This window comes from Sphingobium cupriresistens (assembly GCF_004152865.1).
Taxonomy (GTDB): domain Bacteria; phylum Pseudomonadota; class Alphaproteobacteria; order Sphingomonadales; family Sphingomonadaceae; genus Sphingobium; species Sphingobium cupriresistens.
In genome coordinates, this window is sequence record NZ_SEOO01000013.1 from 1 (window position 1) to 57671 (window position 57671).

50 protein-coding genes and 1 pseudogene are annotated in these 57671 nt (G+C 64.1%); 25 read left to right on the plus strand and 26 right to left on the minus strand.

All coding sequences use genetic code 11. From position 1 onward, the window contains the following. Window positions 1–271 (plus strand): hypothetical protein (locus EWH12_RS22630; RefSeq protein ID WP_242496004.1); only part of this gene is annotated, 271 nt, incomplete at its 5' end. Between the two features lie 9 nt (window positions 272–280). Here the strand turns inward: EWH12_RS22630 and EWH12_RS22635 are convergent. Further along, window positions 281–469 (minus strand): annotated as a pseudogene (locus EWH12_RS22635) (Arm DNA-binding domain-containing protein); the annotation flags it as partial. 388 nt (window positions 470–857) lie between these two features. Between EWH12_RS22635 and EWH12_RS09400 the strand changes: the two are divergent. After that, complete coding sequence (locus EWH12_RS09400; RefSeq protein ID WP_129926394.1) at window positions 858–1571, plus strand: 2OG-Fe dioxygenase family protein; 714 nt, start codon at window positions 858–860, stop codon at window positions 1569–1571. 17 nt (window positions 1572–1588) lie between these two features. Here the strand turns inward: EWH12_RS09400 and gor are convergent, their stop codons facing one another. Both gor and pgi read right to left on the minus strand, forming a co-directional pair. Then, window positions 1589–2935 (minus strand): glutathione-disulfide reductase, encoded by a 1347-nt coding sequence (gene gor, locus EWH12_RS09405; protein WP_129926395.1) that lies wholly within the window; start codon window positions 2933–2935, stop codon window positions 1589–1591. Between the two features lie 158 nt (window positions 2936–3093). Then, window positions 3094–4599 (minus strand): glucose-6-phosphate isomerase, encoded by a 1506-nt coding sequence (gene pgi / locus EWH12_RS09410; protein ID WP_129926396.1) that lies wholly within the window; start codon window positions 4597–4599, stop codon window positions 3094–3096. Between the two features lie 189 nt (window positions 4600–4788). Between pgi and lepB the strand changes: the two genes are divergently transcribed. The 4 genes from lepB (at window position 4789) to EWH12_RS09430 (ending at window position 8069) form a co-directional block, all read left to right on the plus strand. Next, window positions 4789–5613: a signal peptidase I gene (gene lepB, locus EWH12_RS09415; protein ID WP_066601610.1), complete on the plus strand. Its 825-nt coding sequence runs from the start codon at window positions 4789–4791 to the stop codon at window positions 5611–5613. Beyond that, window positions 5610–6281: a ribonuclease III gene (gene rnc, locus EWH12_RS09420; RefSeq protein WP_129926397.1), complete on the plus strand. Its 672-nt coding sequence runs from the start codon at window positions 5610–5612 to the stop codon at window positions 6279–6281. Before lepB ends, rnc begins: the two co-directional genes overlap by 4 nt. A 105-nt stretch (window positions 6282–6386) precedes the next feature. Further along, window positions 6387–7295, plus strand: a complete 909-nt coding sequence (era, locus tag EWH12_RS09425) for a GTPase Era (RefSeq protein ID WP_129926398.1) — start codon at window positions 6387–6389, stop codon at window positions 7293–7295. 57 nt (window positions 7296–7352) lie between these two features. Beyond that, entirely contained in the window at window positions 7353–8069 is a 717-nt protein-coding gene (locus tag EWH12_RS09430; protein ID WP_165363592.1) for a GGDEF domain-containing protein, read from the plus strand. A gap of 2 nt (window positions 8070–8071) precedes the next feature. Here EWH12_RS09430 and topA read toward each other — a convergent pair whose 3' ends face one another. Continuing rightward, the gene (topA, locus tag EWH12_RS09435; RefSeq protein ID WP_129926400.1) at window positions 8072–10660 is read right to left on the minus strand and encodes a type I DNA topoisomerase; all 2589 of its coding nucleotides are present in this window, start codon (window positions 10658–10660) and stop codon (window positions 8072–8074) included. A gap of 278 nt (window positions 10661–10938) precedes the next feature. Here topA and EWH12_RS09440 point away from each other — a divergent pair, with 278 nt between their 5' ends. After that, window positions 10939–11325 carry a PA2169 family four-helix-bundle protein gene (locus tag EWH12_RS09440; RefSeq protein ID WP_242495999.1) on the plus strand — a complete coding sequence of 129 codons (387 nt, stop codon included), beginning with the start codon at window positions 10939–10941 and terminating at the stop codon, window positions 11323–11325. Between the two features lie 117 nt (window positions 11326–11442). Here EWH12_RS09440 and dprA read toward each other — a convergent pair whose 3' ends face one another. Further along, window positions 11443–12525 carry a DNA-processing protein DprA gene (gene dprA / locus EWH12_RS09445; RefSeq protein ID WP_129926401.1) on the minus strand — a complete coding sequence of 361 codons (1083 nt, stop codon included), beginning with the start codon at window positions 12523–12525 and terminating at the stop codon, window positions 11443–11445. Beyond that, window positions 12522–13133: a glycerol-3-phosphate 1-O-acyltransferase PlsY gene (gene plsY / locus EWH12_RS09450; protein WP_129926402.1), complete on the minus strand. Its 612-nt coding sequence runs from the start codon at window positions 13131–13133 to the stop codon at window positions 12522–12524. The genes dprA and plsY overlap by 4 nt, the downstream gene beginning before the upstream one ends. Window positions 13134–13252: 119 nt before the next feature. Between plsY and EWH12_RS09455 the strand changes: the two genes are divergently transcribed. The 4 genes from EWH12_RS09455 to EWH12_RS09470 all read left to right on the plus strand — a co-directional run bounded on the left by EWH12_RS09455 (window position 13253) and on the right by EWH12_RS09470 (window position 16386). Further along, window positions 13253–13699 (plus strand): hypothetical protein, encoded by a 447-nt coding sequence (locus tag EWH12_RS09455; protein WP_129926403.1) that lies wholly within the window; start codon window positions 13253–13255, stop codon window positions 13697–13699. A 42-nt stretch (window positions 13700–13741) separates the two neighbouring features. Continuing rightward, window positions 13742–14545, plus strand: coding sequence for a glutamate racemase (gene murI, locus EWH12_RS09460; RefSeq protein ID WP_066601589.1), 804 nt, complete (start codon window positions 13742–13744; stop codon window positions 14543–14545). A 175-nt stretch (window positions 14546–14720) separates the two neighbouring features. Beyond that, the gene (hemA, locus tag EWH12_RS09465) at window positions 14721–15947 is read left to right on the plus strand and encodes a 5-aminolevulinate synthase (RefSeq protein ID WP_129926404.1); all 1227 of its coding nucleotides are present in this window, start codon (window positions 14721–14723) and stop codon (window positions 15945–15947) included. 148 nt (window positions 15948–16095) lie between these two features. After that, the gene (locus tag EWH12_RS09470; protein WP_066601585.1) at window positions 16096–16386 is read left to right on the plus strand and encodes a TM2 domain-containing protein; all 291 of its coding nucleotides are present in this window, start codon (window positions 16096–16098) and stop codon (window positions 16384–16386) included. A 15-nt stretch (window positions 16387–16401) separates the two neighbouring features. Here EWH12_RS09470 and EWH12_RS09475 read toward each other — a convergent pair whose 3' ends face one another. Continuing rightward, complete coding sequence (locus EWH12_RS09475) at window positions 16402–17064, minus strand: class I SAM-dependent methyltransferase (RefSeq protein WP_066601579.1); 663 nt, start codon at window positions 17062–17064, stop codon at window positions 16402–16404. After that, window positions 17061–18311, minus strand: coding sequence for a BtaA family protein (locus EWH12_RS09480; protein WP_129926405.1), 1251 nt, complete (start codon window positions 18309–18311; stop codon window positions 17061–17063). Before EWH12_RS09480 ends, EWH12_RS09475 begins: the two co-directional genes overlap by 4 nt. 144 nt (window positions 18312–18455) lie before the next feature. Between EWH12_RS09480 and EWH12_RS09485 the strand changes: the two genes are divergently transcribed. The 6 genes from EWH12_RS09485 to EWH12_RS09510 all read left to right on the plus strand — a co-directional run bounded on the left by EWH12_RS09485 (window position 18456) and on the right by EWH12_RS09510 (window position 25418). Beyond that, window positions 18456–19448 carry a ligase-associated DNA damage response exonuclease gene (locus EWH12_RS09485; protein ID WP_129926406.1) on the plus strand — a complete coding sequence of 331 codons (993 nt, stop codon included), beginning with the start codon at window positions 18456–18458 and terminating at the stop codon, window positions 19446–19448. Window positions 19449–19506: 58 nt separating this feature from the next. After that, on the plus strand, window positions 19507–21105 hold the full coding sequence (locus tag EWH12_RS09490; RefSeq protein ID WP_129926407.1) for a cisplatin damage response ATP-dependent DNA ligase: 1599 nt from the start codon (window positions 19507–19509) through the stop codon (window positions 21103–21105). A gap of 28 nt (window positions 21106–21133) precedes the next feature. Beyond that, window positions 21134–21481: a GFA family protein gene (locus EWH12_RS09495; protein WP_129926408.1), complete on the plus strand. Its 348-nt coding sequence runs from the start codon at window positions 21134–21136 to the stop codon at window positions 21479–21481. 84 nt (window positions 21482–21565) lie between these two features. Continuing rightward, window positions 21566–22786 carry a saccharopine dehydrogenase family protein gene (locus EWH12_RS09500; protein WP_129926409.1) on the plus strand — a complete coding sequence of 407 codons (1221 nt, stop codon included), beginning with the start codon at window positions 21566–21568 and terminating at the stop codon, window positions 22784–22786. Between the two features lie 112 nt (window positions 22787–22898). Then, window positions 22899–24071 (plus strand): carboxynorspermidine decarboxylase, encoded by a 1173-nt coding sequence (locus EWH12_RS09505; protein WP_129926410.1) that lies wholly within the window; start codon window positions 22899–22901, stop codon window positions 24069–24071. A 147-nt stretch (window positions 24072–24218) separates the two neighbouring features. Next, entirely contained in the window at window positions 24219–25418 is a 1200-nt protein-coding gene (locus EWH12_RS09510; RefSeq protein WP_129926411.1) for a type III PLP-dependent enzyme, read from the plus strand. 109 nt (window positions 25419–25527) lie between these two features. Here EWH12_RS09510 and EWH12_RS09515 read toward each other — a convergent pair whose 3' ends face one another. The 7 genes from EWH12_RS09515 to EWH12_RS09545 are packed head-to-tail and all read right to left on the minus strand — an operon-like array spanning window position 25528 to window position 33403. Continuing rightward, entirely contained in the window at window positions 25528–26745 is a 1218-nt protein-coding gene (locus tag EWH12_RS09515) for a class I SAM-dependent RNA methyltransferase (protein WP_129926412.1), read from the minus strand. Further along, window positions 26742–28133, minus strand: a complete 1392-nt coding sequence (locus EWH12_RS09520) for an NAD(P)H-hydrate dehydratase (protein WP_129926413.1) — start codon at window positions 28131–28133, stop codon at window positions 26742–26744. Before EWH12_RS09520 ends, EWH12_RS09515 begins: the two co-directional genes overlap by 4 nt. Then, entirely contained in the window at window positions 28130–28507 is a 378-nt protein-coding gene (locus EWH12_RS09525) for a hypothetical protein (RefSeq protein ID WP_242496000.1), read from the minus strand. Before EWH12_RS09525 ends, EWH12_RS09520 begins: the two co-directional genes overlap by 4 nt. Continuing rightward, window positions 28504–29220 (minus strand): N-formylglutamate amidohydrolase, encoded by a 717-nt coding sequence (locus EWH12_RS09530; RefSeq protein WP_129926414.1) that lies wholly within the window; start codon window positions 29218–29220, stop codon window positions 28504–28506. The genes EWH12_RS09525 and EWH12_RS09530 overlap by 4 nt, the downstream gene beginning before the upstream one ends. Next, window positions 29217–30110, minus strand: coding sequence for a 4-(cytidine 5'-diphospho)-2-C-methyl-D-erythritol kinase (locus EWH12_RS09535; protein WP_066601554.1), 894 nt, complete (start codon window positions 30108–30110; stop codon window positions 29217–29219). Before EWH12_RS09535 ends, EWH12_RS09530 begins: the two co-directional genes overlap by 4 nt. Continuing rightward, window positions 30097–31731 (minus strand): tetratricopeptide repeat protein, encoded by a 1635-nt coding sequence (locus tag EWH12_RS09540; RefSeq protein ID WP_129926415.1) that lies wholly within the window; start codon window positions 31729–31731, stop codon window positions 30097–30099. Before EWH12_RS09540 ends, EWH12_RS09535 begins: the two co-directional genes overlap by 14 nt. Window positions 31732–31750: 19 nt before the next feature. Continuing rightward, complete coding sequence (locus EWH12_RS09545; RefSeq protein ID WP_129926416.1) at window positions 31751–33403, minus strand: electron transfer flavoprotein-ubiquinone oxidoreductase; 1653 nt, start codon at window positions 33401–33403, stop codon at window positions 31751–31753. A 132-nt stretch (window positions 33404–33535) separates the two neighbouring features. On the opposite strand from EWH12_RS09545, the gene EWH12_RS09550 reads away from it, so the two are divergent. From EWH12_RS09550 to EWH12_RS09565, 4 genes are all read left to right on the plus strand, one after another. Continuing rightward, complete coding sequence (locus EWH12_RS09550) at window positions 33536–34261, plus strand: uracil-DNA glycosylase family protein (RefSeq protein WP_129926417.1); 726 nt, start codon at window positions 33536–33538, stop codon at window positions 34259–34261. After that, window positions 34258–36048, plus strand: a complete 1791-nt coding sequence (locus EWH12_RS09555; protein WP_129926418.1) for a lytic transglycosylase domain-containing protein — start codon at window positions 34258–34260, stop codon at window positions 36046–36048. Before EWH12_RS09550 ends, EWH12_RS09555 begins: the two co-directional genes overlap by 4 nt. Then, window positions 36048–36575, plus strand: a complete 528-nt coding sequence (gene moaB / locus EWH12_RS09560) for a molybdenum cofactor biosynthesis protein B (protein ID WP_066601542.1) — start codon at window positions 36048–36050, stop codon at window positions 36573–36575. Before EWH12_RS09555 ends, moaB begins: the two co-directional genes overlap by 1 nt. 112 nt (window positions 36576–36687) lie before the next feature. Continuing rightward, window positions 36688–37755, plus strand: coding sequence for a PA0069 family radical SAM protein (locus tag EWH12_RS09565; protein WP_129926419.1), 1068 nt, complete (start codon window positions 36688–36690; stop codon window positions 37753–37755). 69 nt (window positions 37756–37824) lie between these two features. On the opposite strand, the gene dnaE is transcribed toward EWH12_RS09565, so the two are convergent. After that, a complete protein-coding gene (dnaE, locus tag EWH12_RS09570; RefSeq protein ID WP_129926458.1) occupies window positions 37825–41364 on the minus strand; it encodes a DNA polymerase III subunit alpha in 3540 nt (1179 codons plus the stop codon). Window positions 41365–41487: 123 nt separating this feature from the next. On the opposite strand from dnaE, the gene EWH12_RS09575 reads away from it, so the two are divergent. Further along, window positions 41488–43308, plus strand: a complete 1821-nt coding sequence (locus EWH12_RS09575) for a diguanylate cyclase (RefSeq protein ID WP_129926420.1) — start codon at window positions 41488–41490, stop codon at window positions 43306–43308. Here the strand turns inward: EWH12_RS09575 and EWH12_RS09580 are convergent. Both EWH12_RS09580 and EWH12_RS09585 read right to left on the minus strand, forming a co-directional pair. Continuing rightward, window positions 43305–43982 carry an ABC transporter ATP-binding protein gene (locus EWH12_RS09580; RefSeq protein WP_066601534.1) on the minus strand — a complete coding sequence of 226 codons (678 nt, stop codon included), beginning with the start codon at window positions 43980–43982 and terminating at the stop codon, window positions 43305–43307. The two genes, EWH12_RS09575 and EWH12_RS09580, sit on opposite strands and share 4 nt — an antisense overlap. After that, window positions 43975–45225, minus strand: coding sequence for a lipoprotein-releasing ABC transporter permease subunit (locus EWH12_RS09585; protein WP_129926421.1), 1251 nt, complete (start codon window positions 45223–45225; stop codon window positions 43975–43977). Before EWH12_RS09585 ends, EWH12_RS09580 begins: the two co-directional genes overlap by 8 nt. A 570-nt stretch (window positions 45226–45795) precedes the next feature. Here EWH12_RS09585 and EWH12_RS09590 point away from each other — a divergent pair. Together EWH12_RS09590 and EWH12_RS09595 are read left to right on the plus strand one after the other, a co-directional pair. Then, window positions 45796–48084: an asparagine synthase-related protein gene (locus EWH12_RS09590; RefSeq protein ID WP_129926422.1), complete on the plus strand. Its 2289-nt coding sequence runs from the start codon at window positions 45796–45798 to the stop codon at window positions 48082–48084. 286 nt (window positions 48085–48370) lie between these two features. Continuing rightward, complete coding sequence (locus EWH12_RS09595) at window positions 48371–48838, plus strand: Hsp20 family protein (RefSeq protein WP_066601523.1); 468 nt, start codon at window positions 48371–48373, stop codon at window positions 48836–48838. Window positions 48839–48998: 160 nt separating this feature from the next. On the opposite strand, the gene EWH12_RS09600 is transcribed toward EWH12_RS09595, so the two are convergent. The 8 genes from EWH12_RS09600 to ccmC all read right to left on the minus strand — a co-directional run bounded on the left by EWH12_RS09600 (window position 48999) and on the right by ccmC (window position 55934). Then, entirely contained in the window at window positions 48999–50927 is a 1929-nt protein-coding gene (locus EWH12_RS09600; protein WP_066601522.1) for a potassium transporter Kup, read from the minus strand. Window positions 50928–51049: 122 nt separating this feature from the next. After that, window positions 51050–51694 (minus strand): tetratricopeptide repeat protein, encoded by a 645-nt coding sequence (locus EWH12_RS09605; RefSeq protein ID WP_066601520.1) that lies wholly within the window; start codon window positions 51692–51694, stop codon window positions 51050–51052. After that, complete coding sequence (locus tag EWH12_RS09610) at window positions 51691–52101, minus strand: cytochrome c-type biogenesis protein (protein ID WP_129926423.1); 411 nt, start codon at window positions 52099–52101, stop codon at window positions 51691–51693. The genes EWH12_RS09605 and EWH12_RS09610 overlap by 4 nt, the downstream gene beginning before the upstream one ends. Next, window positions 52098–52625: a redoxin family protein gene (locus EWH12_RS09615; RefSeq protein WP_207212383.1), complete on the minus strand. Its 528-nt coding sequence runs from the start codon at window positions 52623–52625 to the stop codon at window positions 52098–52100. Before EWH12_RS09615 ends, EWH12_RS09610 begins: the two co-directional genes overlap by 4 nt. Then, window positions 52622–54550, minus strand: coding sequence for a heme lyase CcmF/NrfE family subunit (locus EWH12_RS09620; protein ID WP_066601512.1), 1929 nt, complete (start codon window positions 54548–54550; stop codon window positions 52622–52624). Before EWH12_RS09620 ends, EWH12_RS09615 begins: the two co-directional genes overlap by 4 nt. A 52-nt stretch (window positions 54551–54602) precedes the next feature. Next, window positions 54603–55049: a cytochrome c maturation protein CcmE gene (gene ccmE / locus EWH12_RS09625; RefSeq protein ID WP_129926425.1), complete on the minus strand. Its 447-nt coding sequence runs from the start codon at window positions 55047–55049 to the stop codon at window positions 54603–54605. Between the two features lie 10 nt (window positions 55050–55059). Next, window positions 55060–55191, minus strand: coding sequence for a hypothetical protein (locus tag EWH12_RS22895; RefSeq protein WP_269076428.1), 132 nt, complete (start codon window positions 55189–55191; stop codon window positions 55060–55062). Between the two features lie 17 nt (window positions 55192–55208). After that, on the minus strand, window positions 55209–55934 hold the full coding sequence (ccmC, locus tag EWH12_RS09630) for a heme ABC transporter permease CcmC (RefSeq protein WP_066601507.1): 726 nt from the start codon (window positions 55932–55934) through the stop codon (window positions 55209–55211). A gap of 202 nt (window positions 55935–56136) precedes the next feature. Between ccmC and purF the strand changes: the two genes are divergently transcribed. Beyond that, window positions 56137–57597 (plus strand): amidophosphoribosyltransferase, encoded by a 1461-nt coding sequence (gene purF / locus EWH12_RS09635; RefSeq protein ID WP_242496001.1) that lies wholly within the window; start codon window positions 56137–56139, stop codon window positions 57595–57597. Window positions 57598–57671 lie beyond the last annotated feature (74 nt).

Consider the following 57671-nt stretch of genomic DNA (forward strand, 5'->3'; position numbering starts at 1 on the left):
GTTCCACGCTGTAGATCCCCACACCTCCCTGACTCGGCAGAAAGGCTTCAAGGTGGACGACTTTTACGCCGCCCGCAGCAGGACTATCCCGCCGCTACCGTGGTCGAATATTGCTCCGCCGTTCTCACCAACTGGCGTGGCGCTGATTCTTCCACCCCTCCTTCATCGCCTCGTAGCAATCGCGCGCCGCAGTCTCGAAACTCGGTACGACCTTCCGCGATTTGCGCTTTTCCGCGACAGGATCAACACCCAAACGGACCTGACGGCGTAACGCCATCGCCGCATCCCTTGCCTCTGCCAGTGAAACATCGAAGGTGGAGCCCAGGCCATAGTCACGTCGCTTCCCGTCTTTCTGCATACGCAGAACCCAGGACCGCGCGCCGCTCGGTTTGACGACAAGGCACAGGCCTCGTCCATCGACATGACGACCAGCCTTCGCGTTCTTCACCTTTAATGCTGTAAGGGCCATAGGTTCTAGTTCCCGCCTGAAATGATCCCACAATCGCTCCCACACTTCGATGGGATTTCAGGCAAATAAGACCGACCGACCGCGAACACCTTACAAGACAAATCACTGATATTACATGGGACTTAGGAACGCTCTGATCCTGCCTGAGATGAAAGTTATACGCCCGTAGGGGTCACCAAATCCTCTCCCAAAGGACCGGCCTATGTCGGAGAACGCCATCAACGCCTTGCGGCGCATGGGCTTCGCGCAGGATCAATGACCGGCCACGGTTTCCGGGCGATGGCGGCATGATCCCGACGATCGCCTGAGTGTTCGTCATTGGACACACAACCCATCCTGCGGAAACTGGCCCTGTCGCTCGTCTCTTGCTTCCATTAAGGAAGCAAAGATGAGCGACACGGACAGCCTATGCCCGATAGACGAAGCCCTGACACAGGATGGCTATGCCCGCCTGTCCGGCGCGACGCTATTCGACCGGCTGGATATCGCCGAACCCGACTGGTCGGCCTTCGCGGCCAGTTGGAACGATCTTGGCCCCGACCTCTTCATGGCCGATGGCGGCCGCTACCGTCGCCGCCGTCACGCCGCTTTCGCGCTGGAACGGGGCCGCTTCACCCGCAGGCCGCACCAGCCCCATTATCAAAGCCGCGATTACAACCCGCTCAATGGCGACGTGCAACGCTGGTTCGATCCCGTCGAAGCGGCGACGGTCGCCAACCCCGTCTGCGACGCGATCTTCGCCTTCGCCGCCGACCATTTCGATCCGGCGCGCCAAGGCGACTGGCACATCGAAATGCATCAATTCCGCATCGAAACGAAACCGAGCGAAAGCGGCCGGCCCACCCCGGAAGGGATGCATCGGGACGGCGTGGACCATGTGCTGGTTATGCTGGTCGATCGCCGCAACGTCCGCGAAGGCGTGACGCGCATCGGCGCGCTCGACGGCACGCCGCTGGGCGAGTTTACCCTGACGGAAGCGGGCGACACGATGCTGATCGACGACCACCGCATCCTGCACGGCGTGACGGAAATCCACGCGCTGGACTCGGCGAAACCGGCCTGGCGCGACGCGCTGGTCGTGACGTTTGTGGCCGAACGCTAACCCAAGCCGTTCGTAACCTACTTCAACAACACCAGTTCTTCCGCCATGCTGGGATGCAGCGCCACGGTATCGTCGAAATCCTGCTTGGTCAGCCCGGCCTTCACCGCGATCGCCGCCGCCTGCAATATCTCCGGCGCATCCGGTCCGATCATGTGCAGCCCGATCACCTTGTCGCTCGTCGCGTCCACGATCATCTTGTACAGCGCCCGCTCTTCGCGCCCAGCCAGCACATTCTTCATCGGCCGGAAATCGGACGTGTAGACCTTCACCGTGCCATAATGGTTCTTGGCCTCCGCCTCGGTCATGCCCACGCCGGCCAGCGGCGGATGGCTGAACACGGCCGACGGCACGCAGCTATAATCGACCTTTCGCTTGTTGCCGCCGAACACGGTATCGGCGAAGGCATGGCCTTCGCGGATCGCCACCGGGGTCAGTTGCAGCCGGTCGGTGACGTCGCCCACGGCATAGATGCTCTCGCAACTGGTCTGGCTATAGTCGTCGACCTTGATCGCGCCCTTGTCGTTCAGTTCGACCCCGGCCGTCTCCAGCCCCAGCCCGTCGGTCATCGGCCTGCGCCCGGTCGCGAACAGCACGACGTCGGCCGCAACCGGATCGCCGTCCTTGAAGCGGACGCATAGCGTGCCGTCCTCATTCTTATCGATCCGCTCCATCTTCGCGTTGAAGCGGAAATTAATCCCCTTGGTCATGGAAATCTGGAGCAGCCGGTCGCGGATCTGCGTGTCATAGCCGCGCAGCAGGTCGCTGCCGCGATTGACCATCGTCACATGGCTGCCCAACTGATGAAAGATGCCGGCGAACTCGTTGGCGATATAGCCGCCACCGACGATCACGATCCGCTTGGGGCACGCCTCCAGATGGAAGACCTCGTTGCTGGTGATGCCATGTTCGGCGCCCTCCAGTTCGGGGATCACGGGCCAGGCGCCGGTCGCGACCAGGATCGTCTTGGCCGTCACTTCGCGCCCGCTGGCCAGTTTCACCCCATGCGGCCCGGTGATGGTCGCGCGCTCGCGGATCACCTCGACCTTGTGGCTGTCGAGCGTATTGCCATACAGGCCTTCCAGCCGATCGACCTCGGCCAGCACATTGTCGCGCAGCGTGGTCCATTCGAACCCACATTCCGGCACGTCCCAGCCAAAGCGCCGCGCGTCCTTCAGATCCTCGGCAAAATGCGCGCCGTAAATGAGCAGCTTCTTGGGCACGCAGCCGCGAATGACGCAGGTGCCGCCGACGCGAAATTCCTCGGCCACCGCAACCTTCGCGCCATGCGCCGCCGCGACCCGCGACGCCCGCACGCCGCCCGATCCTGCGCCGATGACGAAAAGGTCGAAATCATAGTCACTCATGCCGCGCCTCCGATGGAATAGGCGCGGATATGGCGGGTGGAGGCCCTAGTTACAAATGGGAATATTGTTGCTGGTAGCCAAACCACCTCCGTTCGCTTCGAGCGCGTCGAGAAGCGTTGCGCCCTCGCTTCTCGACTGCGCCCGAAACCAAAGACAGTTTATGCCGCGCCCAGCGCGATCTCGATCAACGCCATGGTCGATGGATCGAACCCGGTCGCCCCATCCGCCTCGATCGACTTGGCGATCTCCTTGCCCAATTCCACCCCGAACTGGTCGAACGGGTTGATCCCCATCAACACCGCATTGGCGAAGGTCCGATGCTCGTAGAAGGCGATCAGCGCGCCCAGCGCCTCCGGCGTCACATCGTCCAGCAAGATCGTGGTCGACGGCCGGTTGCCGGGATAGGACCGCGCCGGATCGGCCTCATTGTCCTTCCCCCGCATCAGCGCCGCGCCCTGCGCGAAGCAGTTGACCAGCAGCGCGCGATGATGCGCCGGGTCCAGCGCATGGCCCGGTTCGATCGAAGCGATGAACTCGACCGGCGATACGATCGTCCCCTGGTGCAGCAACTGGAACACCGCATGTTGCGCATCGGTGCCCACCCCGCCCCAGGTGATCGGCGCGGTCGGGCCGTCCACCGGACTGCCGTCGCGTTGCACGCTCTTGCCGTTGCTCTCCATCTCCAGTTGCTGGAGGTAGGAGGGCAGCAACGCCAGCCGCTCGTCATAGGCGAACAGCGCGCGGGTCTGGCACCCGATGACGCGGGTATAATATTGATCGACAAAGGCCGCGATCAGCGGGGCGTTCTCGCTTGGAGGCGACAGGCGGAAATGCCGGTCCATCGCCGCCGCGCCCTCCAGCAGGCTCTCGAACGCATCCCATCCCAGCGCCAATGCAGCCGGGAAACCGATCGAGGACCAGAGCGAATAGCGCCCGCCCACCGACTCTGCGAAGGGCAGGATGCGGGTTTCATCCACGCCCCATTCCATCGCCTTGTCGGGCGCGGCGGTCAGCGCGATCACCTTGCCATAGGGGTCGTCCACCCCGGCCTCGACCATCCAGTTGATCGCGCTCGCCGCATTCAGCATCGTCTCGCTGGTCGTGAAGGTCTTGGACGCGATCGCGATCAGCGTGGCGTTGGGATCGAACCCCTCGATCGCCCGCTCCAGCGCGGTGCCATCGACATTGGACACGATGCCCACATCATAACGCACCCCGTCGCCGTCCAGCGCATCGACGATCAGTTTTGGGCCAAGCGCCGACCCGCCGATGCCGATATGCAATATGTGCCGCACCTCGCCCAGCGCGCCCGCCTCGATCGCATCGATCAGGCCGCGCATCCGCCGGTGCAGCATCTTGGCATGGGCGACGCTTTCGGCATGGCCCTCGCCCCGTTCGGCCGGATGCTCGGCGGCGCGGCCTTCGCTATTGTTCACCGCCTCGCCCGCAAACAGCGCGTCGCGCTGCGCCGCAAAGCCCTGTTCATCGGCCAGCTTCAGGAAACCCGCCAGCACATCGTCGGTCAGATGGGTCTTGGACCAGTCGAACCGGATCGGCCCCTGGGTCAGGACCAGCTTGCCCAACCGGCCGGGATCGGTCGTGAAAATGGTCTTCAGGTCTGCTTGCGGAAGCGCGGCGATAGACGCCAGTGCAGAATTGGGCATGGATATATCCCTCATGACGTTGGTCGATATCGACGCTGCACCGGTCGATTCTGCCTATGCTTACCCAAATTCGTCATGCTTTGCATCGTCAAGGACTGCTTGACGCGCTGCGTCTCAAGCCCCACAAGCCGCCACGGCCGCCCTGTCGGCTCATACGACCGGCCTTTCCAAGGGATCAGACGACACTCCATGACTGCCAAATCGGAAACGCGGGACTTTATCTGGTTTCTCGCCAAGCTGGGCCTGTTCGTCTTCATCCTGCGCAGCTTCATCATATCGCCGTTCAACATTCCCTCGGAATCGATGCAGCCGCGTCTTTTGATCGGCGACTATCTGCTGGTGGCCAAATGGCCCTATGGCTATTCGCGCTATTCGCTGCCCTTCTCGATTCCGCTGATCCCCGGCCGTATCCTGGCCTCCACGCCCCAGCGCGGCGACGTGGCGGTGTTCAAGGCGCCGCCGAACCAGAAAAACGACTATATCAAGCGCGTCATCGGCCTGCCCGGCGACATGATCGGCGTGCGCGGCGGGACCGTCTACCTGAACGGTCAGGCGATCCCCAAGCAGAAGGTCGCCGACCTCGTCATCCCCGTCACGCCCAACATGCTGGATGCTGCCGCCCGTGAAGGTGCGCCATCCCCCTGTTATCGCGCCGATTTCGAGGAAGCCGCGGCCGGCGGCGGCAAACAGTGCCGCTATCCCCAGTATCGTGAAACCCTGCCTGGCGGAAAAAGCTACAATGTCCTCGACCTGCTGCCCGACGGCGCGGCGGACGATCGGGACACGGTGCTGGTGCCGCAGGGCCATCTCTTCATGATGGGCGACAATCGTGATCGCAGCGCCGACAGCCGCTTCCCCGCGGTCGAAGGCGGCGGCATCGGCCTCGTACCCGAAGAAAATCTGGTGGGCAAGGCGATGATCTCGGTCTTCTCCACCGACGGCAGCGCCAACTGGCTGCTACCCTGGACCTGGTTCACCGCCGCGCGCTGGAGCCGTATCGGGGAAGGCTTTTGAGCAAGCCTGATACGGCCGGCTGGCTCAAGGATCTGATCGGTCGCGCGCCCGAAAATCCAGCCAGGTTCGATCAGGCGCTGACCCATGGCAGCGCCAAGGCGGTCAATTATGAGCGGCTGGAATTTCTGGGCGACCGTATCCTCGGCCTGCTGATCGCCGAATGGCTGTTCGAACGCTTCACCGATGAACCGGAAGGCAAGCTCTCCCGTCGCTTCAACGCGCTGGTGTCGGGCGAAACCTGCGCCGAAGTGGCCCGCACAGCGGGCGTCCCCATCCATCTGGTGCTGGGCAAGCAGGCGCGCGACGATGGCGCGGCCGACAGCGACAATGTGCTGGGCGACGTGATGGAGGCGCTGATCGGCGCCCTCTATCTGGAAGGCGGACTGGAAGAGGCGCGCGCACTCGTCCGCCGGCTGTGGGGCAATCGGGTCGACACCCAGACCAGCGCCCCGCGCCACCCCAAATCCTATCTTCAGGAATGGGCCGCGGCCAACAAGCGCAAGCCTCCCGAATATGTCCTGACCGACCGTTCCGGCCCGCACCATGCGCTGCGCTTCACCGTCACCGTCTCGATCAAGGGCGCAGGCGAAGCCTCCGCCACCGGCGCCTCCAAACAGGAAGCCGAAACGGCGGCCGCCAAGGCGCTGCTGGAGAAGCTGATGGGTTGATCCCAACTATGCTACACCGTGCCCCCGCGCAGGCGGGAGCCCAGTCCCGCCGCTGGAACTGGGCTCCCGCCTGCGCGGGAGTTTTTGGAATAGAATGGAATAAAATTGACGGTTGAATCGGAAACACAGCGCTGTGGCGTCATCGCCGTCGTCGGCGCGCCCAATGCGGGCAAGTCCACGCTGGTCAACGCGCTCGTGGGGCAGAAGGTGGCGATCACCAGTCCCAAGGCGCAAACCACGCGCACCCGCGTCATGGGCGTCGCGATAGAGGGCGATGCGCAGATCGTGCTGGTCGACACCCCCGGCATCTTCGCGCCCAGGCGGCGGCTGGACCGCGCGATGGTGCAGGCCGCCTGGGGCGGAGCGCAGGGGGCGGATCTGATCGCGATGGTGGTGGATGGCAAGGCGGGGCGCGGCCCCAAGCTGGAGCCGATCATCGAAGCGCTCAAGCATCGCACCGAACGCAAATGGCTGATCCTCAACAAGGTCGATATCGCGATCAAGGAAAAGCTGCTGACCCATACCCAGGTGCTGAACGACACGCTGGGTTTCGATGAAATCTTTTTCGTGTCCGCCGCGACCGGGGATGGCCTGCCCGAACTCAAGGCCGCCTTTGCCAAGGCGATGCCGGAAGGGCCATGGCATTTCCCTGAAGACCAGGTGTCGGACGCCACCGACCGGATGCTGGCCGCGGAAATCACGCGCGAACAGCTTTACCACCAGCTTCACGCCGAACTCCCCTATGCCGCGGCGGTCGATACCGAACAGTATAAGGAGCGCGACGACGGATCGGTCGAAATCCACCAGCAAATCCTGGTCGGCCGCCCGACCCAGCGCGCCATCGTCCTGGGCAAGGGCGGACAGCGCCTGAAGGAAATCGGGTCGAAGGCGCGCGCCGAACTCGCCACCCTGCTCGGCGTCAGGGTCCATCTCTACCTCCACGTCAAAGTGAAGGAGAATTGGGAGGACGACCGCAGCATATATCGCGATATCGGCCTCGACTGGGTGGAGTGAATGTTCGCGGCATAGGGTAAATCCATCCTTTACCTTATGTCGTTACGGCTCCGTTTCATGGGACCGAAACAGAAAATCGCCTTTGCCGTGGGCGTCTCCGTTATCGGGACGATCGTCATCATGGCGATCGTGTCGACCATCCCCGGCATGTTCATTCCGCTGCGCTATTTCAGCGTGGGCATTTTCTGTTCCGCCAGCATTTCCACCCCGGTCTGCGTCCTGCTGGTCCGGCAGGGCGAGGAAAACCGGCTGTTGCGCCACGAACTGGAACGGCGGGTGGAGGAACTGGCCTATCTTGCAGATCGGGACGGCCTGACCGGCCTGCTCAGCCGGAACGCCTTTCTCGACCGTGCTGGCCAGGTTCATGCGCGGCCGGGCAACTGGTATCTGCTGATCGACATCGACCATTTCAAACGCTTCAACGACGATCATGGTCATCAGACGGGCGACGCCGTGCTACATGCCGTCGGATCGGCCATCGCGCAGGCGCTCGGCCCGGACGACCTGAGCGGACGGCTGGGTGGCGAGGAATTCGCCGCCTGCCTGACCGATTGCTCCGCCGACCTGGCGACCCGCCGCGCCGAACATGTCCGCGCATCGATCCAGGCGTTGCGGGTGCGTGCACCGTCCGGCCATATCGTGCGCGTAACCGCCAGCATCGGTCTTAGCCCCGGCGACCCGATACGGCCGATCGAATCCAGCCTGCACCGCGCCGACATCGCCATGTACGCCGCCAAGACCGGCGGCCGCAACCAGGTGCGGCGCGCCGCCTGACCCTACTCCGTTGCCGCAGCCTTCTTCTTCGCCGGGGCCTTCTTGGCGGCCGGCTTCTTCACGGTGTCCCCGTCTTTCTTGGCGGCAGGTTTCTTGGCCGCCGCCTTCTTCGGCGCGGCCTTCTTCTTGCCCTTCTTCGCCGGCGCCGCCGCGGCCCGCGCGTCGATCAACTGCGCGGCTTCCTCCAGCGTCAACTGGTCCTTGTCCACCGTCTTGGGCAGGGTCGCATTGGTGGTGCCGTCGGTGACATAGGCGCCGTACCGGCCCTCCATCAGCTTGATCTCCAACTCCGTGCGCGGATGCGCGCCCAGCACCTTCAACGGTTCGCGCCCGGCGCTGCGCGGACCACGGTTGGCCGCCTCCGCCAGCTTCACCACCGCGCTGTTCATACCGACCTCGAAAATCTCCGACGTGGATGACAGCCGCCCATATTTGCCGTCATGCAGCAGATAGGGACCAAAACGCCCGATATTGGCCACGATCGGCAATCCGGTTTCGGGATGCAGCCCCACTTCACGCGGCAGGCTCAGCAGCTTCACGCCCCAATCGAGCGTCAATTCGCCATCGGGCAAATCCTTGGGAATGGAGCCGCGCTTGGCCTCCTTGCCCTCCCCCATCTCGATATAGGGACCAAAACGCCCTGACTTCTTGACGATATCCTGCCCGGTTTCGGGGTGCTGGCCCAGCACCTCCGGTCCGCTATCCTCGCCGTCCTTGCCGCCCGGCTGCCCGAACTTGCGCGTATATTTGCACTCCGGATAATTGGAGCAGGCGATGAACGCGCCAAACCGCCCGCCGCGCAGCGACAATTGCCCATCGCCGCAGAGCGGGCAGGCGCGGGGATTGCTGCCGTCCGCTCGCGGAGGGAACAGCATCGGCTCCAGAAACTTGTCCAGTTCCGCCGTAATGTCGGACGGCTTCTGTTCCATAATCTCGGCGGTCTTGGGCTTGAAATCCTTCCAAAAAGCTTCCAGCACTTCCTGCCACTGGGCGCGGCCGCCGGAAATATCGTCCAGCTCGTCTTCCAGTCCCGCCGTGAAGTCGTAGGACACATAGCGTTCGAAGAAGCGCTCCAGGAACGCCGTCACCAGCCGCCCGCTCTCCTCGGCGAAGAAGCGGTTCTTCTCGATCCGTACATAGTCGCGATCCTTGAGCACCTGCAACGTGGACGCATAGGTGGACGGCCGCCCGATCCCCAGCTCCTCCAGACGCTTCACCAGCGACGCTTCGGAATAGCGCGGCGGCGGCTGGGTGAAATGCTGTTCTGCCGTGACTTTCTTCTTGGCAGGGGCATCGCCCTCGCTCATGCGCGGCAGCAGCTTTGAATCATCATCGTCGCTGTCGTCGCGGCCTTCTTCATAGAGCGCCAGGAAGCCTGGGAAGATCACCACCTGCCCCGTCGCGCGCAGCGTATGGCTGCCCGATCCGTCGATCATGTCGATCGTCGTGCGCTCCAGCCGCGCCGACGCCATCTGGCTCGCCAGCGCGCGCTTGAAGATCAGGTCGTACAGGCGCGCATGATCGCCCGACCCCACCTTGTCGCGGCCGAACTCGGTCGGACGAATGGCCTCGTGCGCTTCCTGCGCATTTTTCGCCTTGGTCTGATATTGGCGCGGCTTTTCGGGCAGGTAACCGCCGTCATAGCGTTCCGCGATCGCCTTGCGCGCGGCGGAAATGGCGCTGCCGTCCATCTGCACGCCATCGGTACGCATATAGGTGATCGCGCCGTCTTCGTAGAGCTGCTGCGCGATCCGCATCGTGTGGCTGGCCGAAAAGCCCAGCTTGCGCGCGGCTTCCTGCTGCAAGGTGGAGGTGGTGAACGGCGCGGGCGGATTGCGGGTGAGCGGCTTCGTCTCGACCTTGTCGACGGTAAAGCGTCCGGCCTCCACATCGGCCTTGGCGGCCATGGCGTCGCCTTCCTTGCCGATGGTCAGGCGGTCGATCTTCTCGCCCTTCCAGCGGACGAGGCGCGCGGTAAAGCCCTGCCCGCCCTGCTCCATCTCGGCCGCGACCGACCAATATTCCTGGGGGCTGAAGCTTTCGATCTCGCGCTCGCGCTCCACCACCAGCCGCAGCGCGACCGACTGGACGCGGCCCGCCGACTTGGCGCCCGGCAGCTTGCGCCACAGCACCGGCGACAAAGTGAAGCCCACCAGATAGTCGAGCGCCCGGCGCGCGCGGTAGGCATCAATCAGATCCTCGTCCAGCGCGCGGGGCTTGGCCATCGCGTCGAGCACCGCCGCCTTGGTGATCGCGTTGAACGTCACCCGGTCCACTTGGCTCGGCAGCGCCTTCTTGGCGCGCAGCACCTCCTGCACATGCCAGCTGATCGCTTCCCCTTCGCGATCAGGGTCAGTCGCCAGGATCAATCGCGTCGCCGTCTTGGACGCATCGGCAATGGCCTTGAGCTGCTTGCCCTTGTCGCCATAATTTTCCCACGACATGGCGAAGCCGTCGTCCGGGTCCACCGACCCGTCCTTGGCGGGCAAGTCGCGGATATGGCCATAGCTGGCGAGGACATGAAAATCGCCGCCCAGATATTTCTCGATGGTCTTCGCCTTGGCCGGCGATTCTACGATGACAAGCTGCATTTAGGCCCCGGAAAATAGTCTCTCACGTATACGCGCGAGTGTGGAAGGCGATGACGGCGGGCGTCAAGCGGGCTGTGCGTAAGGGAGAAGGCGCGCCAACGCCAGTATCTTGTCGATCCATCCCGGTCGCAGCACCATCTGACCGCTGACCGCCAACTATCCCACTAATGCAAATCAAAGCGGCCGCAACCCATGCGACTTTTACCGCGGACCAGTGTTCTAGCCCCATCGCCGGAACGCCCCGACCGGCGACATCCCTCATCTAGACAGGAATGACGATGTCCGATTCCAACAGCCATGACATTTCCACGCTCAACGGCCTGATCGCCACCACGCTCGACAGCGCGGACGGCTATACCGAGGCGGCGAAGGACAGCGACCATGGTCGCTTCACCACGCTCTTCACCAGCCGCGCGACCGAACGCCGTCAGGTCGTCACCCGTCTCCAGCAGGAAGTGCGCGCCCTTGGCGGCAACCCGGAAGATGACGGCACCATTCTGGCCGGCGCCCACCGCCTGTTCCTGAACCTGAAAGCCACGCTGACCGGAAAGGATGACAAGGCTATCATCAACGAGGTCGAAGCCGGCGAAGATCATATCAAGGCGAAGTATGAAGACGCGATGGCCGATCGCGATCTGTCGCCAGCAGTTCGCGCCGTGATCTAGCAAAGCTATGTCTCGGTGAAGCAGGGCCATGACGAGATGCGCGATCTCAAGCACAGTATGCAGCATTAATCGCAGCGGATCGGGCGGTGGAGGCGATAACGCCTTCGCCGCCATGATTCATCGCAGAGCGACCCGCCCGCCCGCCTGCCGCTCCAGCGCGCCCGCCAGTTCCAGTTCCAGCAGCACCGTCTGCACCACCGCGGGCGACAAGCCAGACAGGCGGATCAGTTCGTCGATTGGCACCGATACCGGTCCCAGCAACCCGACCACTATCGCCCGCTCCTGCGCCGCGACGTCGCTCGACACCGGCGCACCGATAAAATCGAAGCTGCCTTGCCGCACCATGCGCGGATCGATGCTGCCCACGGCCTCCAGCACGTCGGCGGCGTTCTGGATCAGGATCGCGCCCTCGCGGATCAACTGGTTACAGCCCTGCGCCCGTGGATCGAGCGGCGATCCCGGCACCGCCATCACCTCGCGCCCCGCCTCCCCGGCCAGCCGGGCGGTAATCAGCGAGCCGGACTTGGGCGCCGCCTCCACCACCACCGTTCCCAACGCCAGCCCGGCAATGATTCGATTGCGCGCCGGGAAATGGCGCGCCAGCGGCTGGACGCCGGGCGGATGCTCCGTCACCAGCAGGCCGCTTTCCGCCACCTGCGCCTGCAACTCCCGGTTCTCTGGCGGAAAAGCGATATCGATGCCGCTGGCGATCACGCCGATCGTCCCGCTCTCGATCGATCCGCGATGTGCTTCCGTATCGATGCCGCGCGCCAGCCCGGACACCACCACCGCGCCACGCTGTCCCAGATCCTGCGCCAGCGTGCGCGCGAAACGGCAGGCGGCGGCAGACGCATTGCGCGCGCCAACCATGGCGATGCATTGCCCGCTGGCCAACGCCGTATCGCCGCGCAGGATCAGCGCAGGCGGCGCGCCTTCAAACTGGTCGAGCAGGACGGGATAATCGGGATCGCCCATCAGCAGATAGCGCGCGCCCAGCGCCCGGCTCTGCGCAATCTCCTTCTCCACCGCCCCCGCATCGGCCACGCTCGCGCGCCCGCCGCCCCGCGCCGCGAGATCGGGAATGGCGCGCAACGCTTCCCCGGCCGTCCCGAACCGCGCGAGCAATTGCCGATAGCTGACCGGACCGATCCGGGGGGAGCGGATGAGCCGCAGCCGGTCGAACCGCTCCCGCTCGCTCATTCAGCGGCAGTGCCCTTGGACCCGCCGATCTTGGGTTCTTCGCCCTTGGCCAGCCGCGCGATATTGGCGCGGTGCCGCCACAGCACGATCAACGCCAGCGCCAGCGCAACCGGCACCAGGTCGATCCGTCCGAACGCCCACATGGCGACCGGCGCGCTGATCGCCGCCGCCATGCCGCCGACCGAAGACCATTTCGTCCCGAACAGCGCCGCCAGCCATACCGCCGCGAAAATGCACCCGGCCGGCCAGAATATCGCCGTCACCACGCCCATCATCGTCGCGACGCCCTTGCCCCCTGCGAAGCGCAGCCAGATCGGATAGCAATGGCCGATAAAGGCCATCGCCCCCGCCATCGCCCCCCCACCGTCAACCAGCGCCGCGCCGACCAGCACCGCCGCCGCGCCCTTGAGCAAATCGAGCAGCAAGGTCGCCGCCGCCAGCCCCTTGCGCCCGGTGCGCAGCACATTGGTCGCGCCGATATTGCCCGATCCGATCTGCCGCAGGTCACCCGCGCCGGTGAAGCGCGTCAGCAGCAGGCCAAAGGGGATCGAACCGAGCAGATAGCCCAGGAGCAGGACGAATGCGGGAAGAAGCCAGGGAGGTGTCATGAAATTCGCCGATAAATGGTGCGCGCGACCATAGCGTGACAGGCGCGCGGGGCAATGCCCAAAGGCTTGATTTGCGCGGTCATGCCCCTACGCTCTCTGCATCCTTGCCGGAGCCGTCCATGACCGACATGCCGCTAGACGCTTTCACCCGCTCCTGGACCAGCATGGCGCTGGCCCCGCAGAAATTATGGCAGTCGATCAATTCGGGCTGGTCGTTCGGCAATGTGACGATCAACGAAAGCAACAGCAGCGCGCCGCAGACCGAGCAGGCGATTCTGGCGCAGGAAAGCTATGGCCGGCAAATCGGCAAATTGCTTGATGCGGTCGATCTGCTGGTGAAACAGCAACCGGATTGGGCGCACATCAAGGCATTTGACGAGATCGATCAGCTCAAGACGAAGATCGACGGCGTGAAGCACGCCCTGGCAGTCAAGCGGATCGCGCAGTTGCGCGGCGACCTCGACCTGCTGCGCCTTTCCACCGACCCGGCGGACAAGGCGCACTATGACGCCTGGATCGCCGCGTTGCGCCAATTGCTGGACGACATGCCCGCCTCGGCGAACTGAAGCCCCGTTGACACTCCGGCCTCCTGCCGCGACACAGCGGCCATGACGGTCGCCTCTGACGCTCCCATTCTTTTCTTCGATTCCGGGGTCGGCGGGCTTTCGATTCTCGCCCCGGCGCGCGCCGCCCTCCCCACCGCGCCGATCGTCTATGCCGCCGACAGCGCCGGATTCCCCTATGGCACCAAGAGCGAGGCGGAAATCGCCGCGCGCGTCCCCGCGCTACTCGGCCGGCTGGTCGAACGCTACCGCCCGCGCCTCGCCGTCATCGCCTGCAACACCGCCTCGACCATCGCGCTCCAGCATGTCCGCGCCGCGCTCGACATTCCCGTCGTCGGCACTGTCCCGGCGATCAAGCCCGCCGCCCTGCTCTCCAAAAACCGCGTCTTCGGCGTGCTCGGCACCGACGCCACCGTGCGCCAGCCCTATGTCGACCGGCTCGCCGCCGAACATGGCGCGGACTGTATCGTACTGCGCCACGGATCGGCGGCGCTGGTGCAACTGGCCGAAGCCAAGCTGCGCGGCGAAGCGCTCGATCCCCATGTCGCGCGGGATGCGCTGGCGGGCCTGCTCAACCAGCCCGGTGGCGACCGCATGGACATGGTGGTCCTTGCCTGCACCCATTTTCCGTTGGTGGAGCCGGAATTGGCGGCGGCCGCCCCGCATCCCATCGGCTACGTCCATGGCGGCGACGGCATAGCACGGCGCATCCAATATCTGACCCAGGGCCAGCCCTGGCCAGACGCGCCCAGCCCAGGCATCGCCGTCTTCACCCGGCTCGACGAAAAGGTCGAAGCGCTCCGCCCCGCACTCGCCCGCTATGGCCTCGATCGCATCGACGCGCTCTGATTGGGGGTAGGCCATTTGTCCAATGGCCAATTTCTTCGATAAGTCTGATAGCTATTCCTCCTTGGAATTGCGAGCGGTTATCGCTGGTAAAGCCGGGGCGGGGCGGTTAAACGCGGCATCGGGCAGAGGAAGGCGCAGCGGCACAACAGCGCGCGGGCAAACGGGAAGAAGCGTAGTGAACTACAAACACATCTTTTCGCAGGCGATCGACCGTCTTCATGAAGAAGGTCGCTATCGCGTGTTCATCGACATCCTCCGCAATCGCGGCTCCTACCCCAATGCCCGCTGCTTCCACGGCCATAACGGCCCCAAGCCCATCACCGTCTGGTGTTCCAACGACTATCTCGCCATGGGCCAGCATCCCAAGGTCGTCGCCGCGATGGAAGAGGCGCTGCACGATGTCGGCGCCGGCTCCGGCGGCACCCGCAATATCGGCGGCAACACCCATTATCATATCGACCTGGAAGGCGAACTGGCCGACCTGCATGGCAAGGAAGCGGCCCTGCTCTTCACGTCGGGCTATGTCTCGAACGAAGCGACGCTCTCCACCCTCGCCAAGCTGCTGCCCGGCTGCATCATCTTCTCCGACGAACTGAATCACGCCTCGATGATCGCGGGCATCCGCAATTCGGGCTGCGAAAAGCGGGTCTTCCGTCATAATGACGTCGACCATCTGCGCGAGTTGCTGGCCGCCGAAGACCCCGAAGCCCCCAAGCTGATCGCGTTTGAAAGCGTCTATTCGATGGATGGCGACGTCGCCCCGATCGCGGCGATCTGCGACCTGGCGGATGAGTATAATGCGCTCACCTATCTGGACGAAGTCCATGCGGTCGGCATGTATGGCGCGCGCGGCGGCGGCATTTCGGAACGCGACGACGTCGCGGACCGCCTCACCATCATCGAAGGCACGCTGGGCAAGGCGTTCGGCGTGATGGGCGGCTATATCGCGGCCGACCAGATGATCGTCGACGTGATCCGCAGCTACGCGCCCGGCTTCATCTTCACCACCTCGCTCTCGCCCGTATTGGTCGCGGGCGTGCTGGCCAGCGTGCGGCACCTCAAGGCATCGAGCGAAGAGCGCGAAGACCAGCAGGCGTCTGCTGCGCTGCTCAAGCAGTTGATGGCGGAAGCCGGCCTTCCGGTCATGCCGTCGGTCACCCACATCGTCCCGCTCATGGTCGGCGACCCGATCAAGGCCAAGCGGATCAGCGACATATTGCTCGCCGAATATGGCGCCTATGTGCAGCCGATCAACTATCCCACCGTTCCGCGCGGCACCGAGCGACTGCGCTTCACGCCCGGCCCGGCCCATGACGAAGCGATGATGCGCGACCTGGTGTCGGCGCTGGCCGAAATCTGGGATCGGCTGGAACTGGAAAAGACCGCGCGTCGGGCGGCTTGATAACATGGTTGGGAATAGAAGTTTCAAGGGCATTGCTTTGATTGCACTTGGAAACGGAACATAGCCAAGTCGTAGAGCGCAATTTCCCTACTTGTGTAACTCCATTTTTCAGCAGAAAGATGTTGTTGGGGATTCACAGGGGCAAAAAATGGCACTCAACACCGCTCAACTGACATTGATTGAACAGCGGATTACCAATCAGGGACCAAGCGCGGCCGTGGCTTACTTGCTTTGGTTTTTTCTTGGCATAGTGTCCGGGCATCGCTTTTATCTCGGCCGACCTGCCAGTGCAATTTTGCAGATAATATCTTATTTCATTTTGATCGGCTTTATCTGGCTTTTGATCGATGCATTTCTGATCCCCGGAATGGTCCGGGATAAACAGGATGGAATTCGCCAACGGCTCATGACTGACATGATGGCCCATGGAACTACTTGACCTGAGAATAGAAATCTAATGCTCAGGTAAATGGTCGACCCAGGCTATGCTTCCTCTAATCGCATAGTTCCGATACATGGAATGGCATGATGGTTCACCGCTCATGTCGTGCGCCAGCCGTTCGATCGCGATCGCTAGTTCCCGGCGCGGCGAGACATGGAACTTGTCCAGCCACCCGAACAGCGCCCGCTTCCATACTCCCGGCAATTCATCCTGCTGGCCGAAATCCACGATCTCCAGCCTGCCGCCCGGCGCTACGCATTGCGCGGCCTGGGTCAACGCATCCTCCCAATCGGGGATCATCGACAGCGCATAGCTGATGAATACCCGATCGAACCCGGCCCGCCCGAACAGCGCTTGCGGATCAAAGGCGCAGGCGTCCCCCTGCGCCAGCGTCACCCGATCCGCCAATCCGGCCTTCGCCACGCCCGCCCGCGCCGTCTCCAGCATCGCCTGGCTGATGTCGACGCCATAAAGCCGCGTGCCCGGCCACGCCTTGCCCACCGCGATCAGGTTGCGCCCGGTGCCGCAGCCAATCTCCAGCACGGACCCGCCCGGCGGCGGAGCCAGGTCGGCGATCAGCTCGTCCCTCCCCAGCAGATAATATTTGCGGGTCAGGTCGTAGATATGCCGTTGATAGCGATAGACCCCGTCCATCAACCCGCCATGATCGCTCACAGGCTTGGCTTCAACACATAGAGATGGACGCCGCCATAAATGGCCGACCGGTCGCGGGCGGTATAGTCGCGCGACGCCTCCGCCCGATAGTCCCAGCGGTCCAGCACATCGCCCGCCACCCGCCCCGGCAATATGCTCGGTTCGCCGGCGGTGCGGAACAACACCCGCGCGCCCGGCTTGGCCGTCCGGGTGATCTGCGCCCAGAGCGCGTTCAATTGATCGTCGTCCATCCAGTCCTGCGCGTCGAGCAGGATATAGCGATCGCACGACGCCGCCGGCTGGCTGGCGAGGAAATCGGTGAAGTTGATGTGCCGCACATCGACGCGGCTCGCCCGCGCCCGCACCGCCTCATGGTTCGCGGCTTGCAGATAGGGCGGCAACGGTCCCTCACCCCCTGCATAGCCGCGCCCGAATGCCTGCACCGCGAAATAATTGTCCTTCAGGTCGAAATCGCAGGCCAGCTTCTCCAGCCGCGTCTTGAGCACGCTGTCCATCCGCGCGTCACCGGCCAGCGCCTCGAACTGGGCGGGCGGAATGCCGAGCCCAAACAGCGACGCCGGCTGGCTGGTCAGCCAGCGCACGAAACCCTTGTCAAAGATCGGCGCCAGCTCGCGCTCGAAAATCTCGCGCTGCTCCTCGCGGCTGCGCGCGTCCAGCATCCGCTTGGGATTGACGCCATGCAACCGCGCCAGCAGATGCGCGGCGCCGATGAAGCGGCCGAGCAGGCCATGTTTGTAGATACCGCGCGCGAAACCGCCGATCCGCCGCCGCCCGATCAGGTCCCGCCCTTCCCAGTAACGCCGGGTCGCCTCGTCCAGTTGCGGCGCCACGACGTCGCGATAAGCGGCGATATTCGCCTTATTGTCCGCCTGCGCGAAAAATCGGTGGAAGGTCGCATGGTCCGGCAGGCTCTGCGCCGCTATCAGCTTGAGCCGATTGAGCGCGATATGCGCGGTGTTGAGGTCGACCGCGGTGATCTTCGCCGGATCGGCCGTCAGATAACTCAGCACATTGCAGCCGCCCGACGCGATCGTCACGACATGGCTGTCGGGCGTGATCGCCAGCGCCTCCATATCCACGGCCGGGTCTTCCCAGATCTGGGCATAGACCAGACCACGAAAGGCGAAGGTGAAGGCGCGCTCCAGCAACCCCTGCTTCGACAGATGCCGGTGGCGATGCACCGCGCTGGTGATTTTGTGATGGCCAGCCTTTTTCTGATGACCAGTCTGATCCGCCGTCGCTGCCATGGCTGCACTCCTCGCTGCCGGGTCGTTCCGGCGCGGATAGGGCAATGGCATGTCGCCTGCATGACGTACGGGTTACGCCATGATGACGGCCTTTGGGGAAGTCGCCTTGCGGAACCAGCGCGCCCTCTCCCATCTTGTGCAGACATGGCCCATTGGATCGAACCACACCCCACCGGCATCTATGTCCGTCCCGCCGATGCCTGGATCGATCCGTCGCTGCCGCAGGAGCGGGCGCTGGTGACACATGGTCATGCCGATCATGCCCGCGGCGGCCATGGCCATGTCTGGGCGACGCGGGAGACGCTGGCGATCATGGCGCTGCGCTACGGCACCGCCAGCGGCACCGCGGTCGGCTATGGCGAGGAAGTCCGCATGGGCGGCGTCGCGATCCGCTACGTCCCTGCCGGCCATGTGCTGGGGTCCGCCCAGATCGTACTGGAGCATGGTGGCGAGCGGATCGTCGTGACCGGCGATTACAAGCGCCGCCCCGACCCGACCTGCCTGCCGTTCGAGCCGGTGCCCTGCGACATCTTCGTGACCGAGGCGACCTTCGGCCTCCCCGTCTTCCGCCACCCCGACACCGGCAGCGAGATGGACCGGCTGCTCGCCGCGTTGCACGTCCATCCTGACCGCTGCGTGCTGGTCGGCGCCTATGCGTTGGGCAAGGCGCAGCGAGTCATTTGCGAACTGCGCGCGCGCGGCCATCATGATCCGATCTACATCCATGGCGCGATGGAGAGGATGTGCGCCCTATACGAAGAGTTCGGCGTCGCCATGGGCGAACTGCGCCCCGCGACCGGGGTGCTCGCAAAGGAAATGCGCGGCCGCATCATCCTGTCGCCGCCGTCTGCCCTCAACGACCGCTGGAGCCGCCGCCTGCCCGATCCGATCACCGCCATGGCGTCCGGCTGGATGCGGGTGCGCCAGCGCGCACGGCAGAAGAATGTCGAACTGCCGCTGGTCATTTCGGACCATGCCGACTGGGACGAACTGACGGATACGATACGCGAAGTCGCGCCGAGCGAAACCTGGATCACCCATGGCCGCGAAGAAGCCCTTCTGCACTGGTGCATGACCCACCAGATTCGCGCCCGCGCCCTGGCGCTGGTCGGCCGCGAAGATGAGGATGAGGGGTAATGCGATCGCACAACCCACATCCGTTCGGTTCGAGCCTGTCGAGAACGGAAGCGCGCAAATGAGGCAATTCTCCCAACTTCTCGACGGCCTCGTCTACACCCGTTCCCGCAACGGCAAGCTGGACCTGATCGCCGCCTATATGCGCGACGCGCCCGATCCCGATCGCGGCTGGGCGCTCGCCGCGCTGACCGGCAATCTCGATCTCAAGGCCGTCAAATCCTCCGCCATCGGCGAGATGATCCGCGCCCGCACCGACCCCGTCCTCTATGAAATGAGCCGCGACTATGTCGGGGATCTCGCCGAAACCGTCGCCCTGCTCTGGCCCAAGCGGGACGACCAGACCGCCGAACTGGACGACGGCTCGCTCAGCCTGGCGGCCGTGATCGATCGCCTCCATGGTGTCAGCCGCGCCGCCGCGCCCGATGCCCTCGCGCAGATGATGGATCATCTCGATTCCTCCGGCCGCTTCGCCCTGCTGAAACTCGCCACCGGGGGCCTTCGCGTCGGCATCTCCGCCCGCCTCGCCAAAACCGGCTTCGCCCAGGGCTTTGGCCTAGACGTCGATGATGTCGAACAGGTGTGGCACGCACTCGCCCCGCCCTACACCGCCCTGTTCGACTGGGCGGAGGGCCGCACCGGCCGCCCTGACCCGGAAGGCACGCCCTATTTCCGCCCCTTCATGCTCGCCCATCCATTGGAGGCCGACAGCGTCGACCTCACTGACTATGCCGCTGAATGGAAATGGGACGGCATCCGCATCCAGATCGTCGGCACCGGCAGCGAAACCCGCCTCTACAGCCGCGCCGGTGATGATATTTCCGGCAGTTTCCCGGAAATCGCCGCCGCCTTCACCGGCCATGCGGTCCTCGACGGGGAATTGCTGGTGAAGGGCGAGGTGCAGGGCGCCGCCGAACATGGCGGCGCCGCGGCCAGCTTCAACGCGCTCCAGCAGCGGCTCGGCCGCAAAACGGTCAGCGCCAGGATGATGGACGACTACCCCGCCTTCGTCCGCCTTTACGACCTGTTGATCGAAGGGGACGAGGATTTGCGCACCCTCCCCTGGACCGACCGCCGCGCCCGGCTGGAAGCGTTTATGCCCGGCCTTGACCCGAACCGCTTCGACCTGTCCGCCGTCATCGACGCCCCCGATTTCGAAGCGCTCGCCGACATCCGCGCCGGCACGCGCGACGCCGCGATCGAAGGGGTCATGCTCAAGCGCCGCGACAGCCCCTATGTCGCCGGGCGCAAGGCCGCGCTCTGGTACAAATGGAAACGCGATCCGCTGACCGCCGACTGCGTCATGATGTACGCCCAGCGCGGCCACGGCAAACGCTCCTCCTTCTATTCGGACTATACGTTCGGCTGCTGGACCCCGGACGGCGAATTGCATCCGGTGGGCAAGGCCTATAGCGGCTTCACCGACGAGGAGCTGAAATGGCTCGACCGCTTCGTGCGCCAGAATACGGTCGCCCGTTTCGGCCCGGTGCGGGAGGTCGAAAAGACGCTGGTGCTGGAAGTCGCGTTCGACTCGATCCACGACAGCAAACGCCATAAATCCGGCCTCGCCATGCGCTTCCCCCGCATCGCCCGCATCCGCAAGGACAAGCCAGCGGCGGAGGCCGATACGGTGGAGGGGTTGAAGAAGCTGGTGAGTTAGCGCAGGATGGATCAAAAGGAGAACGGATATGCCCTATACCGGAAGCTGCCATTGCGGCGCCGTGACCTTCAGCGTCGCGGCCGAAGCGCCGACGGAAGGCATGACCTGCAACTGTTCCCATTGCAGCCGCAAGGGCTTCGTCCTCACCTTCGTGCCGGCGGATCAGTTCACGCTCGATAGCGGCGCGGACGAACTGAACGACTATCTCTTCTACAAGCACGCGATCACGCATCAATTCTGCAAGACCTGCGGCACGGAAGCGTTCGCGCTCGGCAAGTCGCCGCAGGGTGAGATGCGCGCGATCAACCTGCGTTGCGTGCCAGCGGTCGATATCGACGCATTGACGATCAACAAGGTCGACGGCGCCAGCTTCTGACAGTCTGACTTTGCGCTGTCACGCGACGTCCCTATATGGGCGCTTTCGCGCGTCGGGCGCGACCATAGTGATGGAGCATTTGAATTGAGCAAGGTTCTGGTCATCGGCGCGGGCGGCGTCGGGTCTGTCGCGGTCCACAAGATGGCGATGAACCCTGATATTTTCAGCCATGTCACGCTCGCCAGCCGCCGCCTCGTCAGTTGCGAGAAGGTCGCCGAATCGGTTCTGGCGCGCACCGGCGTGACCATCGACGTGGCGCAGGTCGATGCCGATAATGTCGCAGAGACGATCGCTCTGATCGAGAAGGTGCAGCCCAAGCTGGTCGTGAACCTGGCCCTGCCCTATCAGGATCTGGTGATCATGGACGCCTGCCTGGCCACGAAGACCGACTATCTCGACACCGCCAATTACGAACCGCGCGACACGCCCAAGTTCGAATATGGCTGGCAGTGGGCCTATCAGGACCGTTTCAAGGAAGCCGGTATCACGGCGCTGCTGGGGTCTGGCTTCGACCCCGGCGTCACCAGCGTCTTCGCGTCCTATATCAAGAAGCATCTGCTCGACACGATCGACACGCTCGACATTCTGGACTGCAATGGCGGCGACCATGGTCAGCATTTCGCCACCAACTTCAATCCGGAAATCAACATCCGCGAAGTGACCGCGCCGTCGCGCCACTGGGCGAATGGCGAATGGGTCGAAGGCCCGGCATTGAGCCACAAACAGACGTTCGATTTCGACCAGGTCGGCGAAAAGAACATGTACCTCATGTATCATGAGGAACTGGAAAGCCTCGCAAAATTCTATCCCGAAATCAAACGCATCCGCTTCTGGATGACCTTCGGCGACGCCTATCTCAAGCATCTCGAAGTGCTCCAGAATGTCGGCATGACCCGGATCGATCCGGTCATCTACAATGGTCAGGAGATCATCCCGCTCCAGTTCCTCAAGGCCGTGCTGCCCGAACCGTCAAGCCTTGGGTCGACCACCAAGGGCAAGACCAATATCGGCGACATCGCCACGGGCCAGAAGGACGGTCAGGAAAAGACCGTCTATGTCTATCAGGTCTGCGACCATGAAGACGCCTATGCCGAAACCGGCAACCAGGCGGTCAGCTACACCACCGGCGTGCCTGCGATGATCGGCGCGGCGCTGATGCTGACCGGGGCGTGGAAAGCCCCGGAAGGCGAAAATGGCGGCGTCTTCAACATCGAACAGTTCGATCCCGATCCCTTCATGGACATGCTCAACAAGCATGGCCTGCCCTGGCAGGTGAAGGAACTGGACGCGCCGCTGGCCTTCTAAACTTGGTCATCCCGGCGCAGGCTGGGATCTCTCTTTTCTTCTGTGGCGCCACAAAGAAGTGAGACCCCGGCTTTCGCCGGGGTGACGGCGCGGCAGGATGGAGTATTACCCCATGGAAACCCGTGCCGGCGATCCCGCCGCTTTCGCCCGCTTCGACCTCTACCGCGTCCCCTCGCCCGCCTTCGTGGTGGATGAGGCCGCGGTACGGCGGAACCTCGCCGTCCTGCGCGACATAGGCGACCGCGCCGGCATCAAGGTCCTGGGCGCGCTCAAGGCTTTCTCGATGTGGTCGCTTGGGGGCGTGCTGGGCGAATATCTCGACGGCGTCTGCGCATCGGGCATCTATGAAGCGCGCCTCGCTCACGAAGAATATCAGGGCGAAGTCGCGACCTATTGCGCCGCCTACAAGCCCGAAGACCTGGCCGAAATCCTCAAGATTTCGGATCATGTGATCTTCAACAGCCCCGGCCAGATCGCCCGTTTCAAGCCCGTCATAGACGCCGCGCGCGCCGACGGCCGCGTCTTCGACATCGGCCTGCGCCTCAACCCCCTCCATCCGGAGGGGGAAGTGCCGAAATATGATCCCTCACAACCGCACAGCCGCCTGGGCTTCCCGGTAAACCAGTTACGCCCCGAACACCTCGAAGGCGTCGACGGCCTGCACATCCATAATCTTTGCGAGCAGGATCTACCCCCGCTGGAGCGGACCTGGGCGGCGATCAAACCGTATGTCATGCCCCATATCGACCGCCTCAAATGGCTCAACTTCGGCGGCGGCCACCATGTCACCCGCGCCGATTACCAGATCGACGACCTCATCGCCTTCTTGGCTGGGATCAAGGCGCAGACCGGCCTCACCCTCTATATCGAGCCTGGCGAGGCTATGGCGCTCGACGCGGGCATATTGGTTGGCGAAATCCTCGATGTGATCGACAACGGGATGCCCGTCGCCATTACCGATATCAGCGCGACCTGCCATATGCCCGACGTGATCGAGGCGCCCTATCGCCCCGCCATGCTGCATGAGCCGGACGATGGCCCGGTCACCCGACTCGGCGGCCCCTCCTGCCTTGCGGGCGACATTATCGGCGACTATCGAATCCCCGGCGGCGCGGAGCCGGGCGCGCGCATCGCCTTCCTCGATCAGGCCCATTATTCGATGGTCAAGACCAACACCTTCAACGGTGTGCCTCTTCCAGCCATCTGGCTGTGGCACTCGGAAACCGATGAACTCAAGGAAATCCGCGCCTTTTCCTATAGCGATTTCAAGACCCGTCTCTCGTAACGCACGTTTCGTAGCCTCCTGCGCAACAAAATTTTCACATGCGCTTTACAGGGGGGACCCCTCCGCATATATCGACCGTCCGCTGCCCCATGGGACTTCCACCGCAAGGCAGCTTTTCGCCCTGAACTACACTGGAGGTCCCTTGAATTGCACAAGCATCCTAGCGCGCTGGGGGTAGCGACCACCCTCAAACCGGCAGCCCCGGTAACGCTGATTCGCCCCGCAGCCGCTGCTAGGGCCGCCCGTTTCTTCGTTGAGAAGTTTCCGGGGCGCTCGCTCTATGCGGTCAAGGCGAACCCGTCACCCGATCTGATCCGCACGCTGTTCGCTAACGGAGTCACGCATTTCGACGTGGCCTCGATCGCCGAAGTGCGTCTGGTCGCCGAGACGCTGACGGGCGAAGAGGGTGTCAAACTCTGCTTCATGCACCCCGTCAAGGCCGAAGAAGCGATCGCGGAAGCCTATCATCGCTACGGCGTGCGCACCTTCTCGCTCGACACGATCGACGAGCTGGAAAAGATCATGCGCGCCTGCGACGATGCGACCGATCTGGAGCTGTGCGTGCGCCTGCGCGTGTCGTCCGAACATTCCGAACTCTCCCTCGCGTCGAAGTTCGGCGCGGAACTGGGCGAAACCCGCGAACTGCTGATGGCCACGCGCCAGGCCGCCGATGCTTTGGGCATCTGCTTCCATGTCGGCAGCCAGGCGATGAGCCCGCAGGCCTATAGCGATGCGATCGAGCGTGTCCGCGCCGCGATCGTCGATGCGGCGGTCACGGTCGACATCATCGATGTCGGCGGCGGCTTCCCGTCCATCTATCCGGGCATGGAGCCGGTCGCGCTCGAAAATTATTTCGAAGCGATCCATCGCGGTTTCGAAAGCCTGCCGGTCAGCTATTCGTCGGAATTGTGGTGCGAACCCGGCCGCGCGCTGTCGGCGGAATATAGCTCGATCATCGTCCGGGTCGAACGCCGTCGCGGCACTGAACTCTACATCACCGACGGCGCCTATGGCGCGCTGTTCGATGCCGCGCATATCGGCTGGCGCTTCCCCGTCGCTCTGTTGCGGGAAGACGAGAGCGAGGAGGAACTGACCGCCTTCTCCTTCTACGGCCCGACCTGCGACGACATGGACCATATGGTCGGCCCGTTCATGCTCCCGGCGGACGTGACTGTGGGCGATTATATCGAAATCGGGATGCTCGGCGCCTATGGCGCGGCGATGCGGACCGGCTTCAACGGCTTCACGTCGGAAGCCACGATCGAAGTCGAGGACGAACCGATGGCCAGCCTCTACACCGAAGTCGTGCCGGTCCGCCGTCGCGCAAACGTCATCAAGCTGGGCTAAACCGACTCCGGTTCCCCCGGAGAGGATGCCTGTTCCCGGCCAACCACGAGCAGGGACGCAAAAAACTGCCAATCCCTCGCCGCTCCCCCCCTCGCGGCGAGGGATTGTCTTATCTGCGGAAGATGCCGACCAGCTCGACATGGGTCGTCCAGCGGAACTGGCCCACTGGCTTGACACTATCGAGCCGATAGCCGGCCGCCGTCAGATGCGCCGCATCGCGCGCGAAGCTTGCCGGATTGCAGGACACATAGGCGATGACCGCCACGGCCGACGCCGCCAGTTGCAACACCTGCTCGCGCGCGCCCGCCCGCGGCGGATCCAGGATCACCGCGGCAAAGCGGTTCAACTCTTCGGGGGTCAGCGGCCGCCGGAAAAGGTCGCGATGATCTGCCGCCAACCGTCGTTGCGCCCGCCCGGCCGCGAGCTTGAGCGAAAGGATCGCATCCCGCGCGCCCTCGCCGGCATAGACCGGACGCCCGTCGCCCAGCGCCAGCGCAAAGGTGCCAAGGCCGGCGAACAGATCGGCGATCGCCCCCGTCTCCGGCAGCGCATCGCGCACCGCGCCGACCAGCGCCGCCTCGCCATCAGGCGTCGCCTGGAGGAAGGCGAAGGGCGGAAAACCCACCGGCACGCCGCCGAAGCTGATCGTCGCCGCCTCCGGCTCCCATCGCGTCTGCGCGCCGTCGCCCTCATCGATGGTCAGCCGCGCCAGCCCATGCGCCCGCGCAAAGTCGCCCAGCGCCTCGTCCGCCGCCAGCCCCTCGACCTTTACCCCCTCCAGCAACAGGTCGACGCCCTGGTCGATCAGAGACATCTTAACATGCGCGGCGCGCTTGTCGGGCAGGATCGTCGCCAGCAGCCCCCGCAGCGGCGCCACCAACGCAAATAGCCGTGGATCGAGCACCGCGCACATTTCCAGGTCGATCAGCCGGTGGCTGCCCTCCTCGGCAAAGCCGATGGTGAGGCGCTTCCCCGCCCGCGCAGCGCGCAACGCCGCCCGTCGCCGGGTCATCGGTGGGGAGATATGGGGCGGCAGCACCGTGGCAGGCGCCACGCCCTGCCCCGCCAGCGCGCCAGTCACCCGCCCCGTCACGAACGCGGCATAGCTCGCCTCGTCCAGTTGCTGGATCTGGCAACCGCCACAGGCCGGGAAATGGGTGCAGGCCGGATCGACATGATGCGGCCCGGCGATGACCAAGCCGCCGGGGCCGATCCGGTCGCCCGGCGCGGTCAGCGGGACATGGCGGCCGTCGGCCGTGATGCCGTCGCCCTTGGCGGCGATGCGGATGATGATGCCGGAATCGGTTGCGTTGTCGGTGTCGGTCACAATCGCGCGGCGATAGCCGCTGGTAGGCTCTCAAGCAAATCATCCGCGACAAAGGCCGGCCCGGCCCGCCGCGCCGCCTCGCCATGCAACCACACCGCCTCGCACGCCGCGCGAAAGGGATCGCCCGTCGCCGCCAGCCGCCCGGCGCACAGCCCGGCCAGCACGTCGCCGGTCCCCGCTGTCGACAGCCAGGGCGAAGCGCCCGTCGCTACCGCCGCTCGCCCGTCCGGCGCGGCGACCACGCTGTCCGCGCCTTTATACACCACGACCGCATCCGATTGTCGTGCCGCGACCAGCGCCCGATCGATCTTGCTGCCGGGCAAGTCCCCGAACAGCCGCTGAAATTCGCCCTCATGCGGCGTCAGGATCGCGCCCGCAGGAATGGCGCGCGCGCCCTCTTCGCCCAGCAAGGTCAGCGCATCCGCGTCCAGCACCAGGGCATGACCAGCGTCCATCGCTGCCGCCAGCCGCGCCCGGCCATCGGCGTCCCGCCCCAGCCCCGGCCCGACCAGCACGACGTCGATCCGTTCGTCCGCCAGCGCCTCGCCGATCCCCTCGGGCGCTTCGATCCGGCGATTGACGACGGCGTGCGGGCCGACGATCGGTCGATCGACAGCAAAGCGCCGCACCGACCCCGCCCCGGAATGGGCCGCCGCGATGCTCGCCAGCAGGCTTGCGCCCGGCATCGCGCCACCGACCACCGCCACCAGGCCGCGCGTATATTTATGCGCGTCGGCCGCCGGCGTCGAAAGGATGGGCGCGCCCAACCGATGCACCGCGCTCGACACCGCTATGCCGATGTCCGCCAGCACCAATCGCCCGCTACGCCCCGCCGCCGGTTGCAACAGATGCGCAGGTTTGTAGGCGCCCAACGCGATGCAGGTGCCGAAACGTGGCACGGCGGACAGCATCGCACCACTATCGCTATCGACCCCGCTCGGCACATCGACCGCATGGCTGATCGCCGCCGCCCCGGCCAGCACGCACAGCCGCGCCGCCACGGCGTCATCCAACCCGCGCGTCAGCCCGGTGCCGAACAGCGCATCGACCAGTTGCGTCGCCGGCGCCGCGCGCATCATATCCTCGATCGGCCCGCCCCATGCCGCCCGCGCCCGCTGGCCCGATAGGGTCCGGCTCGCGCCCAAAGCCGCTACGCGCACCGGCACCCCGCGGTCACGCAATATCCGCGCGATGACATAGCCGTCGCCGCCATTATTGCCCGGCCCGCAGAGTATCAGCGCATCCCGCTTATGCCCGGCGCGCCAGATGATCTCCGCCGCCGCCGCGCCCGCCGTCTCCATCAGCGCATAGTCATCGACGCCCGCATCGAAAGCCGCCTGCTCCGCCGCGCGCATCTCCGCCGCCGTCAGGATCGGCCCGCCGGTCATCGCCCGGAACCGGCCATCCGCGCCGGCAGCCGATAGCGATCGTCGCCCGCGACCACCTCGATCCGCTTGTCATCCAATATGCTGAGCGTCGCCGCCTCCGCGCCATCGGCCGCCTCCAGCCCGCGTCCGTCCGCCAGCACGCGAAAGCGCCGGAAACCGCCATCGGGATGCCGCAGCGTCAACATGTCCCCGGCCTGCTCGACCAGGCAGTCGCGCGCCCATTCGCCCGCCCCCGCCAGCGCGCAATCCGCCTTGCCGTCATCGACCTGCGCGACGTCCACCGCCGCGGCGGAATTATCGCGTGAAGACCCCGCCTCGCCCCCACAACCTGTCAACAGCAGCAGCGCCGCCAGCCCCATTGCGACCCGAATCATGCCAACCGGCTCCTGCATTCCAGCACCACCGGCCCCAATATCGCCGCGAACCGCGCTTGCCCCTCGGCATCACCGACCAGATCCTGCCGCATCTCCACGCCCAGATAGGGGATGCCATTGGCTTCGGCATGGCGGTTCATCGTCGCATTGAGCAATGTCCCGGCATAGGGCAACTGGTCGCCGACCATCAGCCCCGCCGCCTCCAGCAGCGGAATGGCGATCCGCGCTGCGCGATCGTCCCGGTTATACAGCACCCCGATATCCCATGGCCGCTGCTGCCCCGGATCGCTCGCCAATTGCGGCGTGAAACTATGGACCGACAGGATGAAGGGCGACGTCATGCCTTCCAGCAGCGTCGCCACCCGATGATGATAGGGATGGTGGAAGCGCATCATGCGCGCAGCCAGATCCGCGTCGCGGTTACCGGGGATCGCATGGCCATCGCTCATCACCGGCAGCAAGCCGGCTGCATCTTCCTCCCGATTGAGGTCGATCACAAGCCGCGACACGCCGCCCAATATCGCGGTCGCACCTAATTGCCCGGCCAGCAGCCGGCTGACTTCCGCCACGCCAATGTCGATCGCGATATGCTGGCGCAGCAACGCCGGGTCGATGCCCAGGTCGATATCGTCCGGCACATGCGCGGACGCATGATCCCCCACGATCAGCAGGTCCAGTCCGCCGCCGCCAATCTGTGTATAGGCTTCGCTCATGCGCTCCTGATCCGCGTTTCCATCACCCACCAACCGGGATTGGCCCGCCGCACCGCCTGCGCCGCCGCCGCCAGGGCGCGATCGCTGCGAAACAGCGCGAAACAGGTCGCGCCCGATCCCGACATGCGCGCCAGCAGCACATCCTCCTGCGCCGCCAGCATCGCCAGCACATCGCCGATCACCGGCGCGATCGCCAGCGCAGCCGCCTCTAAATCATTACGCCCCATAGCGCACAACACGCCCAGGCTGGAACCATCCAACGGCCCGCGATCCACCCGGTCCCATCCTGCGAAAACCTGCGCAGTCGACACGCCGACGCCGGGATTGACCAGCAGCATCGAACATGCGTCCAGCCCATCGACGGCATGGCGCGCCTGCCTTTCGCCGCGCCCCATAACCATTTGCGTCACGCTGGGCACACAGGCCGGCACATCGGATCCCAGGTCCAATGCCAGCCCCATCAACTCCCCGTCATCGATCCGCACAATCCACAGCCGCGCCAGCAACCGCAGCGCCGCCGCCGCATCCGCCGATCCGCCGCCGATGCCGGACGCCACCGGCAGATTTTTCGTCAGCCGTATCGCCGCCCCGCGCTGCTCGCCCAGATACGCCTGCAACGCGCGCGCCGCCCGCACCACCAGATTGTCCGGACCCGCGTCCAGCGTCGCCCCGAACGGCCCGTCGATCGTCAGGTGGATCGCGCCATCGTCGCTCGCCCATCCCTGCAAGCGATCGCCATCCTCCGCGAAAACGAACAGGCTCTCCAAAGCATGATAGCCATCTTCGCGGCGCGCCCGCACATGCAGCGCGACATTGACCTTGGCGTAGGCGATCTCGGTGACAGGCGTCGTCAACATGTCCACGTCCAGCCCAGCGTCAGGGTGCGGCATATTCGGGCATCATCCCCATCTTGCGCTTCGCCGCCAGCCGCGCTGCCACATCGCCCTCGGCAAAGACCGACGCCGCCGCCCAGGCGTAGCGCGCTTCATAGCGCCGCCCCGCGACCCATAGCGCGTCGCCCAGATGCTCGTTGATCGTGCTGTCGGTCGGCGCCGCCGCTGCCGCCCGCTCCAATACCGGCACCGCCGCATCGACATCGCCCGTCACGAACTGCGCCCAGCCCAGCGAGTCGGTGATCGATGCGTCCTGCGGCTTGAGCGCGCTCGCCTTTTTGAGCAATTCCAGCGCCGCCTCGACATTCTGCCGCCGCTCGATCTGCGCATAGCCCAGATAGTTGAGGATCACCGGCTCATTGGGCGCGATCTTCGCGGCCCGCTCCAGCACCGCCCGCGCCTCGTCCCATCTTTTGCCCTGTTCCAGCGCGCTGCCCTCGAACAGCAGCAACGTCCAGGGCAATTGATCGTCCGCATATCCCGCCTGCGCCGCCCGGAACGCCGCCGCCGCGCCATCGAAATCGTCGCGTTGCGCCAGTAGTCGCCCTAGCCGCACCTGCCGCTCCGCCTCCGCGCCCGGCTCGGCCGCCTGCGCGCGGGCCAGCGCGAGCGCGCGGTCCATGTCGCCCGCCGCCGCCAGCGCGTCGATCAGTTCGGCCTGCGCGAGCGCGCCATACCAGCCATTGGCCGGGACTTTCTCCGCCTCCGCGACGCCGCCCGCCGCATGGCCCTGCGCCGTCAGCAGCCGGGCCGCGACGATATGGATTTCCGGGCCGGTGGGATCGGCGAACGTGGCGATCCGCGCCAATCGAAGCCCCAATGCAGAACTGCCGGAATCGGACGACACATCAGCCGCCAGCCGAGCGAGCAGCCGGGCAAAGCCCTGCGCCGGGGTCGTCGCCGCGCCGGCCGCCTTCAATCCCTTGCCCTTGGCGATATCGGCGCGCGCCTGCGCGAAACTGGCGCTGCCGACCGGCAACAGCGTCAACGCCTCCGCCTTGGCGCCGCGCGCCGCAAATTGCCCGGCAAAGGCCAGCCGCAACGCCGCGCCATCGCCGCTGCGCACCGCCAGCGCCCGCCGCGTCGCGGGCGCCGCCGTCGTCAGGTCGCTCCGCGCCAGCGCCTGTAGCGCCGTATGTTCATCGGCATAGCGCAACCCCAGCGCCGCGAAACGATCCTTGCCATCGATCACCGGCGGCGCATATCGCCCCTCGCCCAGCGATATCCAACTGCGGATAATGGGCGTCAGGAACGCGAAATTGCCTTCCTCCAGCATCCGGTCGGTCAATGTCCGCGCGCCGACCCAATTTTTTGCCGACAGCGCCTCGCCGATCAGCAGGAGCGTGCCGTCGCGTGGCAACAATCCTGCCGCGTCCAGCAGCGCGGCCGACTGCCGCGCCAGCAGCCGGTCCCCGCTTTCCAGCGCCTGCACATAGGATCGCCGGGCAATCTCGATCCGCGCCGGGTCCTGCTTCAGCGCCTCGCGATAGCTGGCGACCGCCAGCCCCAGCGCCCCATCCCCGTCCGCCATCCGCGCCCGCGCATAGGCGTGGAGCGCGCCGTCAGGATCGACCGACGCCCCCGCCATGGTCGGAACCACCGCCGGGGTCGTCAGCATCAGCAACAGGGTCAGGCGCTTACATGTTCGGATAATTCGGTCCTCCGCCGCCTTCGGGTACGACCCAGTTGATATTCTGGGTCGGGTCCTTGATGTCGCACGTCTTGCAATGGACGCAATTCTGCGCGTTGATCTGGAACCGGGGATTGCCCTCTTCCTGACCAACCACTTCATAGACGCCCGCCGGACAGTAACGCTGCGCCGGCTCGTCATAAAGGGGCAGATTGTAGCTGATCGGGATCGCCGGATCTTTGAGCTGCAAATGGACCGGCTGGTCCTCCTCGTGATTGGTGTTCGACAGGAACACCGACGACAGCCGGTCGAAGCTCACCACGCCATCGGGCTTGGGGTAGGCGATCTTAGCGCAGCTATCCTTGGGCCAGATCTTCTCATTGTCGGCCTTGTGCTTCATCGTGAAGGGTAGGCCGATCTTGAGCGTGCGCATCCACATGTCGATGCCCGCCAGGAGTGTGCCGATCGTCCCGCCGAACTTGGACAGCAAAGGCTCGGCATTCTTGACCAGCTTCAACTCGTCCGCGATCCAGCTCGACCGCAGGCGCAACTCATAATCGTCCAGCACGTCGCGGGCGCGCTCATTCTGGATCGCCTCGAACGCCGCCTCGGCCGCCAGCATCCCCGACTTCATCGCGGTATGGGTGCCCTTGATCCGGGGCACGTTCACGAACCCGGCCGAACAGCCGATCAGCGCGCCGCCGGGGAAGACCAGCCTGGGGATCGACTGCCAGCCGCCCTCGTTGATCGCGCGCGCGCCATAGGACACGCGGCGCCCGCCTTCCAGGAACTTGCGGATTTCCGGGTGCTGCTTCCAGCGCTGGAACTCCTCGAACGGATAGAGATGCGGGTTGCGATAGCCCAGCCCGACGACGAAGCCCAGGGCGACTTGGCCATTGGCCTGATGATAGAGGAAGCCGCCGCCATAGGCATCGGTCAATGGCCATCCCTGCGAATGGATAACCAACCCCGGCTTATGCATCGCGGGATCGATGTCCCACAATTCCTTCATGCCCAGGCCATAGACCTGCGGCTCGCTGTCGGCGTCCAGCGCGAACTGGCGTTTCAAAATCTTGGTCAGGTGGCCGCGCGCGCCTTCGGCGAAGAAGGTGTATTTCGCGTGCAGTTCCAGGCCCGGCTGATAATCGCCCTTATGCTCGCCTTCGCGGTCGACGCCCATGTCGCCGGTGGCGACGCCCTTCACGCTGCCATCCTCATTATAGAGGATTTCGGCCGCCGCGAATCCGGGGAAGATTTCCACGCCCAGCGCTTCGGCCTGTTCGCCCAGCCAGCGGCACAAATTGCCCAGCGATCCGGTGTAGGTGCCCTTATTGTGCATCCAGCCGGGCGTCATGATGTGCGGCATGGCGATCTTGCCGGTCTTGGTCAGGAACCAGTGCTGGTTGTCCGTCACCGGCACATCGGCCAGCGAACAGCCCTGCGTCCGCCAGTCGGGCAGCAGTTCGTCCAGCGCCTTGGGATCTATCACCGCGCCGGACAGGATATGGGCGCCGATTTCCGACCCCTTTTCCAATACGCACACCGCCAGTTCCTGGCCCGAATCATTCGCCAATTGCTTCAACCGGATGGCCGCCGACAGACCGGCCGGCCCTCCACCGACGATCACGACGTCATAGGGCATCGAATCCCGTTCGCTCATTCATCCCTCCATTGGGGCGATCGGCGGGCTGCACCCCGTCCTCTCCAATCGCCGCATTAGTCCAACACTTTACCAGTCAAGGCGATGAAGCACCTTGACCCCCTCGTCAACCTCTGGCCCTAACTGTTCGCGATGCGGGGATTATTGCAGGATGATGCGGCGACCGCCGACGCCTATCTGGCGTGGTGGCGGCTGGCGGGCGTGGATAGCGCCATAGGCGAATCGCCGGTTAACTGGCTGCGCCCTGTCGTTGCGCGCTCCGCGACCCCGATGGCCGCCACGATTACAGCGTCCATCGTGGAAAAACCGCGGACGCTCGAATCGTTCCTTGAATGGCTCGCCCATGATCCTGCCCAGCCCGAACGGCGCTGGACGGGCGCACAGATTGCGCCGTCCGGCCCGGCGCAGGCGACGCTGATGGTCGTCACCGACCTGCCCGATCCTTTCGATATCGGCGAAGGCCGGCTGCTGGCCGATCGCGCCGGATTGCTGTTCGACGCGATGCTGCGGGCCATCGGCCTTCACCGCGACGCCATCCACCTCGCTTCGCTCTTCACCGCCCGTCCGCCCGGCGGCATGGTGGAGGCGGCGGACCTGGTCCATGCGGCCGATCGGATGCGCACCCATGTCGCGCTGGCTCAGCCGCGCCGCCTGCTGTTGTTGGGCGATCGGACGATCCGTGCGCTGATGCCGACGGACGGCGCGGCATCGTCCGATAGTTTACGCCAATTTAATCATGATGGCGGCATTGTGCCCGCTGTCGCCACATTCCACCCCCGGCTGCTGCTGACCCAGCCTGCGGCCAAGGCGGAATGCTGGCGCGCCCTGCAAAGCCTGATCGAGGAAACCCGTCCGTGATTCGCGCCGCGACCCAAATGTCCCGTTTCGTCCTGATCGCCATGGGCCTGGCCGCTGCGCTTCCTGCAAAGGCCGAAACCGCCCCCTCCATACCGACACTGTCCATGCAAAACTCGCCGCTGCAACTGGGTGACGGCGACAAGGCGCGCTATCGCGCTATTTTCTCTGCGTTGCAGGCGCAACAATGGAGCGAGGCCAAGGCGATGATCGCTGCGCTGGATGCGCAGGATGCCGTCCGGCCGCTGGCCTTGTCCGAACTCTATCTGGCGAAGGGATCGCCGCGGGTCGAACTGTTCGACCTGCTGGACCTTATCAACAAGGCCGCCTGGCTGCCCAAGGCCGACCAACTTTCTCGTTTGGCGCAAAAGCGCGGCGCCACCATCCTGCCGGACTTGCCGCAAATTCAGAAGATGGTCTGGCTGGGTTCCGCCCCGCGCCGCCAATATGTCGCCGCGATCAAGACCGATGCGCTGGCCCAGGCGCTCGCCGGCCAGATCCAGACTTATGTGAAGAATGACGATCCGGCCGGCGCCGAAGGGCTGCTCGCCACCGGCGAAGCAGGATTGACCTCCGAAGGGCTGACCGAAGTGCGCCAGCGCGTCGCCTGGGCCTATTATATAGAGAATGACGATGTGAACGCCCGCCGCATGGCCGTGCGCGCGCTCGAAACCCGCACCGGCGGCGATTGGACGGTGCAGGCGCACTGGACCAATGGCCTTGCCTCTTGGCGTCAGAATGACTGCCGCACCGCCGCCCCCGCCTTCGCCAATGTCGCCGCGCTGGCGGGCGACGCCGACATGCGCGCCGCCGGCGCCTATTGGGCTTCGCGCGCCTATATGGTCTGCGGAGAAGCGGAGAAGGTCGCGGCCTATCTCAAACAGGCCGCCCGTTCGGACGAAACCTTTTACGGCCTGCTCGCCCGCGAATCGCTCGGCCTGCCCATGCAGGCCGCCGCGCTGGTCAGCCGTTTCAGCGACATCGACTGGGGCGTGCTCAAGGGCAGCCCCAACGTCCACGCCGCCATTGCCCTTTCGGCGATTGGCGACAATGGCCGCGCCGACGAAATCCTGCGCTATCAGGCCAAAATCGGCGGTCCGGCGCAATATGATGCGCTTTTGCGCCTCGCCGGCGCGCTCAGCCTGCCCGCAACCCAACTCTGGCTCGCCCATAATGGCCCGGCCGGCAAGCAGCCGGCCAGCTTCGCCCGCTTCCCCGCGCCAAACTGGCGGCCCGATGGCGGCTGGCGCGTTGATCCCTCGCTCATTTACGCCCACACGCTCCAGGAATCGGGCTTCCGCTCCGATGTCGTCAGCAGCGCGGGCGCACGCGGCCTGATGCAGGTCCGTCCCGGCACCGCCGGCGATGTGGGCCTCACCAACGCATCGCAACTCTTCGTGCCGTCCACCAACATGGAATATGGCCAGCGCTATCTGGAATCGCTGCGCGACATGAGCGCGACCGGCGGTCTGCTGCCCAAGGTGATGGCCGCCTATAATGCCGGCCCGCAGCCGGTCGATCGCTGGAACACGCAGGTCCATGACAAGGGCGATCCGCTGCTCTTCATGGAATCGCTGCCCTATTATGAAACCCGCGCCTATGTGAACATCGTCATGCGCAACTACTGGATGTACCAGATCCAGGCGAAGGGCAGCGCCGATTGCCTGACCGGCATGGCGCAGGGCATGTGGCCGACCTTCCCCAATGCCAAGGGCGTAAAGCTGGTGCGCCTGAGCAAGGCGGATGGCCGTGCGTCAACGGGCGCCAGCATGGGCGGCGGTTCCGACTGATGCCGATCGATGAGGGCCGGGCCTTCATTCCCGTGCGGATCGCCGTCCTCACCGTCTCCGACACGCGCGGCCTGGCGCAGGATCGCTCCGGCGACGCCCTGGTCGAACGGCTGGAAAGCGCCGGCCATATCCTCGCCGCCCGCTATATCGAGCGCGACGACCGGTCCGCCATCGTCGCCCGGCTGCACGCCTGGATCGACGATCCGCAGATCGACGTCATCCTCACCACCGGCGGCACCGGCGTCACTGGCCGCGACGTCACGCCCGAAGCCCTCGCCCAGGTGCAGGACAAGGAAATCCCCGGTTTTGGCGAGTTGTTCCGCTGGCTGAGTTACCAGAGCATTGGCACCTCCACCATCCAGTCCCGCGCCACAGCCTGCGTCGCGCGCGGCACCTATATCTTTGCGCTGCCCGGATCGACCGGCGCGGTAAAGGACGCATGGGACGGTATCCTCGTCACCCAACTCGACAGCCGTTTCCGCCCCTGCAACTTCGTTGAACTGATGCCGCGGCTGATGGAGCATTAAGGCCCACCGTCTATTTAATTAGTTAGCTAACAAATGAAAATGACGAATGCGATTCTAGTGTCGCATTTCTTGTCTCATTTGACATTTTGTTCCCTTCATGTTCTCATGCCCCATGGCGATCGAGAAAGGCAGGGGCGCAACGCTGAACGGCGACAGCCACCGCTTCAACCTCCGCCAACGGGAGGCCGACGGCGATTGGCTCGATGCGGTCGAGCATCTGGACGGTCCCGTCCCCCGCCGCCGGACCCAGGTCACGGTCGAACATCCCCGCACCATCCTGACCCGCAACGCCAGCCCCGACATCGGCTTTTCCCAATCGATCAACGCCTATCGCGGATGCGAACATGGCTGCATCTATTGCTTCGCGCGCCCGTCCCATGCCTATCACGACTTGTCCCCCGGCCTGGATTTCGAAACCAGATTATTCGCCAAGCCCGACGCCGCAAAACTGCTGCGCGCCGAACTGTCGAAGCGTAACTATGTCGTCGCACCCATCGCCATGGGCACCAATACCGACCCATATCAGCCGATCGAAAAGGATTGGCGCATTACGCGGGACATCTTGGAATTGCTGGTCGAAACCCGCCACCCGACGTTCATCACCACTAAGTCCGACCGCATCCTGCGCGACATCGATATGCTTGCCGATCTGGCGCGCGACCGGCTTGTGGCCGTGATGCTATCCGTCACCAGCCTCGACCCCGCCATTGCCCGCACCCTGGAACCCCGCGCGCCGCATCCGCTGCGCCGGATCGAGGCGATCCGTCAGCTATCGGCGGCCGGCATCCCCGTCACCGCCAGCATCTCGCCCGTCATCCCCGCCATTACCGACCATGAGATCGAAGCCCTGGTCGCCCGCGTCGCGGAGGCGGGGGCACGCGAGGTGACCTTCATCCCGGTCCGCCTGCCGCACGAAGTCGCTCCTCTGTTCCGTGCCTGGCTCGACGCCCATTATCCCGATCGCGCGGCCAAGGTGATGGCGATCATCAACGACCTGCGCGGCGGCCGCGACAACGACCCCGATTTCGGCTCCCGGATGCGCGGACAGGGCGTCTGGGCCGACCTCATCCGCACCCGCTTCAGCAAAGCCCGCAAGCGCGCAGGCCTCGGCGCGGAACGGCTGACCCTGCGCACCGACCTCTTCCGCCCACCCGAAGGCGCGCAGATGCTGTTGTTTTAGCCTCCGTTGTTCGGGCGGCTTTGGGTGGCCGACTATGGTCCCAAAACGACAGCGCAAAACCCGCTGCAATCATCCTACCAACCGCATCGCCGTTCGCCGCGTGCGCGTCTTGTAGCCGTCCGCCTTCACATCCATCCGCTCGAAGCAGTGGATCGACAGCCCCTTGATCGTAGAGATTGCATCCACCTGATCCGCGCCCAGGCTATAGGTGTCGCCCAGAAACAGCCGCGCCGCCTGCCCCTCGCCCACCGGCGCGCGCAGGAACACCTCGCTCCGCCCTCCACTCGCACCCGCCAGCAAAGCCGCCAGCGCCTCGACCGCCTGCGGGGTCTCCACATCGACCGTCAATTCCATGCGCGATGCGCTCGCGATCGCCCTGAACGGCTCGACCCCCCGCACCGTCACGCGCGGGGTCTCCTCGCCCGGCAACCGGTCCAGTTCCACCACCAGCAGCGCGCAGTCGCCATCGGCGGCCAGTTCCTCGATCGCCTTGCACGCACCCTCGTCAAAGCAACTCGCCTGAAACTGGCCGCTCTGGTCGGAGAAGGTCGCGTTGGCGTAGCGCGCCCCGCGCTTGGTTTCGCGCCAGCGCACATCCTCGACCATCGCCGCCATGATCGTCATCGCCCGCCCTTCGGCGTTGGGCGCAGGCATCGGCGCCTGGCACACCGCGCCATAGCTGCGCGCGCCCCGCGCTTCGGCCAGATGCTTGTAGCGATCGACCGGATGCGCCGAGAAATAGAAACCGAACGCCTCCTTTTCCTGCGCCATGCGATCCGCCACGGTCCAGGCCTGATGCGGCGGAATGCGGACGTCGGCATGCGGCGTCTCGACATCGCCGAACAGGCCGCCCTGCCCGCTTTCGCGCGCCGCTGCATTGCTCGACGCCACCGACAAGATGGTTTCCGCTGCGGCATGAACGCCCGCCCGATCGGCATGGACGCCATCGAACGCCCCCGCCGCCGCCAGGCTTTCCAACTGCCGCCGGTTCAGCAATCGCGGCTCGATCCGGTCGGCAAAGTCGTCCAGCGTCTGGAACGGCCCCGCCGCCTCGCGCTCGGCGACCAGTTGCTCCATCGCCTTCTCGCCCACGCCCTTGAGGCCGCCCAGCGCGTAGCGCACGGCAAAGCCCAACCGCTTGTCCTCGCCTTCACAGGGCACGGCCTCGACGGTGAAGTCGGCCTGGCTGCGGTTGAGATCGGGCGCCAGGCAGGTCAGCCCCATGCGCCGCATATCGTCCACGAAAACCGTCAGTTTTTCGGTCAGATGGATATCGAACGCCATCGACCCGGCGTAGAATTCCGCCGGATAATGCGCCTTCAACCACGCCGTCTGATAGGCGAGCAGCGCATAGGCGGCGGCGTGCGACTTGTTGAAGCCATAGCCGGCGAACTTGTCGATCAAGTCGAACAGTTCGTTCGCCTTGGCCGGCTTGATGTCGCTCGCGGCGCAGCCTTCGACGAAGCGCGAGCGCTGCGCGTCCATTTCGGCCTTCACCTTCTTGCCCATCGCGCGGCGCAGCAGGTCGGCGTCGCCGAGCGAATAGCCGGCCAGGATTTGCGCGGCCTGCATTACCTGTTCCTGATAGACGAAGATGCCGTATGTTTCTTCGAGGATCGGCTTCAGCAATATGTGCGGATATTCAATCTCTTCCTGCCCGTTCTTGCGGCGGCCGAACATCGGGATATTGTCCATCGGGCCGGGGCGATAGAGCGAGACGAGCGCGATGATATCGCCGAAATTGGTCGGCCGCACCGCCGCCAGCGTCTTGCGCATCCCTTCCGATTCAAGCTGGAACACACCGACTGTGTCGCCGCGCTGGAGAAGGTCGTAGACCGCACCATCGTCCCAGGCGAGCGTGTCCAGATCTACGGTCACGCCCCGCGCCGCCAGCAACTGCACCGCCTTCTGCAACACCGACAGGGTTTTCAGACCCAGAAAGTCGAACTTCACCAGCCCCGCGCCCTCGACATATTTCATGTCGAACTGGGTCACCGGCATGTCCGATCGCGGATCGCGATAGAGCGGCACCAGTTGCTGCAACGGCCGGTCGCCGATCACCACGCCGGCCGCATGGGTGGAACTGTGACGCGGAAAGCCCTCCAGCTTCATCGCATAATCGATCAGGCGGCGGACCTGCTTGTCATTGTCATATTCCGCCCGAAACTCGGCGACCCCGTTCAGCGACCGCTCCAGCGTCCACGGATCGGTCGGGTGGTTCGGCACCAGCTTGGCGAGCCGATCGACCTGGCCATAGCTCATCTGGAGCACACGCCCGGTGTCCTTGAGCACCGCGCGCGCCTTGAGCTTACCGAAGGTGATGATCTGCGCCACATGGTCCGCGCCATATTTCTGCTGGACGTAGCGGATCACCTCGCCGCGCCGGGTTTCGCAGAAATCGATGTCGAAGTCGGGCATCGACACGCGTTCCGGGTTCAGGAAGCGTTCGAACAGCAGGCCGAGCTGCAGCGGATCGAGATCGGTGATCAGCAGCGCCCAGGCGACGACCGATCCCGCGCCGGACCCACGGCCCGGTCCCACCGGAATGTCATGATCCTTCGCCCATTTGATGAAGTCGGCGACGATCAGGAAATAGCCCGGAAAACCCATCTGGATGATGATGTCCGTCTCGAACTTGAGACGCTCGATATAGGGCTGGCGCGCCTCGTCCGCGATGATGCCCAACTTCGCCAGACGCGCGTCCAGTCCGGCGCTCGCCAGGTCGCGCAGCATCCTTGCTTCGCCCTCGATATCGCCGGCCAGGCTGGGCAGGATCGGCTTGCGTTTGGGCGCGGCCACGGCGCAGCGTTGCGCGACCACCAGCGTATTGGCCAGCGCTTCGGGCAGATCCTCGAACAGGCGCTTCATCTCGCCCGCCGGCTTCATCCAGGCGTCAGGCGAACTGGTGCGGCGATCGGGCATGTCGACATAGGCACTGTCGGCGATGCACAGCATGACGTCATGCGCTTCATGGAAATGCGGTTCGGTGAAACAGGTGGGGTTGGTCGCCACCAGCGGCAGGTTGCGATCATAAGCGAGGTCGAGCAGATGCGGCTCCGCCTTGCCCTCCACCGGGTCGAGCCGGCGGCAAATTTCGACATACAGCCGATCGGGAAACAGCGCCTCCAGCCGCTCGACATAGGCGACCGCCGCGTCGGGCTGGTCCTCCGCGAACAGCCGCGCCAAAGCGCCCTCGCCACCCGCCGTCAGGGCGATGAGGCCATCGGTCCGCCCGGCCAGCGCCTCGACCGTCACATGCGGCACTTCTTCGACCGGTCGATCCAGATGCGCCATCGATACCAGCGCGCAGATATTGTCATATCCCGCGGCGTCCTGCGCATAGAGCGCCAGCCAGTCATGCATCGGCGCATTGGCCGGCCGCCCCGGCCGCAATACGCCCAGCATCGCGCCGATGATCGGCTGCACGCCTTCATCCTTGCATCCGTCGGAAAAGGCCATCGATCCGTAAAGCCCGTTGCGATCGGTGATCGCCGCCGCCGGAAAGCCCAAAGCCTTGGCCTGCTTGGCGATCTTCTTGGGATCGATCGCCCCTTCCAGCATGGTGTAGGAGGAAAAGACGCGCAGCGGTGCGAAGTGAGCATGGGGCATGTCGGCCAATCTAGGGACGATCCCTGATTCGTCCCAGTCCTTCGAAAAGGAAATCTGTGGGTAAAGCGCCTGCGCGTCATCCTTAACAGATTGCCAACCTGTTGCCGCTACCTTCGCCGCATCATGCGTCTCTCCACGATCACCAATTGGGCCTATGGGGCCACCGTCGCTCTCACTCTTTTTTCCGGCGTCACCATGTTGATGGCGTCGAGCGCGGAGGAGCGCGAGCGCGCTGCGGTGGCGCAGCGCGCGACCTTCGATCGCGCGACCGCCACGCTGGAGGAGGATGTCTATCGTTTGACCGAACAGGCCCGCGGCTTCGTGATTACCGGCGATCCCAGCCATCTGATCGCCTATCGCCGGGAAAAGGAGGCGCTGCGTTCCGTCGAGCAGCGCATTACCCATCTGCGCGACGTCGGCGCGGACGACGCCGAATTGACCGCCCTGCGCCAGGCGATGCACTGGGCCGACGCCCTGACCGAGGAGCAGGACGCCGCGATCCGCGCCGCTGAGGCCAACGACGACAGGACCGCCCGCACCATCCTGTTCGGCGACGAATATGGCCGGGAACTGGATCGGGTCGCGGCCCAGGTCGGCAAGTTCCAATATATGCTCGACCAGCGCACCGATCATGCGGTGGTGCGCGCGACCGACACGGCCCGGCAATGGCGGACCATGTCCGAAATCATGCTGGGCATGACGGCGCTGCTGTTTCTGTGCGTTCTTTATTTCGTGCTGAAACGGCGCATCCTGCGGCCGGTGGTGCGGCTGAGCGACGTCGTCACCCGCCTCGCCGCCCAGGATTATGACGCCATTCCGCCCGAATCCGCGCATGTCGATGAAATCGGCGACATGGCTCAGGCCGTCCGCATCTTCCGCGAAAACGGGCTGGAGCGGCAACGGCTGGAGAAGGAGCGCGACGCCGACCGTATGATGCGCGACCTGATCTCGCGCCTGACGCAACGGCTCCAGGGTTGCGACAATGTCAGCGACCTGGTCGATGTCGTGCGCCGCTTCGCCCCGGAGATCGCGCCCGATTTTCCGGGCCGGCTCTATATCCACGACAATCGCCGCAACGCCATGACCCAGGCCTGCGACTGGCTGGCCCCGGCTTATTCGCGCGGCGAATTTCCGCCCTCGGCCTGCTGGGCGCTGCGGCGCGGTCAGACCCACCGACCGATCGGCGAGATGGTGGACATACCGTGTGAGCATTTGGGCGAGCATCTCGGCGTGATGGAAAGCCTCAGCAGCATCTGCATCCCGCTCGCCGCGCAGGGCGAAAGTATCGGGATGCTCTATTATGAAGAACCGACGGACAGCAGCGCCGATCATCTGGAACGCACCGGTCAATATCTGGATATGCTGGCCGAAAATATCGGCTTGGCGCTCGCCAATCTGCGCCTGCGCGACGCGCTGCGGGACATGGCGATGGCCGATGCGCTGACCGGCCTGCCCAACCGGCGCCAGTTCGACGCCATGCTCCAGACGTTGGTGCAGGACGCCGATCGCCACGGCGCGCCGCTGGCCTGCCTGATGGTCGATATCGACCATTTCAAGCGATTCAACGACAGCTATGGCCATGATGCGGGCGACGCCGTGCTGCGCGCCGTGGGCAATGTGCTGGGCGACTCGCTGCGCGAACATGGCCACGCCTTCCGTCTGGGCGGCGAAGAGTTCGTCATTTTGATGCCAGGCTTCACCCTGGATCAGGCGCTGGGCCGCGCGATGCAGATTCAACGCCGCATCCAGGATTTGCGCCTGGGCCATAATGGCAAGGAACTGGGACCGATCACGGCCTCTTTCGGCCTGTCCGCCTTCCCCGATCATGGACGGCCCGACCGGCTGCTTCAGACCGCAGACGCCGCGCTGCTGCGCGCTAAGACGGAAGGTCGGGACCGCATCCTGGTCGCGACCGTCCGAGACGGGGCTTCAGTGGCGGCCTAGGCGCCTTGCAACACGCCTTCATGCAGCCGCACCACCCGGTCCATCTTCTGCGCCAGCCGCTCATTATGCGTCGCCACGAGCGCGGCGGACCCTTCGCCCCGCACCAGCCGCAGAAATTCCGACAGCACGACGTCCGCCGTCCGCTCGTCCAGATTGCCGGTCGGCTCATCCGCCAGCACCAGCGCCGGGCGGTTGGCCAGCGCGCGCGCGACAGCGACGCGCTGCTGTTCGCCCCCGGACAGCTGGCTCGGCCGATGGTCGAGACGATGGCCCAGCCCCAGCGCCGTCAGCAGCGATTCCGCCCGCGCCTTCGCCGCCGGCATCTCGACGTCGCGGATCACCTGCGGCAGGATGACATTCTCGGTCGCGTTGAAATCGGGCAACAGATGATGGAACTGATAGACGAAGCCCAGCGCATCGCGGCGCAATCGGGTGCGGCCGTCATTGTCCAGCTTCGCCGCTTCTTCGCCGTCGATGCGGATCGATCCGTCGAACCCGCCCTCCAGCAGCCCCACCGCCTGCAACAGCGTCGATTTGCCCGAACCGGACGGCCCTAGCAGCGCGACGATCTCGCCCGGCCCTACGGTCAGGTCAATGCCCCGCAACACGTCGATGGTGACGCCGCCCTGGGTGAAGCTGCGCGCAAGGCCCGTGACCTTCAGTATATCATTCATAACGCAGCACCTGGACAGGATCGGTATTGGCGGCCTTGAAGGCCGGATAGAGCGTGGCGAGGAAACTGAACACCAGCGCCATGATGCAAATCACCGCAATCTCCACCGGATCGGGCTGCGATGGCAGTTCGGTCAGGAATCGGATCGAGGGGTCCCACAGATTCTGCCCCGTCACGAACTGGATCGCATTGACCAGGCTTTGGCGGAAGAAGAGGAAAGTGAAGCCCAATATCATGCCAGCCACCATGCCCAGCGTGCCGATGGTGACGCCCACGGTCATGAAAATCTTGACCAGCCCCACCCGGCTCGCCCCCATCGTCCGCAAAATCGCGATGTCGCGGGTTTTGGCGCGCACCAGCATGATGAGCGAGGAGAGGATGTTGAACACCGCCACCAGCACGATGATCGACAGCACGACGAACATCGCCACCCGCTCCACCGCCAGCGCCTCGAACAGCGATGCGTTCATCTGCCGCCAATCGGTGATGGCCGCGCGGCCGGCGACCTTGCCCGCCAGCGGCTCCAATATCTGGCCCACCTTGTCGGGATCGATCGTTTCGACCTCAATCATGCTGACGACGTCGCCCAGCAGCAGCAGCGTCTGGGCGTCCTCCACCGGCATGACCACCATCGCCTTGTCATAATCATAGATGCCGACTTCGAAGATCGCCGACACCTGATAGCCGACCTGCCGCGGCACCGTGCCGAACGGCGTCGATCGCCCCGCCGGATTGATGATGGTCAGGCTGTCGCCCAGCTGGATGCCCAGATTTTCGGCCAGCCGCGATCCGATGCCGATCTTGCCGCCATTGGCGACCAGATTGTCCAGGCTACCGGCCAGAACCTTGCCCTTGAGCGTCTTGTTGGCGCGAATGTCGGGTACGGTCATGCCCCGCACCAGCACCGCCTCCACCCGGCCGTTGAACGTCGCGAGCAGCGGCTGTTCGATCATCGGCGTGGCGCTGGTGACGCCGGGGGTCGCCTTCGCCTGTTTCAGCACGGACTGCCAGTCGGGCAGGCGCCCGCCATAGCCCTGCACGACGGCATGGCCGTTCAGGCCGACGATCTTGTCGAACAGTTCGGCGCGGAAGCCGTTCATGACGCTCATGACGATGATGAGCGCGGCGACACCCAGCATGACGGCGGCCAGGCTGATGCCGGCGACCAGGAAGATGAACCCCTCCCCCTTGCCTGGCAGCAGGTAGCGCTTGGCGATCATGCGTTCGTAACGGGATAGAATCATGTGGCGCGAACGGCCCCTTGCAGGATGGTCTGCCTGACGCTCTAGGCATGGAGCCTGACAACGGCAAGCATTGCCCGATTGTTGCATCGTGGCCACAGCGACGAACGGAAAATAGCACGGCCCGGATTTTGGCCGTGACTCAGGCCCCCGGCGGTCATAGCAAGACAGTCGAAGCACAGGTGAATGGCCGTGGTTCAGGGATACTGCATCCCGTTTCGAGCTTAGGGGGCTGAGAAGCGGTTGAGGCAGGCCAAGGGGGAGACGAGCAATCGTCCATTAAACACCCGGATCGTGAAAACACGATCCGGGTGTTTTTTATTGCGCCTTATCGCCATCACAACTTGCTTATTCGAACGGGCCGTAATTGTTATGGCGGGTTACCGTCCAGGCAACTTGTCCCTTGGCCTGAATAGGGCGTCGCCGATCGGCAATTCGGAAAAATGTCGTTGAACCCGGCATAAACTCAGAAGAGTGTCGTATTTTGCTCGCCCACCCCGATTGTCGGAGCACAGCAAATATCGCAGGATACCACCCACAGAATCAAGTAAGCCACCTGAAATTGGGGTTCAAATGCATCATTTCCTTATTGTCCATGCGAAAAATGTCGATGCCCGCAACAGGCTTCTTGATCGATTGAAAATGGGTGTCGATCATCTGGTTCCTTACGTGCCGGCCAGAAAAAAAATATTGTCCCTATCCGACAATGCCTTTTTCGCATCGACGGAAAGTCACGATTTCCTGGGGCTAGGTGAAAAAAGCGTCGTTAGGGATGGTAATCTCGCGGCATTTGACGGGTACTGCGCTCTCAAAAACCACAACCAGAAGAGTGTCGATTACATATATGATCTCTTCCGGCAACACAGGGCCTTTACGGTAAACGATCATATCGACGGCGAACTATGCGCAGCCAGCTATGATTTCAACACTGGAACATTGAGTATTTTATCTGACTTCACTGGTCTACGACCCATATATTTTATTGAAGATGATAATTATTTTGCGGCGTCGAACCGACAGATGTTTCTCAATCCCTTGCTCACGCCGACGGCGAAACTGGAAATTGATTTTTCACAGATTGCAGACCTTCTGGGTAAGGGCAACAAGTTCACGGACCGCTCCTTCCTAAAAGGCGTGCGATTGTTGCGGCCGGGATTTGCAGGCGTATTCACACCTGGAAAGGGTTTCGAAACGCGGCGGTCCGGGGAGCCTATATTCACCGCACGGGGCGAACCGTCACGGGCCGACTATATTCGTTCGGTTTCCGAACTCGTCAATAATTTCGACACATTATCCAGAATGCCAGGCTTACAAGATCAGCCGATCCGGATATCGCTGACTGGCGGTGAAGATTCACGTCTGGTTCTGGCGGCGGCACTGGAAAGCAGCGTTGCCGATCGTATTGAAACCTTCACATATGGCTTCGCCGACAATCCTGATATTGCGGCCGCCGAAATGGTGGCGCAAAAGGCGGGGGTTCCCCACGTAAAGAATATTCACACACCCCCCACCTCAGTCTCGGAACGGCCCTTAGACAAAATTTGGGACGATTTGCGCCGCCACGCTTTTCGCTTCGAAGGGGCGCCGGGCGCATGGGACGGCGGAGCAGCAACGGCGACCCAGGTCCGCCTCGATCTGGTGGGCTATTTCGATTCCTATTTCAAACGGGTTCGCCCCTCCAACGCATTGATCGATGTCGTGTCCCGCGATGTTGCTCGTGCGTTTATGAAAGAGCCTCAGCAAGATTTTGACCCTATGGGAATTTTGCAGCCGTCTGCCATTGCCGCAGATGAGGCTTTTTGTGACAATTGGCTCGAAACGGTGCTGGATGAAGGCGCCGAGCTGAATGACATTCCTGAACTGTTTTATTTCGATTTCCGCTTGCCATGGTGGGGCGGGGCCATGGCGGCGAATGTCGGCTCTCTGTGTCGAATTGCGCCTTTAGCGTCCAAATTCGCTTCGCGTACAGGTTTGAAGCAAAGCCTGGTCGACCGGCGCGAGCGTAAATTCATTTTTGAAGCCATGCTAACCCTGCGGCCGGACCTGCTTGAACTACCCTATCTGAACAAGAAATGGCCTGACCATTTCCAAGCTCGATCAGCGAGGGTGAAATTGCCAGGAACCGAGCTGCGGCTGCCGACACCCAAGCATCCGTCTGCCCCATCATGGCACATCACTCTGGCCAAACGCGGCGGCAGCCATATCCGCGATTATATCCGATCCCACGATTTCAGCGGGCTGGAGGAAATGGTCGATATCGATCGACTGATGTTGTTTTTGGAGGATGCAAGCCGCGTAAACAATACGCCTATAGTAAGAACGATCGTCAACCTATGCGAAATTCTCGTTCTGGCGGCTGGGGACCAGGTTCGTTCACCGGACAAAATCGCAAATTCGCGAATAAATGCGCCGGACTTGATCACAAATATTCCGAATTTTTCTGACACCCCGATGACAATCCCGGTTGAGGTTCGCACGCCCGGACTACAAGCTCGCAACTTTGACATCGCATTTCCTAAAGAAAAATTGCGCAATGTGCGGATCGACCCTGCGTCAAAGCCTTCAAATCTCGTCCTGCACAGCATGATGTTACGCCGGCAGGATGGAACGGTCGCGACACTGGAACTCGCCAAACTGCAAACCAATGGCGAGTTGGCCATGGTGGCGCGCCCGGATGGTGGCGTGGACCTGCGCGCGTCGGGCCAGGATCCTCATATTTATCTGCCAAAGGGTACGGATTTATCGGACATAGCAGGGTGTATCTTCAAACTGTCTCTGCCTCCTTCTGGCGGAAATCTAGAGATTTTCTTCGATTATGGAAACGGATTTACGCGAGAAGGCATGGTGGGCATCGCTTATTAGGCACTACCGCCCTGACTGCCAGCGGACCCGAAAGCGCGACGCTGCCCGCTCCGATCATTGATCCGTTGAAAGCCAGTCCGCTGCTTCGCCCCTATTCGCCAACGTGAAATTTCTCATCCTGAACGTCATGGTGACGCGATAAATCCCGCGCCGCATCCATCTTGAAACCGCATTCAGGACGACCATATCCAACCTGTCCGGTCGCCTCCATGGGGCCGGGCGTTCTACCACCGGACGCCTATATCAGGGTTCGGTTCGTTCATTTTGCTCTTTGGGAGATTATGAAATGCGTGCTTTTGACCTGACCCCCTATCGCCGCTCCACCGTCGGCTTCGATCGTCTGTTCGACCTGATCGAAAACAACGCCCGGCTTGCCCAGGGCGATAATTACCCGCCCTTCAACATCGAACGCCTGTCGGAGGATCGCTATCGCGTCACCCTGGCCGTCGCCGGTTTCCGCCCGGACGAAATCGACATCACCGCTCAGCAGAATCTGCTCCAGGTGATCGGTCGCAAGGACGACGCCTCGCCGGCGGACCGCTCCAAATTCCTGCATGTCGGCATCGCCAACCGCAGCTTTGAGCGCCGCTTCGAACTCGCCGATTTCGTGCGCGTCGAAAAGGCCGACCTGGCCGACGGCCTGTTGATCGTCGAACTGGTCCGCGAAGTGCCCGAAGCGATGAAGCCCAAGAAGATCGCCGTCAATGGCGGTCAGTTGGTGGACATCAACGCCAAGGACCGCGACGCCGCCTGATCCCGGCATCGACGCGAAACGAAGGGCGCGACCGCAAGGCCGCGCCCTTTCCTGTCACCACATCGATAAAGCAGCCCAACCGAATGTTATCCTTGGATCAGGATGACCAGGAAATGTCGCGCGGATCAAAGGAAAGATCGCAACCGTCACCGGGTTATTCCTATATCTCGACCTGGCTACCCAGTTCGACGACGCGGTTGGTGGGCAAGCGGAAAAACTCCATCGCGCTTTCCGCATTGCGCAACATCCAGGCGAAAATCTTCTCCCGCCACAGCGGCATCCCCGGCTTGGCCGATGGCAACAGCGTCTGGCGGGCGAGGAAGAAGCTGGTGTCCATCATCTTGAACGCCTGTCCGCAACCGGTGACATTTTTCAGCGCGGCGGGAACGTCGGGTTCCTGCATGAAGCCATATTGCAGCACCATGCGGAAGAAACCCCGGCCCAGATCCTCCAGCTTGCACCGGCCGTCATCCTCAACCACCGGCACGTCCCTGATCTTGACGGTCAGCAATATGACCCGCTCATGCAGCACCTTATTGTGCTTGAGGTTATGGAGCAGCGCATGGGGCACGCCATCGGGCGTCGATGTCATGAACACCGCCGTACCGGGCACCCGCACCGCGCTGTTGGCGGCGGAGGCGACGAAGACCGGGATCGGCATCGCCGCTTCGCGCAACCGATCCTGCACCAGGCGGCGGCCACGCGACCAGGTGGTCAGCAAGGTGAAGACGATGAAGCCGATCAACAGCGGGAACCAGCCGCCATCCGGCACCTTGGTCAGGTTGGCCGCCAGATAGGCGCCATCCACCAGATAGAAAATGGTGAGCAGCGGCGCGGCATAATACCATTTCCAGTGCCACAGACGATAAAGCACCACCGTCAGCAGCACATTGTCGATGAACATCGCGCCCGTCACCGCGATGCCATAGGCGGCGGTCAGGTTGGACGATGTCTGGAACGTCAGCACCAGCAGGATCACCATCATCATCAACCCCCAGTTGATGAGGGGGATGTAAATCTGGCCCGCGGTCGACGCGCTGGTATGTTCGATCCGCAGGCGGGGCATGAACCCCAGTTGGATCGCCTGTTGCGTCACGGAAAAGGCGCCGGAAATCACCGCCTGCGACGCGATGATGGCGGCCAGCGTCGCCAACACGATCAGCGGCAATTGCCCCCATTGCGGCGCCAGATTGTAGAAGGGGCTGTGCAGCGCCGCGGCGCCCTCGCGGAATAGCAATGCGCCCTGCCCCATATAGTTCAGCATCAACGCGGGCAGCACGAAGGCAAGCCAGGACACGCGGATCGGATTGCGGCCGAAATGACCCATATCGGCGTAGAGCGCCTCGGCCCCCGTCACCGCCAGCACGACCGACCCCAGCGCCAGAAAGGCCGGCATCGGATCGGTGACGAAGAACATCACCGCCCAATAAGGATTGAAGGCATAGAGGATGCCTGGCGTCTTGATGATCGAGAGAACGCCCAGCGCCGCGATCGTCAGGAAATAGAGCAGCATGATCGGGCCGAAAAAGGCTGCGACCTTGTTGGTGCCCAGCCCCTGAATCCAGAACAGACCGACCAGGATGACCACCGCCACCGGCAGGATCACGGGCGCCAGGTCTGGACTATAGACGGCAAGCCCCTCCACCGCCGACAGCACCGACACCGCCGGCGTGATCATCGAGTCGCCGTAGAAGAGCGCGGTGGCGAATACGCCCAGCAACACGATGCCGCGCGACCAGCGCTGCGTCTTGGTCTGGCCGTTGATCAGCGCCAGCAACGCCAGGCTGCCGCCCTCGCCCTTATTGTCCGCACGCATGATGATGCTGACATATTTCAGCGTCACCACCAGCATCATCGACCAGAACATCAGGCTGATGACGCCCAATATATGATCAGGATCGAGCGTGAGCGTATGATGCCCGGCGAAGGTTTCGCGGAAGGCGTAGAGCGGGCTGGTGCCGATGTCGCCGAACACGATGCCGATCGCGCCGACCACCAGTTTCAGCGTGGCCTTTTGCCGCGCATGACCATGCCCCCCCTGCTCCTCGTCATGGGAAGCCGGGGCGGTATTCGGAAGGAGGTCAGCCATGAAGGATCATGCTCGTATCGACACCCATAGGGGGGCAACGGCGGAATAGTCCGCTTGTCCCCTGTAAACCGCCGCGCCCTATCATGGCTCCGGAAGGCGCGCAATGCGAACGCTGCGCTGCATCATGGCGCCGCCGGGCCGCCTGCATCCAGCATCGAGTCGATACGCGCGATATTGGCCTCCAGTTCCGCCCTGACCTTGCTGCCGGGCGGCGCGCTCGCGGCCAACGGCGCCCATAGGTCGCGGGCGGGCTGCAACTGGCCGTTGCGGGCCAGGGCCAGGCCGTAGAAATAGCGGGGCGCCGGCCCTTCCGGATCCAGCGTCAGCGCACGGCGATAGGCGAAGTCCGCACCGGGCGACACCACGCCGTCGGCATGGGCGACCAATGCATTGCCCAGGCCCAGCCACAGATTGGGATCGTCGGGGGTCGCGCGCAGGCCTGACAGCAGGATATTGGCCGCTTCCCGCGTCTTGCCCTGCCGACCCAGGCCATCGGATAGCATCAGCCATTGGCCAGCCGGGCCGTAGCGTTCGGCCATCCCGCGGCGCTGTTCGGCCAGCTTCTCGTCAAATTTGTCGCCCGCGCTCTCCCGGCTGGCGCGCGGGGCGCCCGCCAGCCCCGGATTGCCCTGCCATGCATAGCCGGCCAGGCCCAGCAGCAGCGCCGCCGCGCTGATCTCCCGCGCCGATCGGGGAATGCGGCCGATCAGGAGCAAGGCGATAAATCCGGCGGCGGCGAGGCCGAAGGCGATGAACCAGCCGGTCATGCCCGCTTCCTCTGCTTGATCCGTCCGCGCAGCAACATCAGGCCAAGGCCCAGCAGCAGCACTGGCGCGGCCCAGAGCGGCCAGAGGATCGGCGCAGCGGTGGGTTCATAGCTGACCCAGTCGCCATAGCGGGCGATCAGCCAGCTTCGGATCGCTTCGGGCTGCTCGCCCGCCATGATCCGTTCGCGAATCTGCGATCGCATGTCGCCCGCCATGCTGGCCCCCGAATCGGCGATCGACTGGCTTTGGCAAGTGAGGCAGCGGATGGTTTCCATCAACGCCTTCGCCTTGCGCTCCAGCGCCGGGTCGGCGATCTGCCGGTCGGCATAGGGGGCGGGCGGCAATGCGGTCTGGGCGCTGAGAGGCGTGACGAACAGCATAAGCAGGAAAAGGAGGATCAGCCTCATTGCGCGGCCCTCAGTTTCTCAAGGATCATCGGCACGTCGTCGGCGCGGATGTCGCCGATATGCTGATGGGCGATCCGCCCCTTGCCATCGATCACGAAGGTTTCCGGCACGCCCGACGATCCCAGCGCCATCTGCACCGCGCTGCGGGCGTCGAGGCCGATGCGGGCATAGGGGTTGCCGTAGCGCTTCAAGAAAGCGTCCACGTCCGGCCGAGCATCGCGGATGGCGATGGCGTCGATCTGCGCCCCGGCTTTCTGGAGCGCTTCAAGCTGCGGCGCTTCGGCGGCGCAGGGTACGCACCAACTGGCGAAGATGTTGAGCAGCCGCGGCTTGCCGGTGGCGAGTTGGCCGCTGGACAGCGCCGGACGGTCGCTCGCCGCCGCAGGCAGGCTGAAGACCGGCAGGGGTTGGCCGACCAGGCGGGAATGGATCACGCGGTCGTCGGGCTTGAACAAGCCGCTGGCGAACAGGCCGATAAAGCCCAGGAACAGCGCCAACGGCAACCAGATCAGCAGCCTCCTCATAGCCGCGCCTCCCGCGCCCGCCATTTCAGCAGCCAGCCGCGCCGTTCGCGACCGACCAGCGCCAGCGCGCCTCCCAGCGCGATCATGATGCCGCCCAGCCAGATCAGCGTGACGAACGGCTTCCACCAGATGCGCAGCTGCCAACGGCCGCCCTCCACCTCTTCACCCAGCACGACATAGAGCTGGCCATCCCAGCGGGTCAGCAAGGCCGCCTCGCTGGTGCTGGTCGGGGGCGAGGCGAAGAAGCGCGATTGCGGGCGGATCAGCACCGAAGAGCCGCCGCGGCTGGCGTCCATATCCGCCTGCAACGCGGTCCAATTGTCGCCCGCGATTGGTATGATCTGACGCAAGCGCAGCGACCATCCGGCGGTCTGGATCATGTCGCCGGGACGGGCGGCCACCAGCTTTTCGACCGTGAAGGCCGAATCGCAGGCCATGCCGGCCAGGCTGACTGCGCAGCCCAGATGGGCGACGACCATGCCATAGGTGAAGAGCGGCGTGCGCAACAGCTTGCGCTTCCACAGCGGCGCGAGGCTGCCCACGCCGACCGCGACCGCGATGACCAGGCCCAGGAAGGGCAAGATGCCGATGCGGCCCCAGGCGAAAAGAGACAGGGAGATGGACACCAGTAGCGCGATGCACAACGGGATCAGCAATCGTTTTCCAACAGCCCGCGCCTGATCCTTGCGCCAGCGGGTGAGCGGCCCGGCCGCCATCGCCACCATCAGCGCCAGCGCGATCGGCCCGGCGATCCGGTCGAAATAGGGCGCGCCAACCGACACTTTATGGCCAAAGGCTTCAGTCATCAGCGGATAGAGGGTGCCGATCAGGACCAGACCCAATATGACCGTCAGCAGCAGATTATTGACCACCAACATGGTTTCGCGACTGACCAGTTCGAACGGCGCGCCTTCCCGCACCGATCCGATCCGCCAGCCGAACAGCGCCAGTGCGCCGCCGATATAAAGGGCGAGCAGGCCCAGGATGAAGCTGCCCCGCGTCGGGTCGACGGCGAAGGCGTGGACGCTGGTCAGAATGCCGGAGCGCACCAGGAAAGTGCCGACCATCGACATGGAGAAGGCGACCACCGCCAGCATCACCGTCCAGGCGCGCAGGGCGTCGCGCGTGGCCAACACCGTGACGCTGTGGAGCAACGCCGTCGCCGCGAGCCAGGGCATCAACGATGCGTTCTCCACCGGATCCCAGAACCACCAACCGCCCCAGCCCAGTTCATAATAGGCCCAATAGCTGCCCGCGGTGATACCGAGCGTCAACAGCACCCAGGCCGCCAGCACCCATGGCCGCATCGCACGGGCGAAGGCGGCGTCGACCTGCCGCGTCAGCAGCGCGCCAATGGCGAATGAAAAGGCGACCGACAGGCCGACATAGCCGAGATAAAGCGTGGGCGGATGGAAGGCGAGGCCGGGGTCTTGCAGCAGCGGGTTCAGTCCCTGCCCGTCCGCCGGCGCCGGATCGATCCGGGCGAAGGGATTGGAGGAGAAGAGGAGAAAGGCGTAGAAACCCAGTGAAATCGCCGCCTGTCCGCCCAGCGTCGCCATATGGGCGTTCCGCTGCAACGCGCGCTCGAACAGGGCGACGGCGGCGCCCGCCACGCCCATCACCGTCACCCATAGCAGCATCGAGCCTTCATGATTGCCCCAGGTGCCAGCGAATTTATAGAGCCAGGGCTTCATCGAATGGCTGTTGGTGACGACCAGTAGCACCGACATGTCTGAGCGCATGAACAACGTGATGAGCGCCGCGAACGCGATGGCGGTCAGCACGCCCTGCGCCACGGCGGCGGGACGGACGGCGGCCAGCAGGTCGGGCTTGCCGCCCTTGAGGCCCGCGAAGGCCAGAACGAGTTGGAGCAGCGCCAGCGACGCGGCGAGCCAGAGCGCGGCGAGGCCGGTTTCCGCGATCATGGGCGGTGCCCCTCGACTATACATCCGGCATGACGGGCTGCGTGGAACTGCCTCACCGTTCCGCCTTCATCTCATGCGTGCTCTCATTATAGCTCATGCCTTCCAGTTCGCGGGGCATGTAGCGTTCGTCATGCTTGGCGAGCAGGTTGGTGGCGACGAAGCTGCCCTTCGCATCGAACGATCCTTCCGCCACGACGCCGCTGCCTTCCTTGAACAGGTCTGGCGCAATGCCGCTGAAGGTCGCCGGGACGGTCGCCTTGCCGTCGGTCACGTCGAACCGGATGGTAACGCCGTCGGCCGCGCGCTTCAGGCTGTTCTTGACCACCATGCCGCCCAGCCGGATCGCCTTGCCCGGCTCGACACCCTTCGTCTTGACGTCATGCGGTGCGTAGAAATAGGCCGCCTCGTCCTTGAGCGCCGACGCCGCGAGCAGCCCTGCCCCCACCAGCGCCACCAGCGCCGCAAGCGCCAGTATCAATCGTTGATGTTTCGCCTTCATGCCCCGACCTTCATGTCCGGTCCGACAGGTGATCGGCGCGCGTTTCCGCGCTGCGCATCGCCCGCCAACTGACGACACTGACGATCGCCGTGCCCGCCAGCGTCACCGTATAGGCGGCGATCACGAAAGCCCATTGGTTCATCGCACTACCCCCTGGCCCTATCCACGAGCAAGCCGCTGCATCCGCGCCTCGACCTTGTTCTGCGCCAGGATCGCGCGCATCCGCATCAGCACAAGTCCGCCGAACAGCAGGGTGAAGCCCAGCAATGTCAGGCCCAGCGGCCACAGCAGCGATCCGTCGATGCTCGACCCGCGCAGCGTGATGGACGGCCCCTGGTGCAGGCTGTTCCACCACACCACCGACCGGTTGATGATCGGGATGTTGATCGCGCCGACCAGCCCGAAAATGGCGGTCACATTGCTGACGCCGCCCTGCTGCGCCTGCCGGGCGCTGGCATTGCCCAGCGCGATATAGCCCAGATAGAGGAAGAAAAGGACCAGCATCGACGTCATCCGCCCGTCCCATTCCCACCATGTCCCCCAGGTCGGACGGCCCCAGATGGAGCCGGTCATCAGGCAGATGGCGGTGAACAGCGCGCCCGGCGCGGCGATGGCGCGCCCGGCGACGGCGGCGAGCGGATGCTTCCAGACAAGCTGCATCAGCGCGGCGATGGCGATCCCGCTCCAGCCGCCCATGCCGAGCCAGGCCGCCGGCACATGGATATAGAGAATCCGCACCGTCTGCCCCTGAAGATAATCTGCCGGGGTCAGGAAAAGCCCGCAGGCGCAACCGGCGAGCAACAGCAGCAGGCCGGGCCAGAACAGCCAGCCCGTCAGCGGACGCGCGATCTTCAGGAAGCGAGCGGGATTGGCGAAACGATGCATCAGGGCTGCGTCTTTAGCCGGGCGCGCAAGGCAACGCCAGTAGGGCATTTTGCCGATGGAAAAGCCCACGAAACGCTGCGTTGCCACATCCCGTCACGTTTTTTGTGACAGGAGGGCGACAAAGCGGTCGGAAGTCCCTATATGCGCGCCCAAAGACGGCCCTGTGGGCCTGTCAGGAACGGCTATGGAACCGCTCGCACCCATGATTACGACAAACCCCTTCGACGACGACAAGTTGCGCGAGGAATGTGGCATTTTCGGTGTTTCCCGCGCGGAAACAGCGTCCGCCATCGTCGCGCTTGGCCTTCACGCCCTGCAACATCGCGGGCAGGAAGCCGCCGGCATCACCAGCTGGGACGGGCATGATTTCCATACCCACCGGGCGATGGGCCATGTGGCCGGCAATTTCGACCGGGACGAGGTGATTCGCGGCCTGCCCGGCGATACCGCCTGTGGTCATGTGCGCTATTCCACCACCGGCGAAACGTCGCTCCGCAACGTGCAGCCGCTCTATGCGGAACTGAACTCTGGCGGCTTCGCCATTGCCCATAATGGCAATATCTCCAACGCGATGAAGCTGCGCCGCGAACTGATTCGCCGCGGCTCCATCTTCCAGTCGACCTCCGACACCGAAGTCATCATCCATCTCGTGGCGACGTCCAGCTATCGCACGCTGCTCGACAAGTTCATCGATGCGTTGAAACAGGTCGAGGGCGCCTATTCGCTGATCGTCATGACGCCCGAAGGCATGATCGCCTGCCGCGATCCGCTGGGCATCCGCCCGCTGGTGATGGGCACGCTCGGCGAAACGACCATCTTCGCGTCGGAAACCGTCGCGCTCGACGTGGTCGGCGCCGACTATGTGCGCACCATCGATCCGGGCGAGCTGGTCATCGTCACCAATGACGGGCAGATCCGGTCGCACCGCCCCTTCGGCGACACGCATCCGCGTCCCTGCATTTTCGAACATGTCTATTTCAGCCGTCCCGATTCGATCATCGACAATTCCAGCGTCTATTCGGTGCGCAAGGCGATCGGCGCGCAACTGGCGATCGAGAATCCGGTCGAGGCGGACTATGTCATTCCCGTGCCCGACAGCGGCGTGCCCGCGGCGATCGGCTATGCCCAGCAATCGAGCATCCCGTTCGAACTGGGCATTATCCGGTCGCACTATATCGGCCGCACCTTCATCCAGCCGGGGGACAAGGTCCGCCATCTGGGCGTGAAGCTGAAGCACAACGCCAACCGCGCGCTGATAAAGGGCAAGCGGATCGTGCTGATCGACGATTCGATCGTGCGCGGCACCACCTCCTTGAAGATCGTGCAGATGATGCGCGAGGCCGGCGCGGCGGAGGTTCATATGCGGATCGCCAGCCCGCCGACCAAGCATAGCTGCTTCTATGGCGTCGACACGCCCGAACGCACCAAGCTGCTGGCGCACAAGCTGGACGTGGGCGGGATGCAGGACTTCATCCATGCCGACAGCCTGTCCTTCATCTCGATCGACGGCCTGTACAAGGCGCTGGGCGAAGCCAAGCGCGCCGACATCCGCCCGCAATATTGCGATGCCTGCTTCACCGGCGATTATCCCACGACGCTCACCGATCAGGATGACGTGGTGGTGACCAACCAGCTGGAACTGCTCGCCGAGCGCGTGGTCTGACCCTTTACATCGACCCGTTCGTCCTGAGTAGCCACTGAGCGAAGTCGAAGTGGCGTATCGAAGGATGCTTCGAT

What these genes read in the sequence shown, in the direction of transcription:
- EWH12_RS09520 (WP_129926413.1), bottom strand. Translation starts at nt 28,133, where the DNA reads ATGACCGGCGGGCCGATCCTGACGGCGGCGGAGATGCGCGCGGCGGAG.
- dprA (WP_129926401.1), bottom strand. Translation starts at nt 12,525, where the DNA reads ATGAGCGAGCGGGAGCGGTTCGACCGGCTGCGGCTCATCCGCTCCCCC.
- EWH12_RS09565 (WP_129926419.1), top strand. Translation starts at nt 36,688, where the DNA reads ATGGCGATCGAGAAAGGCAGGGGCGCAACGCTGAACGGCGACAGCCAC.
- EWH12_RS09545 (WP_129926416.1), bottom strand. Translation starts at nt 33,403, where the DNA reads ATGAGCGAACGGGATTCGATGCCCTATGACGTCGTGATCGTCGGTGGA.
- EWH12_RS09585 (WP_129926421.1), bottom strand. Translation starts at nt 45,225, where the DNA reads ATGATTCTATCCCGTTACGAACGCATGATCGCCAAGCGCTACCTGCTG.
- EWH12_RS09610 (WP_129926423.1), bottom strand. Translation starts at nt 52,101, where the DNA reads ATGAGGCTGATCCTCCTTTTCCTGCTTATGCTGTTCGTCACGCCTCTC.
- EWH12_RS09505 (WP_129926410.1), top strand. Translation starts at nt 22,899, where the DNA reads ATGGAAACCCGTGCCGGCGATCCCGCCGCTTTCGCCCGCTTCGACCTC.
- dnaE (WP_129926458.1), bottom strand. Translation starts at nt 41,364, where the DNA reads ATGCCCCATGCTCACTTCGCACCGCTGCGCGTCTTTTCCTCCTACACC.
- EWH12_RS09615 (WP_207212383.1), bottom strand. Translation starts at nt 52,625, where the DNA reads ATGAGGAGGCTGCTGATCTGGTTGCCGTTGGCGCTGTTCCTGGGCTTT.
- lepB (WP_066601610.1), top strand. Translation starts at nt 4,789, where the DNA reads ATGACTGCCAAATCGGAAACGCGGGACTTTATCTGGTTTCTCGCCAAG.
- EWH12_RS09580 (WP_066601534.1), bottom strand. Translation starts at nt 43,982, where the DNA reads ATGAATGATATACTGAAGGTCACGGGCCTTGCGCGCAGCTTCACCCAG.
- murI (WP_066601589.1), top strand. Translation starts at nt 13,742, where the DNA reads ATGACGGTCGCCTCTGACGCTCCCATTCTTTTCTTCGATTCCGGGGTC.
- moaB (WP_066601542.1), top strand. Translation starts at nt 36,048, where the DNA reads ATGCCGATCGATGAGGGCCGGGCCTTCATTCCCGTGCGGATCGCCGTC.
- pgi (WP_129926396.1), bottom strand. Translation starts at nt 4,599, where the DNA reads ATGCCCAATTCTGCACTGGCGTCTATCGCCGCGCTTCCGCAAGCAGAC.
- EWH12_RS09470 (WP_066601585.1), top strand. Translation starts at nt 16,096, where the DNA reads ATGGCACTCAACACCGCTCAACTGACATTGATTGAACAGCGGATTACC.
- EWH12_RS09440 (WP_242495999.1), top strand. Translation starts at nt 10,939, where the DNA reads ATGTCCGATTCCAACAGCCATGACATTTCCACGCTCAACGGCCTGATC.
- EWH12_RS09485 (WP_129926406.1), top strand. Translation starts at nt 18,456, where the DNA reads ATGGCCCATTGGATCGAACCACACCCCACCGGCATCTATGTCCGTCCC.
- ccmC (WP_066601507.1), bottom strand. Translation starts at nt 55,934, where the DNA reads ATGCATCGTTTCGCCAATCCCGCTCGCTTCCTGAAGATCGCGCGTCCG.
- EWH12_RS09540 (WP_129926415.1), bottom strand. Translation starts at nt 31,731, where the DNA reads ATGCTGACGACCCCGGCGGTGGTTCCGACCATGGCGGGGGCGTCGGTC.
- EWH12_RS22895 (WP_269076428.1), bottom strand. Translation starts at nt 55,191, where the DNA reads ATGAACCAATGGGCTTTCGTGATCGCCGCCTATACGGTGACGCTGGCG.
- EWH12_RS09430 (WP_165363592.1), top strand. Translation starts at nt 7,353, where the DNA reads ATGGGACCGAAACAGAAAATCGCCTTTGCCGTGGGCGTCTCCGTTATC.
- gor (WP_129926395.1), bottom strand. Translation starts at nt 2,935, where the DNA reads ATGAGTGACTATGATTTCGACCTTTTCGTCATCGGCGCAGGATCGGGC.
- EWH12_RS09600 (WP_066601522.1), bottom strand. Translation starts at nt 50,927, where the DNA reads ATGGCTGACCTCCTTCCGAATACCGCCCCGGCTTCCCATGACGAGGAG.
- topA (WP_129926400.1), bottom strand. Translation starts at nt 10,660, where the DNA reads ATGCAGCTTGTCATCGTAGAATCGCCGGCCAAGGCGAAGACCATCGAG.
- purF (WP_242496001.1), top strand. Translation starts at nt 56,137, where the DNA reads ATGATTACGACAAACCCCTTCGACGACGACAAGTTGCGCGAGGAATGT.
- EWH12_RS09455 (WP_129926403.1), top strand. Translation starts at nt 13,253, where the DNA reads ATGACCGACATGCCGCTAGACGCTTTCACCCGCTCCTGGACCAGCATG.
- plsY (WP_129926402.1), bottom strand. Translation starts at nt 13,133, where the DNA reads ATGACACCTCCCTGGCTTCTTCCCGCATTCGTCCTGCTCCTGGGCTAT.
- ccmE (WP_129926425.1), bottom strand. Translation starts at nt 55,049, where the DNA reads ATGAAGGCGAAACATCAACGATTGATACTGGCGCTTGCGGCGCTGGTG.
- EWH12_RS09530 (WP_129926414.1), bottom strand. Translation starts at nt 29,220, where the DNA reads ATGAGCGAAGCCTATACACAGATTGGCGGCGGCGGACTGGACCTGCTG.
- EWH12_RS09400 (WP_129926394.1), top strand. Translation starts at nt 858, where the DNA reads ATGAGCGACACGGACAGCCTATGCCCGATAGACGAAGCCCTGACACAG.
- EWH12_RS09620 (WP_066601512.1), bottom strand. Translation starts at nt 54,550, where the DNA reads ATGATCGCGGAAACCGGCCTCGCCGCGCTCTGGCTCGCCGCGTCGCTG.
- EWH12_RS09495 (WP_129926408.1), top strand. Translation starts at nt 21,134, where the DNA reads ATGCCCTATACCGGAAGCTGCCATTGCGGCGCCGTGACCTTCAGCGTC.
- EWH12_RS09605 (WP_066601520.1), bottom strand. Translation starts at nt 51,694, where the DNA reads ATGACCGGCTGGTTCATCGCCTTCGGCCTCGCCGCCGCCGGATTTATC.
- EWH12_RS09490 (WP_129926407.1), top strand. Translation starts at nt 19,507, where the DNA reads ATGAGGCAATTCTCCCAACTTCTCGACGGCCTCGTCTACACCCGTTCC.
- EWH12_RS09575 (WP_129926420.1), top strand. Translation starts at nt 41,488, where the DNA reads ATGCGTCTCTCCACGATCACCAATTGGGCCTATGGGGCCACCGTCGCT.
- EWH12_RS09535 (WP_066601554.1), bottom strand. Translation starts at nt 30,110, where the DNA reads ATGCCGCACCCTGACGCTGGGCTGGACGTGGACATGTTGACGACGCCT.
- EWH12_RS09525 (WP_242496000.1), bottom strand. Translation starts at nt 28,507, where the DNA reads ATGATTCGGGTCGCAATGGGGCTGGCGGCGCTGCTGCTGTTGACAGGT.
- EWH12_RS09480 (WP_129926405.1), bottom strand. Translation starts at nt 18,311, where the DNA reads ATGGCAGCGACGGCGGATCAGACTGGTCATCAGAAAAAGGCTGGCCAT.
- EWH12_RS09550 (WP_129926417.1), top strand. Translation starts at nt 33,536, where the DNA reads ATGCGGGGATTATTGCAGGATGATGCGGCGACCGCCGACGCCTATCTG.
- EWH12_RS09595 (WP_066601523.1), top strand. Translation starts at nt 48,371, where the DNA reads ATGCGTGCTTTTGACCTGACCCCCTATCGCCGCTCCACCGTCGGCTTC.
- EWH12_RS09590 (WP_129926422.1), top strand. Translation starts at nt 45,796, where the DNA reads ATGCATCATTTCCTTATTGTCCATGCGAAAAATGTCGATGCCCGCAAC.